Raw genomic sequence first — 41,658 nt, 5'->3', positions numbered from 1 at the left:
CGTTTGGTGGGGGGGTGGGTGTGTTTGGGGGGGGGGGGGGGGGGGGGGGGGGGGGCGGGGGGGGGGGCCCGGGGGGGGGGGGGGGGGGGGCGCGCCCCCCCCCCACCCCCGGACGGTTCGCTCGGTGTGTGGAGAGGGGCCTCTCACTCAGGGACGTGGTGGTCCGTGGTGGGAGACGCGGTCATCCGTCGTCACTCGTTGACGGAGTACTCCTCGAAGCCGAGGGTCTCGTAGCCCTCGTCACCGAAGTGGAAGACCTCGAAGGTGGCGGAGGTGGGGTCGCCGTTGTCGTCGAAGTCGATGTTGCCGCTGGTGCCCTGGAAGTCGATCTCCTCACCGTCGTTGAGGAGGTCGCGGCACTCCTCGAAGGTTCCGCACTCGGTGCCGTCGGGGCGGCTGATCTCGGGCAGGTGCTCGACGTAGTCGGCGGGGGTGACGGATCCGGCGGACTCGGCGGCCAGGGCGATCGCGGTGACGCAGTCGAAGACCTGCGGGGCGAACTGGAAGACGTCGAGTTCGGGGTCGAAGGCGCGCAGGCCCTCGTTGAACTCGGGGTTGTCCGCGCCGGGGGCGACACCGGTGACGCCGGTGACGACGTCGGGGTCGTCGGCGTTCACGGTGGTGCCGAGCTCGGGGTCGTTGAGGCCGTCGGTGATGTAGAGCTGGTCGCCCTCGATGCCGGACTCGATGAGTTCGGCGATGACCTGGGCGCCCTCCTGGAAGGAGATCAGGGCGACGGCGTCGGGCTCGGCGCCGGAGACGGCGTTGACGACGGAGTCGAAGTTGGTGGCGTCGGGGTCGTAGTTCTCGGTGGCGACCACGTTCGCGCCGAGGGCTTCGAGCTCGTCCTCCACGGCGCCGCGGTAGCCGTCGCCGTAGTCGTCGGCACGGGCGACGATGGCGATGTCGAAGGCGCCGTCGTCGACCATCTGGCGGGCCAGGACGGGGCCGGAGAGGAGGTCGCTGGGCGCGGTGCGGAAGAAGTACCCGTTGTCGTCGATCTCGCTGAGGTCGGGGGCGGTGTTGGAGCCGGAGCACTGGACGATGCTCGCGGCGGTGACGGTGTCGTAGCTGGCCTGCGTCATGGCGGAGGCGGCGGCGCCGATGACGGCGTTGACGTCCGCGGAGACGAGGTCGTTGGCGGCCTGGTTGGCCTGGGCGGCGTCGCCGGCCTCGTCGGCTTCGACGATGGCGGGGACGTCGGTGCCGAGGATGCCGCCGGCGGCGTTGATCTCGTCGATGGCGTACTTGGCGGCGGTGATCTGGGGCGGGCCGAGGAAGGCGAGGCTGCCGGTCTGCGGGTAGAGGATGCCGAAGGTGAACTCCTCGCCGGAGCCGTCACCTCCGTCCGCGCTGCCGCCGTCTCCGTTGCCACACGCGGTGAGCCCAAGAACGAGGGCCGCGGTTGCGGCAGTGAGGCTCAGGAACTTCTTGCTTGCCATGTTCGTGGTCACTCCGTTCAACCGGCTGGTCTGCGCAGCCGTGCCGATAGCGCTTTTGCGTCCTGTTGCCCGTTATGTGTGGCATGACTTAATCAGGAGCGTTAGCGGAGCTTAATCCGGTATCGGGTTCCGGTGGAAGCTGCGAGCGCCGGTTGCGTCTCACTCGCCTTCTGCTCGTTATGAGTCTGTAGCCGTGTGGCGGGGTGTGACTGGACGGATGCCGGGTGTGGTGGGGGTTGGGGTGGCCGGTTGTCGTGGCGTGGGGGTGTGGGGGTGGCGGTTCGTCCAGCGTTCGGCGTGGTGCTGAGGTGTTAGGCGGGCTTCACTCCTGGCGGAGGTGTGCCTAACGGGGAGGGGGTGTGTCTGACAGGAAGGGGAGGATGCGCCCGGAGGGGGAAGCCGGGGCGCCGCCGGGACGCCCCGTCCCGTCTCGCCCTACTGGGGAGCGTCGCGCAGCATGCAGGTGAGGCGGGAGGTGCAGACCTTGCGTCCCTGGTCATCGGTGATGGTGATGTCCCAGGTGGCGAGGGTGCGACCGAGGTGGACCGGGGTGGCGACCCCGGTGACGTGCCCCTCCAGGGCGGAGCGGTGGTGGGTCGCGTTGATCTCGATGCCCACGGCGACCCGCCCGAAGCCCTGGGCGTGGACGGTGGACCCGATGGACCCCAGGGTCTCCGCGAGGACGCAGGAGGCGCCCCCGTGCAGCAGCCCGAAGGGCTGGCGGTTGCCCTCGACCGGCATCCGGCCCACGACGCGCTCGGCGGAGGCCTCCGTGACCTCGATGCCCATCCTCTCGACCAGGCCGTCGGTGAGCGCCCCGGAGTCCAGGAGCTCACGCATTCCCTCGGCGTCAGTGGTCATGGTGTTGCCTTCCGATCCGGTCAGGTGGCCCCGTAACCGGTCGAACCGACCGGTCCGGGGCGGTGTTCCCGTGGTGATGGCCGCGGGGTGTCCGTAGCGCATCCTAGGATTCGTTCTGTGGTGACCAAGCGAGAGACCCCTGAACAGACATCCCAGGCCGACGGCGGGCGCGCCCGGCTGCTCCTCCTGGACGGCCACTCGATGGCCTTCCGCGCGTTCTTCGCGCTCCCCGTGGAGAAGTTCGGTACCAGTACCGGGCAGTCCACCAACGCGGTGTACGGCTTCGCCTCCATGCTGGTGAAGCTGCTGCGCGACGAGGAGCCCACGCACGTCGCGGTGGCGTGGGACCTGTCCGGCCCCACCTTCAGGGACGAGGAGTACGACGGCTACAAGGGCGGCCGGTCGGAGACGCCGCCGGAGTTCCCCTCCCAGGTTCCGCTGACCCAGGACCTGATGCGGCTGATCGGTGTCGCGAACCTGTCGGCGCCCGGCTTCGAGGCCGACGACGTCATCGCCACGCTCGCGCACCAGGGCGGGGAGGCCGGCATGGAGGTGCTGATCGCCTCCGGTGACCGGGACGCCTTCCAGTTGGTGACCGAGAACTGCACGGTGCTGTACCCCGGCAAGAGCCTGTCCGACATGCGCCGGATGGACCCCGAGGCGGTGGAGGACAAGTACGGGGTCTCACCGGAGCGGTACCGCGACCTCGCGGCGCTGGTGGGGGAGAAGGCCGACAACCTTCCCGGGGTGCCGGGGGTGGGTCCCAAGACCGCCGCCAAGTGGATCACCAAGTTCGGTTCCCTGGAGGAGCTGGTGGCCCGCGCGGACGAGGTCCCGGGCAAGGCCGGGCAGAACTTCCGCGACCACCTCGACGACGTCCTGCGCAACCAGCGGCTCAACAAGCTGGTCACCGACGTGGAGCTGGACACCGGGGTGCGCGAGCTGGGGATGGGCGAGGCCGACCGGGCCGGGGTCGACGCGCTCTTCGACAACCTGGAGTTCGCCTCCAACCTCCGCGAGCGCCTGTACGCGGTGATCCGCGCGGGCGAGGGCGCGGAGGCCGCCGAGGAGGGCGGGGCCGGCGAGGGCTTCACCGTGGACGTGACGGTGGCGGCCACCGGCGGGGTGTCCGCCTGGATCGCCGAGCACGCCTCCGCCGAGGCGCTCACGGAGCACGCCCCGGCGGGGTTGGCGATCGACGGCGCCTGGGGCGCGGGGACCGGGCGGGTGGACGCGCTCGCCGTCACCGTCCCGAGCGGGGCCGCGCTGTTCGTGGACCCCACCGTGCTCGACGCCGCGGACACCGAGGCGCTGGCGGGCTTCCTGGCCGACGCCGAGCGGCCCAAGGCCGTGCACGAGTACAAGGGAGCCCTGCTGGCGCTGGGCGCGCACGGCTGGGACCTGAACGGGGTGATCAGCGACACCGCGCTGGCGGCCTACCTGGCGCAGCCGGGGCAGCGCCGGTTCGACCTCGCGGACCTGTGCCGCAAGTACCTGGGCCGGGAGCTGGAGGAGGACACCGACGGCGCCCAGATGACCCTGGACCTGGGGGAGGAGGGCGGCAGCGGGCGCGGGCACGGGCTGGCCGTGCGGGCCGCCGCCACCCGGGACCTCGCGGGCGTGCTCGCCGCGGAGCTGGACAAGCGGGGCGGCACCCACCTGCTGGCCGAGGTGGAGCTGCCGCTGGTGGACGTGCTGGCCCGGTTGGAGCGCGCCGGGATCGCCGCGGACCGCGAGTACCTGGAGGGTCTCCAGGGGGAGTTCGCGTCGGCGGCGCGCGGCGCGGTGGAGCGGGCGCACGAGATCGTGGGCCGGGAGTTCAACCTGGGTTCCCCCAAGCAGTTGCAGCAGGTGCTCTTCGAGGACCTGGAGCTGCCCCGGACCAAGAAGATCAAGACCGGCTACACGACCGACGCGGACGCGTTGGCGTGGCTGGCGGAGCGGACCGAGAACGAGCTGCCGGGCGTGCTGCTGCACCACCGGGACCAGACGAAGCTGCGCACGACGGTCGAGGGCCTGATCAAGACGGTCTCCGACGACGGGCGCATCCACACCACGTTCAACCAGACGGTGGCGGCGACGGGGCGACTGAGCTCCACGGAGCCCAACCTCCAGAACATCCCGGTGCGCACGGACGTGGGCCGGCGGATCCGGCGCGCGTTCGTGGTCGGTGAGGGCTACGAGGAGCTGCTCACCGCGGACTACAGCCAGATCGAGCTGCGGATCATGGCACACCTGTCGGGCGAGCAGGCGCTGATCGACGCGTTCAACAGCGGGTACGACTTCCACGCTCACATGGCGGCGCAGGTCTTCGACATCGAGGTGGAGGAGGTCGACGGCGAGGCGCGGTCCAAGATCAAGGCGATGAGCTACGGGCTGGCGTACGGGCTGAGCGCCTACGGCCTGTCCCAGCAGCTGGGTATCACCCCGGAGGAGGCGAAGAGGCTCATGGAGGACTACTTCGCCAACTTCGGCGGGGTACGCGACTACCTGAACCGGGTCGTGGACGAGGCCCGCAAGGTGGGGTACACGGAGACGATCCTGGGGCGCCGCCGCTACCTGCCGGACCTGACGAGCGACAACCGCCAGCGGCGTGAGATGGCGGAGCGGATGGCGTTGAACGCGCCGATCCAGGGTTCGGCCGCCGACATCATCAAGGTGGCGATGCTCCAGGTGGACGCGGCGCTCACCGAGGGCGGGTTCCGTTCCCGGGTGCTGTTGCAGGTGCACGACGAGCTCGTGGTGGAGGTCGCCCCGGGAGAGCGCGAGGCGGTCGAAAACCTCGTGACGCACGAGATGGGCTCCGCCTATGCTCTGCGTGTTCCGCTGGGCGTCTCGGTCGGCAGCGGGCAGAACTGGCACGACGCCGCGCACTAGGACGCGGCGCTGAACTCGGAGGTGGGGACGGTGGCGGGGCAGGATGAGACGACGGCCGGTCTGGCCGTGGGGCCCGTGACCGTTCCCGCCGACGCGTTGACGTGGCGGTTCTCACGGTCCTCGGGGCCGGGCGGGCAGCACGTGAACACGTCGGACACCCGGGTGTCGCTGTCGTTGGACGTGGCCTCGTGCCGGGCGCTGGGAGCCACGCGGCGGGCCCGCGCCCTGGAACGGCTGTCGGGGCGTCTGGTGGACGGGGTGCTGACGGTGTCGGCGCAGACGCACCGTTCCCAGGTGCGCAACCGGGTCGAGGCGCGGGAGCGGTTGGCGGCCATCCTCGCGGAGGCGATCGCGCCCCCGCCGCCGGAGCGGCGCGGTACGCGGCCGAGCCGGGCGTCCAAGCGGCGCCGACTGGAGGCCAAGCGTCGGCGGGGTGACGTGAAGAAGTCGCGTTCGCGGCCTCCGATGGACTGACGGACGTCCGGAGAAGCACGCGATTCGGACTTTTTTCCGGATGTTCCGCCCCCGCCCCGCCGGAGCGGCTCGCGGGGTGCGTCAGCCCCTGGCAGACATGGCCGGGGGCCTGGTTGATCTTCCCCACCCCGCTCGGGTAAATTGCGGCCACGACAGCCTTGTACGGTGCCCTCTCGCCGGATTCCGATTGACCTGCGCGCTCTCGTCTCATATTCTGGCGTCAGCGTTGTGGGTTCGTGCGGGCGTCCGCTGTCTCCGGTAGGGGGCAGGAGGGTTGCACCGCTTCGGTCTCCACTCTGGACCGGCGGCTGGCGGTCACGGACGGCTCGTTCCGTACATGTGACCTTCGCTTCTTACTTCTGGACTGCGGATCGACGGGCTCGAACCTGCGGCGTGCCCATTTCCTGTTCCTGTCCGTATCCGGAGTCCACCCACAAATGACGAGCAGCACCGAGGCCACCTCGACACCCCAGGTAGCGGTCAACGACATCGGGTCCGAGGAAGCCTTCCTCGCGGCGATCGACGAGACCATCAAGTACTTCAACGACGGTGACATCGTCGAGGGCACCATCGTGAAGGTCGATCGAGACGAGGTCTTGCTCGACATCGGCTACAAGACCGAGGGTGTCATCCCCTCTCGGGAACTGTCGATCAAGCACGACGTCGACCCCGGTGAGGTCGTTGCCGTCGGCGACCAGGTCGAAGCCCTCGTTCTCCAGAAGGAGGACAAGGAAGGCCGTCTGATCCTGTCCAAGAAGCGCGCTCAGTACGAGCGGGCCTGGGGCACGATCGAGAAGATCAAGGAAGAGGACGGCGTCGTCACCGGCACCGTCATCGAGGTCGTCAAGGGTGGTCTCATCCTCGACATCGGCCTCCGCGGCTTCCTTCCGGCGTCCCTGGTCGAGATGCGTCGCGTCCGCGACCTTCAGCCCTACGTCGGCCGCGAGCTCGAGGCGAAGATCATCGAGCTGGACAAGAACCGCAACAACGTGGTCCTGTCCCGTCGCGCCTGGCTGGAGCAGACCCAGTCCGAGGTTCGTCAGACGTTCCTCAACACCCTCCAGAAGGGTCAGATCCGCAAGGGCGTCGTCTCCTCGATCGTCAACTTCGGTGCCTTCGTGGACCTGGGTGGCGTCGACGGCCTGGTGCACGTCTCCGAGCTGTCCTGGAAGCACATCGACCACCCGAGCGAGGTTGTCGAGGTCGGCCAGGAGGTCACCGTCGAGGTTCTCGACGTGGACATGGAGCGCGAGCGCGTCTCCCTGTCGCTCAAGGCGACCCAGGAAGACCCGTGGCAGCAGTTCGCCCGGACCCACCAGATCGGTCAGGTCGTTCCCGGCAAGGTCACCAAGCTCGTCCCGTTCGGTGCGTTCGTGCGCGTCGAGGAGGGCATCGAGGGCCTGGTCCACATCTCCGAGCTGGCCGAGCGCCACGTCGAGGTGCCGGAGCAGGTCGTCCAGGTCGGCACCGAGATCTTCGTCAAGATCATCGACATCGACCTCGACCGCCGTCGCATCAGCCTCTCGCTGAAGCAGGCCAACGAGAGCGTCTCGCCCGACCAGGTGGACTTCGACCCCACCCTGTACGGCATGGCCGCCGACTACGACGAGCAGGGCAACTACAAGTACCCCGAGGGCTTCGACGCGGACAGCGGCGAGTGGCTCGAGGGCTTCGAGGCCCAGCGCGACGAGTGGGAGCGCAGCTACGCCGAGGCGCAGGCCCGCTTCGAGGCTCACCGCAAGCAGGTCGAGGAGGCGCGCGCGGCCGAGGCCGACGCCGCCAACGCCCCTGCTCCGGAGGAGGACGAGGAGGACTACACCGGTGGCGGGCAGAGCGCCGGCGGTTCGTCGTCCAGCTCGGACTCCACCAGCGGCGCCCTGGCCTCCGACGAGGCTCTGGCCGCCCTCCGCGAGAAGCTCGCGGGCGGCGAGGCCTGAGGGTCTCCCGCCGGGCTCCGGCCCGAGTGACGCCTGAGTGAAGGGCCGTCCCCACCCACGGGTGGGGGCGGCCCTTCCGCGTGTCAGCGGGCCGGACCCCGGGTCGCGGCGGTCGCTCGCAGCAGGTCGCGCACGAGGTCGAGGTCGACCGCCCCGGGGCTCCGGAAGCGCAGACACCCCCGGCCCATGTCCTGGTCCGCGAGCCGGTCGGCGAGGGCGGCGGTGACGTCCTCGCGCATCAGATAGACGGAGACGTGCCGCTTCTGGCGGGCGAAGGCCAGCTCCAGGACCCCGTCCCTGCGATAGCCGGGCATCCCGTACGCCATCACCTCCTCGAACCCCGCGAGCTCGTCGCGGCACAGGTCCCGGAGACGGCTCAGCACGGCCCGGTCGGGTTCGGGAAGTTCCGCCAGATAGGCGTCCACATCGACTGCGTTGCTGCTCACCATGGGTCAAGGCTACGTACCGGGGGCTAGGGTTGCCTGGTACCCGCCGAGGGCGGGGACCCAGTTGAGGAGGCGACGTGTTCGACATCCACCCGGCCACCCCCGACGACGCCGGTGAGATCTTCACCCTGCAACGTGCCGCCTACGTGGACGAGGCCCAGGCCTGCGGGGACCCGTTCATCCTGCCGCTCACCGAGGGGCTGGCCCGGATCGAGAAGCTGCTCGCCGACGCCGACGCTGTGGTGCTCAAGGCCGTGGTCGGGCACCGACTGGTCGGGGCGGTCCGGGCCGGGGTCACCGAGACCACCGGGGTGGTGGGCCGCCTGGTGGTCGCCCCGGACATGCGCCGACGAGGGATCGCGGGGGCCCTGCTGACCCGGGTCGAGGACGACCTGCGCGAGCGCAGGCCCGAACTGACGGCGCTCACCCTCTTCACGGGGGCGCAGAGCCCGAGGAACCAGCGCCTGTACCGGACCCTCGGATACGCGGAGACCCACCGCGAGCGGGTCGCGGAGCACCTGGTGATGGTGCACATGCGCAAGGAACTGGACCGGGTGGTCGCGGGGTCGGCGTGACGCCCCACCACCGGGCCCCCTAGGGTGTGGCCCATGCTGAAAGTGGGTCTCACCGGCGGTATCGGTTCGGGCAAGAGCGCGGTCTCGTCCGCGCTGTCCTCCTACGGTGCGGTGGTGATCGACGCCGACGCCATCGCCCGCGAGGTGGTCGCGCCCGGAACACCGGGGCTGGCCGAGGTGGTCTCCGAGTTCGGTGACCGGGTGCTCGCCGCCGACGGAAGCCTGGACCGGCCCGCGCTGGGCGCGATCGTCTTCGCCGACGAGGCCCGCCTGGCCAGCCTCAACGCGATCGTCCACCCCCGGGTGGCCGAGCGCAGCGGACAGCTGATGGCGGAGGCCGAGGCCTCCGGCGCCAGGGTGGTGGTCTACGACGTGCCCCTCCTGGTGGAGAACGGGCTGGAGTCCCTCTACGACGTGGTGGTCGTGGTGGACACCCCCGACGACCTCCGTGTCGAGCGGGTCTCGCGTGACCGGGACATGCCCGCCGAGCAGGTGCGGGCCCGGATCGCCGCCCAGGCCGACCGGTCGACCCGCCTGGCCGCCGCCGACCTGGTGGTGGACAACTCCGGGAGCCGCGAGGAGCTCGCCTCCCGTGTGGCGGAGTTGTGGCGTGAACTCCTGGAGCGCGCCGACTAGGCCCCTGCGTCCCGCCCGCCCCGTCCGCTTCCGTGCCCTCCCCGTGGCCCTGGGTGGCCACGGGACGCCTCGCGGCGGCGGGTGGTGGGACGCGTACGCACCGACGTCGACGATCCGGTCCGGGCCCCGTGGGAGGGGTTTCCGGGGCACCGGGATGTCGTGGGCGGTCTGTAGCGTTGGAGGAAGGGACACGTGGGCGAGGGAGCGGCCCGACGTTCGTAGGGGAGAAGAGGGCAAGTGCGACCGGTCAGTGACATCAAGCGCAGCGAGGCACCCTTCGAGGTCGTCTCGGAGATGACCCCGGCGGGGGACCAGCCCCGGGCGATCGAGCAGATCACCAAGAGGGTGCGGGAGGGCGACCAGCACACGGTGCTGCTGGGCGCGACCGGTACGGGCAAGACGGCCACGGTGGCGTGGACGGTGGAACAGCTCCAGCGGCCCACGCTGGTGATGCAGCCCAACAAGACCCTGGCGGCGCAGTTCGCCAACGAGCTGCGGCAGATGCTGCCGAACAACGCCGTCGAGTACTTCGTCTCCTACTACGACTACTACCAGCCCGAGGCCTACGTTCCGCAGAGTGACACCTACATCGAGAAGGACTCCTCGATCAACGACGAGGTGGAGCGGCTGCGGCACTCCGCGACCAACTCGCTGCTCACCCGGCGGGACACGATCGTGGTGGCGTCCGTGTCGTGCATCTACGGTCTGGGCACACCGCAGGAGTACGTGGACCGTATGGCCCAGCTCGCGGTGGGCATGGAGGTGGACCGGGACGACCTGCTGCGTCGCCTGGTGGAGATGCAGTACACGCGCAACGACGTGGCGTTCACACGCGGCACGTTCCGGGTGCGCGGGGACACCATCGAGATCATCCCGGTCTACGAGGAACTGGCGATCCGCATCGAGATGTTCGGTGACGAGATCGAGCGGCTGCTCACCCTGCACCCCCTGACCGGCGAGGTGCTGGGCGAGAGCGAGGAGATGTTCATCTTCCCGGCCTCCCACTACGTGGCCGGTGAGGAGCGCACCGAACGCGCGATCGGCACGATCGAGGCGGAGCTGGGCGAGCGGCTGACCGAGCTGGAGGGCCAGGGCAAGCTGCTGGAGGCGCAGCGGCTGCGGATGCGCACCACCCACGACCTGGAGATGATGCGTCAGCTCGGCACCTGTTCGGGGATCGAGAACTACTCGCGGCACTTCGACGGCCGTGACCCGGGCAGTGCCCCCAACACGCTGCTGGACTACTTCCCCGAGGACTTCCTGCTGGTCCTGGACGAGTCGCACGTGACGGTCCCGCAGATCGGTGCCATGTACGAGGGCGACGCGGCGCGCAAGCGCACCCTGGTCGACCACGGCTTCCGGCTGCCGTCGGCCATGGACAACCGGCCGCTGAAGTGGGAGGAGTTCACGAAGCGCATCGGGCAGTCGGTCTACCTGTCCGCGACGCCCGGCAAGTACGAGCTGCGCCAGTCCGGTGGCGACGTGGTCGAGCAGGTCATCCGCCCGACCGGGCTGGTCGACCCGCAGGTGGTGGTCAAGCCGACCGACGGGCAGATCGACGACCTGGTGCACGAGATCCGGGAGCGCGCGGAGCGCTCCGAGCGGGTCCTGGTGACCACCCTGACCAAGAAGATGGCCGAGGACCTCACGGACTACTTCGCGGAGCTGGGCATCCGGGTGCGGTACCTGCACAGTGAGGTGGACACGCTGCGCCGGGTGGAGCTGCTGCGCGAGCTGCGGGTGGGCGAGTTCGACGTCCTGGTCGGTATCAACCTGCTGCGTGAGGGCCTGGACCTGCCGGAGGTCTCGCTGGTGGCGATCCTGGACGCGGACAAGGAGGGTTTCCTGCGTTCGGAGACCTCGCTGATCCAGACGATCGGCCGCGCGGCGCGCAACGTGGACGGTCAGGTGCACATGTACGCGGACAACGTCACGGACTCCATGCGGGCCGCGATCGACGAGACCACGCGGCGCCGGGACAAGCAGCTGGCGTACAACGCGGAGCACGGGATCGACCCGACGCCGTTGCGCAAGCAGATCGCGGACATCCTGGACACCCTGAACCGCGAGGACGTGGACACCCAGGAGCTCATGTCGACCGGTTACCGCCAGGGCGCCCAGGCCGCCAGGGCGCCGGTCCCCGCGCTGGGTGAGCGCGCCGACGTGGCGAACATGCCGCGTGCGGAGCTGGCCGGGCTGATCGACCAGCTGAGCACGCAGATGCACCAGGCGGCGACCGACCTCCAGTTCGAGCTCGCGGCCCGGCTGCGGGACGAGATCGGCGAGCTGAAGCGGGAGCTTCGGGGGATGGACGCGGCCGGGTTGAAGTGACCTCGGCGGGTACCGGTAGGGTGCCGGTCAGGCCCTGTGGCGTGGGGATTCCGCGTGCGGAATCCCCACGGTGACCACGGTTCCCGTCTCGAATCAGGCACGATCCCAGTACGGTTGGGTCGCATAGTTACCTTCACGTGACATATTCTTGTGCTTTGCGTAAGTCGAATGTCGCTTTTGCCTTTTTCGGGTGTGGGGGAGTTCATGGTCAGTCGGGTTCTGGGCCTTGTGGGTGCCATGGTGCTGACGGGTCTCCTGGTGGCCGGGTGCGGGTCCGACCGGGGTGGTGGGGACCCGGAGGAGATCGAGCCCACCCCCGACCTCGGGCAGGAGCCGGAGGAGGAGCCGGTGGACGGCGTCTCCAACGACGACGTGATCGTGGTGGTCGACGACGGCGTCGAGGTGCACGAGGACTGCGCCAACCGCGAGGTCGTGGTCAAGGCCGACGACGCGGTCGTGATACTGGACGGCGACTGCGGTCTGGTCCGCGCCACCGGGCGCAACTCCGTCGTCGAGGTGGGCACGGCCGAGAAGATCGTCCTCGTGGGTGTGGACAACCAGGTCTCCTTCGCCACCGGGGACCCCGAGGTGATCAACCACGGGCGCAACACCACCGTGAGCGAGGGCGGCACCGCCACCCCCGAGGCCGAGTAGGACCCCCGTGCGGAGGGCCTCCCCGCCCTCCGGGTACGAACCCCCGTCCGTTACCGTGGTGCCCGTTCGCGCACACCGTGTCAGGGTGCCCGAGGCCCGCGCCGGAGGTGGCGCCGGGAGACGGAAGGGCCCGTGTTCTCCGGTTTCCGTTCACCCGGACCGCTTCGAGGCGGTACGGTCGATCCTGTCCCGACACGTCGGTTGGTTCGGACGACCGTCCGGTTCCCCCTGCGGGTGCCGAGACACGACCGCACCCGTCAGTCCGGTCGGGGCACGCTCTTGACGAATGGAGGGGTGGGGCGGGTGAGTGGTTATGTCGCTCGGGTGCGGCATGATGAGTCGCCTGGCGGCGACATCGGACTCGATCCGCTGGTGCACTCCGCTGCCCAGCGTTGGGCGGAGTCGGACCCCCTGCTGCCCGAACCCGTGGGGTTCGCGGCCAACTCCTACCCCCTGCTGACCGTCAGCGACGAGGACGGGCGAACCGTCGCCGCGGGCAGCATGCACTACACCTGGTACCAGCCGGGCGAGGTGGGCCGTATCTGGGGCGTGCCCGACCAGCACTGGCTCACCCCCATCGTCGGCGGCCCCGAACCCGCCCGCGCCCTGGACTCCCTGCTCACCAGCTGGCGCGACCAGATCGAGGACCTGCCCACGGGCACCGGCTCGGAGTCGGCCGCCCTGGTGAGCTGGCCCGCGCGCGACGTCGAGGGGATCATCCCGCTGCAGCGCCACGGCCTCCAGCCCTACACCGTGCTCGCCGCCCGCCAGCGCCGCCGTGGCGTACCGCCGTCGCTGCCCCCGCGCGACGTGGCCATCCGGCTGGCCGACATCAGCGACCTGACCCAGGTGGTGGGCCTGTTGATGGAGGAGCACCGCTACGAGCAGCACTTCGGCGGGGTGTTCCTCCAGCCCGACACCGCCGAGCAGACCCGCAAGGTCGCGGCGCGGGCGCTCAACCGTTCGCGTTCGTGGATCTGGTTGGCCGAGCGCCGGGGCCGGGCCGTGGGACTGCTGTGGGTGTCGCCGCCCGAACGCTCCCGCTGGGCGAAGTCCCTGGTGCGGGCGCGCCCGATCGCGCACATCGGCTACGGGGTGGTCGCGGACGCCGAACGCGGTCGCGGGATCGGCACCGCCCTGGTGAGCCAGGCGCACCAGGCTCTGGACAGCCACGGTGTGGGGGTGTCGGTGCTCAACTACGCCGCCATGAACCCGCTCTCCGGGCCGTTCTGGCACCGGATGGGCTACCGCCCGGTGTGGACGACCTGGGAGGTCCGTCCCGCCCTCGCCCTGCGCTGACCTCGGTGCGCGCCCAGGGCGATCGCGGCCCCGGTGACGGAGTTCACCTCGCGGGCTGGTTAGCCTGGGCGCGCAAGCGCAGTGTGGCGTGGAGAGGTGGAGCCGATGAGCGCGGACGACCGCGGACCCGAGGGTGCCGAGCACGTGGAGATCGTGGAGGTGGGGCCGCGTGACGGCCTCCAGAACGAGTCCACCGTGCTGTCGGTCGAGGACCGGGTGGAGCTGATCGACCGGGCCGTGGCCGCCGGGGTGCGGAGGATCGAGGCGGTCAGCTTCGTCCATCCCAAGCGGGTGCCGCAGATGGCCGGGGCCGAGGAGGTCATGGCCGGGGTCACGCGGGTGCCCGGGGTGTCCTTCATCGGTCTGGCGCTCAACCGGCGCGGCCTGGACCGGGCGCTGGAGGCGGGGGTGTCCGAGGTCAACGTGGCGGTTCCGGCCACGGACGGGTTCAGCACCCGCAACCAGGGCAGCACCGTCGACGCGATGCTGGACTCCCTGGTGGAGATGGACCGGGCCCTGGAGGGTACGGGGGTGCCGTTGAGCGTCACGGTCTCCACGGCCTTCGGGTGCCCCTTCGACGGTGAGGTCGCGCCCGAGCGGGTGGTGGAGGTCGTCCGCCGGATCGCGGACACCGGGGCCGTGGAGATCGCGCTGGCCGACACGATCGGCGTGGGTGTCCCCGCCCAGGTGCGTGACCTGCTGCGCCGTACCGCCGAGGTGGCGGGCGGTCGGACCCTGCGCTGTCATTTCCACAACACCCGCAACACCGGCTTCGCGAACGCGCTGGTCGCCGTGGAGGAGGGGGTCCGGGTCCTGGACTCCAGCCTGGGCGGCTTCGGTGGCTGCCCGTTCGCCCCCGCCGCCACGGGCAACATCGGTACCGAGGACCTGCTGTACATGCTGCACCGCAGTGGTCTGCGCACCGGGGTGAGCCTGTCCGGAGCGGCCGCGCTGGGTGACTGGATGGGGGAGCGGCTCGGCAAGCGGCCGCCCGCCTACCTCGGCCGCGCGGGGGGCTTCCCCGCCTGATCACCGCCGCGTCCTCCGCCCGCGGTCCCGCCCCGCTCGGAGGGGTGCGCGGCGGTGTTGCCTTCGCCACCCGGCGGGCGGTGGGCGGGCACGGGAGTCCCCCGCCACCAGGGGTTCGCGGCAACCGTGCAGGTGGGGGTGGGGAACACCGGGGGTCGCGTGGACGTTCCCAGGTGTGGACGAACGAGGGGCCTGTTATTCTGGTGCCCCGTGGAGTCCGACGCGCTGGAACGGCATCGCCGCCGCTCGGATCCGGACCGCCGCACGGCCGCCCAGCTCGCCCGAGCCAGCCGTAGCCACTCAAACCACGGGAGCAACACTTTGGCATTCGCCGCGAGTACCAAGCACCTTTTCGTTACTGGCGGCGTCGCCTCCAGTCTTGGCAAGGGCCTGACCGCCTCCAGCCTGGGACGACTCCTGAAGTCGCGTGGGCTTCGGGTCACCATGCAGAAGCTGGACCCCTACCTCAACGTGGATCCCGGAACGATGAACCCGTTCCAGCACGGTGAGGTCTTCGTGACCGACGACGGCGCCGAGACCGACCTGGACGTCGGCCACTACGAGCGCTTCCTCGACGTCGAGCTCTCCGCCTCGGCCAACGTCACCACCGGGCAGATCTACTCCAGCGTCATCGCCAAGGAGCGCCAGGGCGCCTACCTGGGTGACACCGTGCAGGTCATCCCGCACATCACCAACGAGATCAAGTCGCGCATCTACGCGATGGACGCCCCCGACGTCGACATCGTCATCACCGAGATCGGCGGCACCGTCGGCGACATCGAGTCGCAGCCCTTCCTTGAGGCGGTCCGCCAGATCCGGCACGAGATCGGCCGGGAGAACTGCTTCTTCCTCCACGTCTCCCTCATCCCCTTCCTCGGCCCGTCCGGCGAGATGAAGACCAAGCCCACCCAGCACTCGGTCGCCGCCCTGCGCAGCATCGGCATCCAGCCCGACGCCATCGTCTGCCGCTCCGACCGGCCCATCACGCAGAGCCTGAAGTCCAAGATCAGCCTCATGTGCGACGTGGACGAGGCGGGCGTGGTCTCCACCCCGGACGCGCCCTCCATCTACGACATCCCCAAGGTCCTGCACCGCGAGGGGCTGGACGCCTACGTCGTCCGCCGTCTCGGCATGCCCTTCCGTGACGTCGACTGGACCGAGTGGGACGAGCTGCTGCGCCGTGTGCACCAGCCCGACCACGAGGTCACCATCGCCATGGTCGGCAAGTACATCGACCTGCCCGACGCCTACCTCTCGGTCAGCGAGGCCCTGCGCGCGGGCGGGTTCGCCACGGACACGCGCGTCAACATCCGCTGGGTGGCCAGCGACAACTGCGCCAGCCCCTCCGGCGCGGCCGCCGAGCTCGACGGCGCGGACGGCGTCCTCATCCCGGGCGGCTTCGGCGTGCGCGGCATCGAGGGCAAGCTCGGCGCGATCCGCTACGCCCGGGAGAAGGGCGTGCCGCTGCTCGGCATCTGCCTGGGCCTCCAGGGCCTGGTCATCGAGTACGCGCGCAACGTGCTCGGCCTCGAGGGCGCCAACAGCCTGGAGTTCGACGACAAGGCGATCGACCCGGTCATCGCGACCATGGCCGACCAGGAGGACGTCGTCGCGGGTGACCGCGACATGGGCGGCACCATGCGGCTGGGCCTGTACCCCGCGGACCTGGGCGAGGGCACCCTCGCCCGCGACCTGTACGACGGCGCCGAGCAGGTCTCCGAGCGCCACCGCCACCGCTTCGAGGTCAACAACGCCTACCGGTCCCAGCTGGAGGAGGCGGGTCTGGTGTTCTCCGGCCTCTCCCCGGATGGCAAGCTGGTGGAGTACGTGGAACTGCCCCGGGACGTGCACCCGTTCTTCATCGCGACGCAGGCGCACCCGGAGCTGCGCTCCCGCCCGACCAACGCGAACCCGCTCTTCCGGGGCCTGATCTCCGCCTCGCTGGAGCACAAGGTCTCCTAGCGGCGACGACCAGGCGGGTGGGGCCCGAGCCTGAGAGGGGCCGCATGGCCAACCACACCCGCCCGGTCGAGGACGAGACGACGGGGGCGTTCGCGAAGGTCGCGGACGCCCCCGAGTCGTGGCCGGTGGAGCGGTCCGAGGAGCGGTACCGGGGCGCCAAGTGCTCTATGCGCACGGACTGGGTGGAGATGCCCGGCGCCCACGGCCAGGGCCGGGCGGTGGCCGCCCGAGACTACATGGACCACCCCGGCGCCTCCGCGATCGTCGCCCTCGACTCCCGGGGGCGCGTGCTCCTGCAACGCCAGTACCGGCACCCCACCCAGCACACGCTCTGGGAGCTGCCCGCCGGTCTGATCGACGGTGACGGTGAGGGGCCGCTGGCCACCGCCAGACGTGAGCTGGTGGAGGAGGCCTCGCTGCGCGCCGCCACCTGGCACCGGCTCCCCGACTTCTACCCGAGCACGGGTTTCTCCAACGAGCGCATCCACGTCTTCCTCGCGCGTGACCTCACCGAGGTGCCCGAGGAGGAGATCGACTTCGTGCGCGAACACGAGGAGACCGACCTGGCCTCCGAGTGGCTGCCGCTGCCGGAGGCGGTGCGCGCGGTCATGGAGGGACGGCTGCACAACGGGGCGACGGTCATCGGGATCCTCGCCGCCCACGCCGCCTCCCAGGACGGCTTCGTGTCCCTGCCCGTGGCCTCGGACGACTGAGCCGGTGGTGGGAACGGACGCGGCGGAGAGGGAGCCGGGGCGCGCGGAGCTGGACGAGGGCCCCCTGGGCCGGGTCCGCGCCGCCTTCCTCGACCACCTGAGCGCCGAGCGGGCCCTGGCCGACAACACCCTGCTGGCCTACCGGCGTGACCTGTGGCGCTACGTCGAGTACCTGAGCGACCAGGGCGTCACCGACCTCGCCGGAGCGACCACGGGGCACGTCGGCGCGTTCCTGGGGGCGCTGCGTGACGGGGACGGGACCCACCCCCCGCTGAGCGCCTCCTCGGCCGGGCGCACGCTCGCCGCCGTGCGGGGGCTGCACCGGTTCGCGGTCCGTGAGGGGTGGGCGGGCACCGACCCGGCCGTCGAGGTCGTGCCACCGTCACCGCCCATGCGCCTGCCCAAGGCCGTTCCCCTGGACCAGGTGGAACGGTTGTTGGACGCGGCCGGTCCGGTGGCGGCACCGGCCTCCGACGCGCGGTCCGACCTCCTGGCCCAGCGCGACCGCGCCCTGTTGGAGGTGCTGTACGGCACGGGGGCGCGGGTGTCGGAGGCGGTGGGCCTGGACGTGGACGACGTCGCGGAGGCGGTGGACGCGAGCGGCCCGGTCGGTCTGGTGCGCTTCCGGGGCAAGGGCGGCAAGGAACGCCTGGTGCCGCTGGGTTCGTACGCGCGCCGTGCCCTGGCCGGCTACCTGACACTGGTGCGGCCGGTTCTGGCCGCTTCCGGACGGGGCGGCCCGGCGCTCTTCCTGAACACGCGGGGTGGTCGCCTGACCCGGCAGGGCGGATGGGTGCTGCTGTCGGCGGTGGCGGAGCGGGCCGGGGTCGAGGGGGTGTCGCCGCACACCCTCAGGCACTCCTTCGCCACCCACCTGATCGACGGAGGCGCGGACATCCGTGTCGTGCAGGAGCTGCTGGGGCACAGTTCGGTCACCACCACGCAGGTCTACACCCTGGTGACCGTGGAGCGGCTGCGTGAGGTGTACGCCTCCAGCCATCCGAGGGCGCGGCGCGGCGCGGACCCGGGTGGCCGGGTGTGAGGCCGGGCGCCGCTCGCGGGGAGCCCGTACCGCGTTCGGGACGAGTCCGAGGCGTGTCGTGTGTACCCTTCTCCTACGAGAGAAATGGGTACGAGCGTGCGGTTCCTCCCGGTTGCAGAGGGTGGGGAATCCTGGTCGGATCATGTTGAAGTGCGCCGTGTCGTCGTTCTAGAGTCGCCGCACAGAGGTACGTTGCTGTCGACATATTGAGTTTCCGACGGCGGCCAGTCGTGGGAGACGTCAAGAGTCCCATCGGGCCGTGGCCGGTCCGTAGGGGAGGTCAAGGGTTGTGAACTGGTCGGAGAACGGCGAGGCGGCGAACACCGCACCCGTCGGCGAGGAGGGCTTCGCCGATCCGGTGAGCAACCCGTGGGGGACGACACGCAACACGGGGGCGGATCTGCACACCAAGAGACCCGTGCGTACATATCCGGAGCCAGCACCGCTCGACGAACACGGTCCGGCACGGATTGTAGCACTCTGTAACCAGAAGGGTGGGGTCGGTAAGACCACCACCACCATCAACCTCGGTGCCGCCATCGCGGAGTACGGCAGGCGGGTGCTGCTGGTCGACTTCGACCCGCAGGGCGCGCTGTCGGTGGGCCTGGGCCGACTGGACCCGCGAGAGCTGGACCTGACCGTCTACAACCTGCTCATGCAGCGTGACGTGACGGTCGAGGACGTCCTGCTCAAGACGGACATCGACGGTCTGGACCTCATCCCGAGCAACATCGACCTGTCGGCCGCCGAGGTGCAGTTGGTCGGGGAGGTGGCCCGTGAGCAGATGCTGGGGCGCGCGCTGCGCCCCGTCATCAACGACTACGACGTCATCCTGATCGACTGCCAGCCGTCGCTGGGTCTGCTGACCGTCAACGCGCTGACCGCGGCGGACGGGGTCATCGTGCCGCTGGAGTGCGAGTTCTTCGCGCTTCGCGGTGTGGCGCTGCTGATGGACACCATTCAGAAGGTGCAGGAGCGCCTGAACGAGGACCTCGTCATCGACGGGTTCCTCGGCACCATGTACGACCCGCGCACGCTGCACGCCCGCGAGGTGCTGTCCACGATCGTGGACGGTTTCGGCGACAAGGTGTACGGCACGGTCATCAACCGCACCGTGCGCTTCCCGGACGCCACCGTGGCGGGCGAGCCCATCACCAGGTTCGACTCGTCCTCGGCCGGGGCCAACGCCTACCGGTCGCTGGCCAAGGAGGTGCTGGCGAGGTGGCCTCTCAGCGGTCACGACGTGTGACGCTACCCGGGGCGGACGAGCTGTTCTTCCGCCCCTCCGGTCCCGAAGAGGAACCGGTCGAGACCGAACGCCAGTACCAGGTACCGGAACAGGATCGACAGAGCACCACCGAGAACTCGTCGGACCGGCCCGCGCGCAAGTCGAACGGCAGGGGGCGGAGCAAGGTACGCCGCGCTCCGAAGCCGAGCGGGCGTCAACGCCACGACGAGAAGATCACCGTCTACGTCTCCGGGGCGGAACTGCTGGCCCTGGAGCAGACCCGGCTCTCGCTGCGCGCGGAGCACGGGTTGTCGGCCGACCGCGGCCGCCTCGTACGCGAGGCCGTCGCCGTGCTGCTCGCCGACTTCGAGGAGCACGGCCCCAGCAGCATGCTGGTACGCCGGCTGACCGAGGACTGACGTTCCCGGACCGACCGCTGGGGGAGCGGACGCACATCCGGGGACCGGGAGGTGAGGGTGTCACCGGCAGCTCCGCGCCGGTGACACCCTGGTGTCATGAGTGAGAAGACGTGGACCCGTCATGGTGACTGACCAGGAGGGCGCGCCGCCGGGGGCGGAGAGCGCCGACGAGGTCGACGAGAACGCCTTCCAGGTGCACCTGGACAACTTCGAGGGCCCCTTCGACCTGCTCCTCGGGCTGATCTCCAAGCACAAGCTGGACATCACCGAGGTGTCGCTGTCGAAGGTCACCGACGAGTTCATCGCGCACATCCGCCGGTTCGGTGACGACTGGGACCTGGACCAGGCCAGCAACTTCCTGCTGGTCGCGGCCACCCTGCTCGACCTCAAGGCCGCCCGTCTGCTGCCGCGCGGCGACGTGGAGGACGAGGCGGACCTGGCGCTGCTGGAGGCGCGCGACCTGCTGTTCGCCCGGCTGCTCCAGTACCGTGCCTACAAGGAGGTCGCCTCCTTCATGCGGGAGCGCCTGGCCGCGCAGGGTCGCAGGTACGCGCGGGCGGTGCCGCTGGAGGAGCGGTTCGCGGGGATGCGTCCGGACGTGCTGTTCAGGCTCGGTCCGGAGGAGTTCGCCGCCCTGGCGGGGCTGGTGTTCACGCCGAGGGAGCCGCCGAGCGTCTCGGTCACCCACATCCACCTCACCAAGACCTCCGTCAAGGAGCAGGGTGAGCTGATGGTGGCCGAACTCCGAGAGCACGGCCAGCTGACGTTCGCCGAGCTCACGGCCGAGTGCGACGGCACCTTCGAGGTCGTCGCCCGGTTCCTGGCCCTGCTGGAGCTCTACCGGGCCGCGAACGTGGGCTTCGACCAGCCCGTCCCGCTGGGGGAGCTGACCGTGACCTGGACCGGCGGCGACGAGGACGTCGAGCTGGAGTCCGACTACGACGACGCGGAACCGACCGCCGAGACGACACCGGGGGAGCAGTGATGACCGCAGAGCACACCGCCGAGGCGGAGGACCTCTCCACACCCCCGGGTTTGCGCCGCGACCTGGAGGCCGTGCTGATGGTGGTCGACCAGCCGGTCTCCGAGTACGACCTGGCCCGCGCCATGGACGTGCCGTTGGAGCTGGTGACCCGAACCCTGGAGGAGCTCTCCCGGGAATACACCGAACAGGGCCGTGGTTTCGACCTACGGGCGGTGGCCGAGGGGTGGCGTGTGTACACGCGGCCCGAGTGCGCCGACATCGTCGAGCACTTCCTCAGGGAGGGGCAGGAGGTGCGGCTCACGCAGGCCGCACTGGAGACGATGGCCGTCGTCGCCTACCGCCAACCGGTCTCACGTGGCAGGGTCTCCGCCGTACGCGGGGTCAACTGCGACGGGGTTATGCGTACCCTCGTACTGAGGGGCCTGATCGAAGAGACCGGACACGATCCCGAGTCCGGTGCGCTGCTGTATCGGACCACTTCCTATTTCCTGGAACGGCTGGGCCTGCGTGGCCTGGACGAGCTGCCTGATCTGGCGCCGTTCCTCCCCGACGACATCGAAGGTCTTGACGACACCGGTGAGCACACCTAACAGAGAACGTTCCCGTGGTGAGCGGGACGGACACGCCCCGCGCGGTGAGCGCGGCGACTATGACAACCGCGGCGGCCGAGGCCCCCGCGACGACCGAGGCGGGAACGACCGCAGTGGCGGCGGACGCCACGACCGGGACGACCGTCCCCGCCGTGACGACCGTGGCCGGGGCGGCCAGCAGGGCCGGGACGACCGGCGCGGCGGCTACCAGGGTCGGGACGACCGTGGGGGTCGCTCCTACGACCGTCGTGACGACAGCCGTGGCGGTCGTTTCGACCGCGACGACCGACGTGGCGGGAACCAGAACCGCGATGATCGCGGGGGCCGTTCCTTCGACCGTCGTGACGACAGCCGTGGCGGCTACCAGGGTCGGGACGACCGTCCCCGTCGCGATGACAGCCGTGGTGGTCGCTTCGACCGCGACGACCGGCGCGGCTACCAGGGTCGCGATGACCGTGGGGGGCGCTCCTACGACCGTCGTGACGACAACCGTGGTGGCCGTCCGCAGGGTCGCGATGACCGTGGCCGTGGGCGCGATGACAGCCGTGGTGGTCGCTTCGACCGCGACGACCGGCGCGGCGGGAACCAGAACCGCGATGATCGCGGGGGCCGTTCCTTCGACCGTCGTGACGACAGCCGTGGCGGGTACCAGGGTCGGGACGACCGTGGGGGTCGCTCCTACGACCGTCGTGACGACAACCGTGGTGGCCGTCCGCAGGGTCGGGACGACCGTGGCCGTGGCCGTGACGACAGTCGTGGTGGTCGCTTCGACCGCGACGACCGGCGCGGCGGGAACCAGAACCGTGGCGACAGCCGTGGCCGTTTCGACCGGGACGACCGTCCCCGTCGCGACGACCGCAACCGTGACGACCGGCGCGGTGGCTACCAGGGCGGACGGGACGACAAGCGCGGGGGCTTCCGCGACGAGCGTCCCCGCCGTGACGCCCAGGGCCGTCGGCTCCAGAACCGCGACGACAAGCGCGGCGGCTACCAGCGCCGTGACGACGGTCGTGGCGGCCGTCCGCAGGGCCGTGACGACCGGCCGCGCCGGGACCCGGACCAGCGTCCGGCCCGTCGCGACCACGAGCCCGTCCGCGACGTCAAGAGCGAGAGCCAGCTCTCCAAGGCGGCGCGCGAGCGTCTCCAGGCCCTGCGCGCGGACTTCAACCCGCGTGACGAGGACCGCCACGAGGGCGACTCCCGTGACACCTACACGGACGTCCCCGACGGCATCCGGCTCCAGAAGGCACTGGCCGCGGCCGGCGTCGCCAGCCGCCGGGCCAGCGAGGAGATGATCGCGGCCGGTCGGGTCAGCGTCGACGGTCAGATCGTCAAGCGCTTCGGCGCCCGTGTCGACCCCGAGGCCTCGGAGATCCGCGTCGACGGCATGCGCGTGGTCACCGCCCCGGACAAGCTGTACTTCGCTCTGAACAAGCCGCGCGGCGTGGTCAGCACCATGTGGGACCCGGAGGGTCGCCCGACCCTGGCCGACTACGCGGGCCAGACCGACGAGCGCATCTTCCACGTGGGTCGGCTGGACACCGAGACCGAGGGTCTCATCCTGCTGACCAACGACGGTGACCTGGCCAACCGCCTCACGCACCCGCGTTACAAGGTCGTCAAGACCTACATCGCGAAGGTGCCGGGCCCGGTGCCGCACCGCGTGGTGCGCGAGATCCAGAAGGGTGTGGAGCTGGAGGACGGGCCGGTCCAGGTCGACTCCTTCCGCGTGGTCGACAACGACGACACCCAGGCCATGGTGGAGATCCGCCTGCACGAGGGGCGCAAGCACATCGTGCGTCGCCTCATGGAGGCGGTGGGCCACCCGGTCGCGGACCTGGCCCGCACCCAGGTCGGTCCGATCGACCTCAACACCCTGCGTCTGGGCACCATGCGTGCGCTCAGTTCGCGTGAGGTCGGCGAGCTCTACAAGGCCGCCGGTCTCTGACCCGGAGGTCTTGTCGATACAGTTGACGGCGGTCGCGCCCCACCCGGGGAGCGGCCGCCGTCTCCCCTTTCCCCCGGGTGACGGCATCACCGACGAGGACGAAAGCGGGATCGAACGTGGCGGTACGGGCCATTCGCGGTGCGGTGCAGGTCGACGCGGACGAACGCGAGCAGGTGCTGGAGGCCACGACCGAACTGGTCTCCGAGGTGATGCGGCGCAACGGGCTCACCACCGACGACGTGATCAGCGTCCTCTTCACGGCCACCACGGACCTGACGAGTGAGTTCCCCGCGCTGGCGGCGCGGGGTGTCGGATTCACCGACGTCCCGCTGATGTGCGCCTCCGAGATCGACGTGCCTGGTGCCCTGCCGCGCGTGGTGAGGTTGATGGCCCACGTGGAGACCGACCTCCCACGGGCCGAGGTCCAGCACGTGTACCTGCGCGGCGCCCAGGCACTGCGCCTGGACATCGCCCAGTAGCGACCCCGCCGTCACCGCCCGGGCCGCCCGGCCCCACACCGGGGTCTCGGGCGGGAGGCCAGGTCAGAAGGTCGTACTCTGGGACCGTGCCCGCGACAGGCGCGGGCGGGGTGACTCGGGGGAGTGCTGTGGGCGAGGAAGCGGCCGGGACGGGCCGGACGGAGCCGCGTCGGGTCACCGTGGTCGGAACCGGGCTGATCGGAACGTCGATCGCCCTGGCCCTGCGCGCCCGCGACGTGGACGTCACGCTCAGCGACCCCGACGCGGCCTCCCTGCGCCTGGCCTGCGACCTCGGTGCCGGGCGTCCGCTGGAGGAGACCGACGGGTCGCCGGTGGACGTCGCGGTGATCGCGGCCCCGCCCGCCGTGGTCCCGGCGGTGCTGCGCGACGCCCAGCAGCGGAAGCTGGCCCAGGTGTACACCGACGTGGCCAGCGTGAAGACGAGTGTGCTGGAGGGCGCCGAGCGGCTCGGCTGCGACATGGCGACCTTCGTCCCCGGCCACCCCATGGGGGGACGTGAGAAGCACGGTCCCGGCGCCGCCCGCGCCGACCTCTTCCTCGGCCGTTCCTGGGCGCTGTGCCCCACCCCGGAGGCCGACCACGGTTCCGTCGAGGCGGTGGCCGGACTGGCCCGCATGTGCGGCGCGGACCCGCTGGTGCTGGACGCCCGGGCGCACGACCGCGCGGTGGCCCTGGTCTCGCACGCCCCGCACGTGGCCTCCTCCGCCGTGGCCGCGCGGCTGCTCTCCGGTGACGGCGACGCTCTGACCCTGGCCGGTCAGGGAGTACGTGACGTCACCCGGATCGCGGGAGGGGATCCGGCGATGTGGGAGGAGATCCTCACCCACAACGCGGGCCCGGTGGCGGAGGTGCTGCGCGGTGTGGCCCGGGACCTCACCGCCGCCGCCGACGCCCTGCGGTCCCGGAGCGGAACCGGGCACGGAGTCGCGTCTCGGGAGGATCTGGAGCCCGTCCGTGACCTGCTGGCGCGGGGGCGTTCGGGGCAGGCCCGGATCCCCGGCAAGCACGGAACGCTCCGCCGTCCGGACTACACGGTGATCCCCGTGGTCATCCCGGACGAACCCGGTGCCCTGGGCCGCCTGTTCGCGGCCGCCGCCACCGCCGGTGTGAACATCGAGGACGTGCGGATCGAACACAGCCCCGGGCTGCCGCTGGGCGTGGCGGAGCTGTACGTGCTCCCGGAGGCCGTGGACACGTTGGCCGACGCGCTGTCGGCCGACGGCTGGTCGGTGCACCCCGGACTCTGAACCCGGTCTCTGAACGCCGGACCGTACGCGTGGTGCCGGGCGTCTCGGCGCGAAGGTAGGCTGAGGCGTCGGCGACAGCAGACGCCGACGCAGGCACAGTGAACTCGGGAGTCAGCAGCAGTGAGCGCGCAGGGCAAGGGCATCGTCATCGCCATCGACGGTCCCTCCGGGTCGGGCAAGTCGAGCACGGCCAGGGGTGTCGCCAGGGCGCGGGAGCTGCGCTACCTCGACACCGGGGCCATGTACCGGGCCCTGACCTGGTGGATGCTGGACAACGGCGTGGACGTCGATGACGCGGCCGCGGTGGCCGCGAACGTCGAGCGTCCGGTCATCTCGATGGGCACCGACCCGTCCGCCCCCTCCGTGACGGTGGACGGCCGCGACGTGGCCGCCGAGATCCGCGGCAAGGAGGTCACCACCAGCGTCAGCGCCGTCTCGGCCGTGCCCGAGGCCCGTGAGCTGCTGGTGCGGACCCAGCGCGAGGTCATCGAGGCCGCCCGCGAGGAGAGCACCGGTATCGTGGTGGAGGGCCGTGACATCACGACGGTCGTCGCCCCCGACGCCCCCGTCAAGCTGTTCCTGACCGCCAGCGCCGAGGCGCGCGCCCAGCGGCGCAGCAAGGAGGTCCGGACCGTCGACGTCGCGGCGACCCAGGCCGACCTGGCCCGCCGGGACAAGCTCGACTCCAGCCGGGCCCACTCGCCGCTGACGCAGACCGCCGACGCCACCGAGCTCGACACCACCGGCCTCACCCTCGACGAGGTCATCGCTCTGGTCGTCAAGCTGGCCGACGAGGCCCGCGACAGCTAGCGCGGACCCGCCGGAGACGGCGGGAGGCCGGGGAGAGACCGGCCACACCGCCCCCGTCAGGGGGAACACACGAACATCCACGGGGGTTGCCCTCCGTGGCAGGACACGGGCGCCCTCGGTGGCGCCCGTGGTGATTCACGTGGCGATCGCGCTGAATCCTTCGACATCCTCGCGGCACGCATCCTGGGCGCGTGGGGACCTGGAACCGGGAGTACGAGTACATGAGTGAGTTCGACGTGTCCGACGTGGGCGAGGGGCCCGAGGGCGAGGACGCGGCACTGCCCGTCGTCGCCGTGGTGGGCCGACCCAACGTCGGCAAGTCCAGCCTGGTGAACCGGATCATCGGCCGCCGTGAGGCGGTCGTCGAGGACGTCCCGGGTGTGACCCGTGACCGGGTGGCCTACGACGCCGAGTGGCAGAACCACCGCTTCACGCTGGTGGACACGGGCGGCTGGGAGACCAGCGTCAGCGGGCTGGCCGCGATGGTCGCCCGCCAGGCCGAGTACGCCGCGCAGACCGCCGACGTGATCCTGTTCGTGGTCGACGCGACCGTGGGCATCACCGATGCCGACGCCTCCGTGACCCGGGTCCTGCGCGCCACGAAGAAGCCCGTGGTCCTGGCCGCCAACAAGGTCGACGGCGGGCAGCAGGAAGCCGACGCGCTCGACCTGTGGAACCTGGGTGTGGGGCAGCCGTTCCCGATCAGCGCCCTGCACGGCCGCGGTACCGGCGACATGCTGGACGCCATCGTGGAGGCCTTCCCCGAGACCCCCGTGGGCGAGGCCGAGGACGACGAGGACGGTCCGTCCCGTATCGCGCTGCTGGGCCGCCCGAACGTGGGCAAGTCCAGCCTGCTCAACCGGCTCGCCGGTGAGGACCGCGTGGTCGTGGACTCGGTCGCGGGCACCACCCGCGACGCCGTCGACGAGCTGATCGAGCTGGGCGGCCAGACCTGGAAGTTCATCGACACCGCCGGTATCCGCCGCCGGTTCCGTGCCCTCCAGGGCGCCGACTACTACGCGACGATGCGCACCGGTACCGCTCTGGAGCGGGCCGAGGTGGCCGTGGTGCTGATGGACGTCAGCGAGCCGCTGGCCGAGCAGGACATCCGGGTCGTGGAGCAGGTCGTGGAGGCCGGTCGCGGTCTGGTCCTGGCGTTCAACAAGTGGGACATCCTCGACGAGGAGCGCCGCACCTACCTGGAGAAGGAGATCGACCGCCAGCTGGCGCGGGTCTCCTGGGCCCCCCGGGTGAACATCTCCGCCATGACCGGCCGCCACATGGAGCGTCTGGTTCCGGCGATCGAGACCAGCCTGTCCGGGTGGAACCAGCGCATCTCCACGGGGCAGCTCAACAACTGGCTCAAGGAGCTGGTGGCGGCCACCCCGCCGCCCGTGCGTGGCGGCAAGCAGCCCAAGATCCTGTTCGCGACGCAGGCCGGTGCGCGTCCGCCGCACTTCATCCTGTTCACGACCGGGTTCCTTGAGGAGAACTACCGCCGGTTCATCGAGCGTCGCCTGCGTGAGGACTTCGGCTTCGAGGGGACCCCGGTGCACATCAGCATGCGTATCCGGGAGAAGAAGAACGGGGTACCGGGCCGGGCCTCCAAGGGCAGTGTGCGTCCGGACCGCAAGCCGCGCGGCGGCGGCCGCCGCTGACGGCGGGCCCGACCACCGCGGGTGAGACACGACGCGGGGGCGCCCCGGACGGGGCGCCCCCGCGTCGTGTTAAGGGACCGGGGTTCGTTCAGGTGTCCGTCGGCAGACGGCGGACGTTGCTGCCCCGGATCCCCGAACCGGACTCACCGCTCCGCCTCGGGTAGGGCAGGCGCCCGGAGGACCGGCCCGACTCGGGCACCGGGATCGCCGGGGCACCGGGCAGCGGACGTCCGGCGCTCTCCCGCATCCGCCAGACCACGACGAGTCCGATGACGCTGGCCGCCATCACCAGCCAGGCGGGGGAGTACAGGTTGCCCGTGGCCTGCACCAGCGACTCGGAGATCAGCGGTGTGGTGCCGCCGAACAGCGCCACCGAGACGTTGAAGCTGATGGCCAGGGCCCCGTAACGGACCTTGGTCGGGAAGAACGCCGGGAGCGACGCGGGGCCCGCGCCGGAGAAGTGCACCAGGGTGAAGGCCAGGACCAGCACGCCCAGGGCCGCCGCCCACGTGCTGCCCTGTTGCAGGAGCCAGAAGGCGGGCAGGGACAGCACCAGCCCGAAGACGCAGCCGGACATCAGGATCGGTCTGCGGCCGACCCGGTCGCTCATGAACCCGAACAGGGTCACGCTGGCCAGCATGAACACCATGGCGCCCAGGGTCACCACCAGGGCCAGGGTGGAGCTGTACCCCAGCACCGCCTCCAGGTACGTGGGCATGTACGCGGTCACCATGTAGTTGTTGACGTTGAACACCATGACCAGGCCGATGCACAGCGCGATGGCGTGCCACTGGCCCACGATCGTCTCCTTGAGCTGGCCCTTGCGGCGCTCGCCCGCCTCGTCCTTGGCGAACCCGTCGGTGTTCTCGTTGTAGACCGGGGTCTCCTCCAGCTTCACGCGCAGGTAGAGACCGATGGCGCCCAGCGGCAGCGCGAGCAGGAACGGGATACGCCATCCCCAGGCCTGCATGGTGTCGGGGCCCAGGAGCAGGGTCATCACGGTGACGATGGCGGCACCGCCCACGTAGCCGCTGACGGTGCCGAACTCCAGCCACGAGGAGAGGAACCCCCGGCGTCGGTCCGGGGCGTACTCCGCGATGAACGTGGTGGCCCCGCCGTACTCACCGCCGGTGGAGAAGCCCTGGAGCATGCGGGCGACCAGGAGGAGGATCGGCGCGGCGATGCCGATGGTCGCGGCGGAGGGGATGAGGCCGATCGAGAAGGTGCTGACCGCCATGAGGAGCATGGTGGCGGCCAGGACGCGCTTGCGGCCGATGCGGTCACCGAGCGGGCCGAAGAACACGCCGCCGAGCGGACGGACCAGGAAGGCCGCCGCGAAGGTGGTGAACGTGGCGATGAGCTGGACCCCGCCGGACTGTGACGGGTAGAAGACCAGACCGATCGTCACGGCGAGGTAGCTGTAGACACCGAAGTCGTACCACTCGGTCGCGTTGCCGATCGCGGCCGCGACCACGGCCTTGCGCGTCGTCCTTCGCTCCGTCTTCAGGGTCGGCCGGTCCGGTTGTTCGCTCACGTCTCCCCCTCGGTGGCATCACCTCACGTGCCTAGATAATCACTTGGGGTGAGGAAAGCGTGGGAGGTGTACGTGTTGGCCGACGGTAGCGTGGCACCATGCGCAAAGTGCTGGTCAGTGCCTGTCTCATGGGGCGCAGGGTCCGTTACGACGGCAGGGCCAAACCGGTGGGGGACGACACGGTCACCCGCTGGCGGGAAGAGGGCCGCCTCGTCGTGCACTGCCCGGAGATCGCCGGGGGGCTCCCGGTTCCCCGGCCGCCTGCCGAGATCGAGCCCGGCGCGGACGCCGCCGACGTGCTCGCCGGTCGGGCTCGCATCCGCACCCCCGAGGGGACGGACGTGACCGAGCACTTCGTCTCCGGTGCGCGGGCGGCGCTGGCCACCGCGCGGGCGCACGGCGTGGCGGTGGCGCTCCTCAAGGAGTCCAGCCCCTCGTGTGGGACGCGCGAGGTGTACGACGGCGCCTTCGAGGGGCGCAGGGTGGCCGGTGAGGGCGTGACCGCGCACCTGCTCCGGGAGAACGGTGTGGCGGTGTTCAACGAGGGCGAGGTCGCGCTGGCGGCCGAGCGCCTGCGCGACCTGGAGGCCTGAGGGCCACGGGGGCGCCCCCGTGGCCCTCTCGGTTCAGTCCTTGACCACGGCGTAGCGCAGACAGGCGAAGGCCCCCACCAGCTTGGCCTCCAGCGGCCGCAGCCGCACCCGTCCGTCCAGCAGGGGGGCGCCCCCGCCCAGGCTCACCGGCGCCACGGACACCGACACCTCGTCCAACAGGCCCAGCCGGGCCAGGTCGGCGGCGACACGGCCGCCGCCGACCACCCACACGTCACGACCGTTCGCGGCCCGTACCATCCCGGCGTGCAGGTCCCGCAGCTCCTGGTCCGTGTCTGCGCTGGTGAACCGGAGGTCCCCCTCGATCCGGGGAAGCTCCCGATGGGTGAGCACCCAGGTGGGCGCCTCGTACGGCCAGGGCTGGTCCCCCTCGTGTTCGTGGATCCACTCGTAGGTGGTCGCCCCCATGAGGATCGCCCCGGCGTTCCTGATGAACTCGGCGGTCTCGTCGATCGCCTCTCCCTCCTTCGCGCCCTCCACCGCGAACAACCAGTCGAGTGAGTTGTCCCGGTCCGCGATGAACCCGTCCAGACTCGTGGCGGTCTCGTACACGGTCCTCATACTGTGTCTCCCCGTTTCCTTGGTGCTTCGTAGCGTCGCGGCAACCACTCCAGGGGGTCTCCCTGGTCGACCTCCACCCCCGCCTCGCGCAGCATGTGCCGGACGTTCAACCGGCGGTACGCGGAGTAGGTGAGCACGTGCGCCACCACCCCGCCGAGGAGGAAGCTCTCCGGCGGGTCGCACAGGGCGTCGATCAGCCGGTCACCCCAGGCGTCCCGCCGGCCGATGTCGGCGACCACGGCGATCCACCGCGCCCCGGCCTCCGCGTGCCTGACCAGCAACGACTCCGGATCGTCGGCTCCGAGCTCCGGTGTGTCCGCGCCCTCGACGGAGGCGAGCCACACCTCCTTGGAGCGCACGAGGAGGTCCAGAGCCGAGGCGATCGACCCCTCCGCGCCGTCCCAGGACAGGACGGCCCGTGTGTCCCGGACCCGTCGGTACTCCTCCTCGGGCAGGTCCGCGGCGAACCGGATGAGCCGGGTGGTGTCGTCCACGTCGTGGTGGGTCTGGAGCCCGGTCACGTCCATGCTGGGTCGGCCCCTCGGGTTCTCCTCCACCCACAGGTGGAGCGGCGGATGGAAGTGGACGCCGTTCGGTGCGGGCAGCCAGTGGCCGCTGCCCGCCGTGGTGGCGCTCGGAGGATGCCCGAACGCCCGGGCGAAAGCCCGTGTGAACCCCTCGACGGAGGAGTACCCGGCCTCGAAGGCCGCGTCGGTGACGCTGCTGCCGTGACCGATCCGCCAGGCGGCCCGTTCCAACAGGACCCTCCGGCGCAGGGCCACCGGTGACTCGCCGGTGTCCCGGGACAGCTGGCGGCTGAAGTGGAAGGGGGAGGCGTGCGCCTGCCCGGCCATCTCGCTCAGCCGGGTGTTGTCCTCGTCCAGGACCGCGTCGAGCAGTTCTCGTAGGCGGTCTCGTCCGGTGGTGGCTTCGGTCATGTGACCAGTATGTTCCGGGGGCCCTCACCGCCGCTTGACCGTTCTTGCGCAGTGTCGGCTCCGCTTCGTGTCCTGACCGCCGACGGTGAGCGTGACGTCGGTGAGGAGGTGCGTGACGTAGGAGAACGCGGCGAGGGCAGCGCCGTCCGAGGGGGTGCGCATCGTGGTGCGAAACCCCCGGAGGATGCGATAGAGTCTTCCCCGTTGGCGACGCCGGAGACGGCGCCGCGCAGCGGACGGGACGTAGCGCAGTTTGGTAGCGCACTTGACTGGGGGTCAAGGGGTCGTGGGTTCAAATCCCGCCGTCCCGACACAGGAAAGCCCTGGTGAGACAGGAGATTCTCACCAGGGCTTCGTCATGTCCGGGGGAGCCCGGGGGCACCGGCCGTCTCCGTGAGCGGACGGCCTCGGGAACCCACGTCGGGAGTCGGTCGACCGGGCCCCGTGTCGGTGTTCTCGCCGGTGGCGTCGTCCCCGGGCACGGGGACGGCCAGCCGGAATCCTGAGGTGGGGTCGTGGCCCTCGGGGAGACCACCGGAAGGCCCGTCCAGACGGGCTTCCTGGGCTTAGGCTCGGTCCATGACTGACATGTGGTTCAGCCGGGATTCTCCGGTGCTCCGCGCCGTGGTTCGCCTGGCGGACACGGGCACGTCGGGCGACCCTCGGACGTTGCGAGCATGAGGGGGCGCGCGGGAACGCGCGGTACTCGTCCGGAGCGTCCACGCCCCGGTGGCGTCGCCGTGTCGGTGCCGCGTCCCTCGTGGAGCCGTGCCTCACCGGCGCGACGGTCGGCTTTGAGGAGCTACCGAGGATGTTCCAGGGTCGGGTGCGCCACGTGCCCACGATGAAGGACGCGATGGTGCGCGGAGCGGTCTATCCTCGGCGGTCCCTGGTCCTGGTCGCCGGGGTCCCCGGGGCCGGGAAGAGCACCCTGCTGCGGCGACTGTTCGGTCTGCGCGGGGACGAAGCGCGGCCCGTCCTCACCGCGGACGGCGTGCGGGTGATCGACTCGCTGCAGTCGCGGTACCAGCTGAGGCCGCTGCTCGCCCGGGTCCCGTACCCGCTGTGGCGCTGGGTGGTGCACGTACTGCACCTGGCCCAGGTGGCGGCGGCGCTGTGCGGCGGCCCGGTCGTGGTGCACGAGTGCGGGACCCGGCTCCCGGTCCGCGTGCTGCTCGCCCTGCTCTGCCGGTTCCGCCGGTACGAGGTGCACGTGCTGATGATCGACGCCACCCCGGAGGAGGCCCGGAGCGGGCAGAACGCCCGGGGGCGGCGGGTGACCGAGCGCAGCCACCGGATGCACTCACGCCGCTGGCGGCGCCTGCGCGCGGCCACCCGGCACGGTCCGGCGGCGTTCGCGCCGGGGGCGCGCAGTCTGCTCGTACTCGACCGGCGCCAGGCACGGAAGCTGACGTGGATCCGTTTCGGCCCCGGTGGGGGCGCCCGTGGGTCACGGCGCACCTCGACGGACTCGCCCTCTGATCGGATCGAACTCCTGATGCCCGATGCCTCGTGACGCCCCTCTCAGGAGCGCGAGGTGACGAGTCGAGGCCCCGGAAGGGACGGTTGCGTCCGGGGATGGTGACGCGCGCCCGGGCGATGACCGTTAAATCGTTGGGCGCCGCCCCTCCGCGCCGCTAGGGTTCCCTGGGCCCGACGCTTCCCTTGGAGACCCTTCTTGAACAGTGCAGTGACCCTCATCCGTTCCGCCGCCCTCTCCGACGCCGCCGAGTACGCCTACGCGGCGACCGTTCCGCCGGGCGTGCGCCTGGTCTTCCCCGCCGGATCGTGCCCGCTCGACGAGGACGGCTCCACCGCCGCCGTGGGTGACTACGCGGGCCAGGCGGCCGTGTGCGTGGCCAACCTGCGGACCGCCCTGGCCGAGGCGGGCGCCGAGCTCACGGACGTGGTCAACACCCGGGTGCTCGTCGCCTCCACCTCCCAGGACGACCTGGTCGCCGCCTGGGAGGTGGTTCGCGACGCCTTCGGGGAGCACGACGTCCCCAGCACCCTCATGGGCGTCACCGTCCTGGGCTACGACGACCAGCTCGTGGAGATCGAGGCCGTGGCCGCCGTGCGCGAGTGATCAGGCCTCGTCGGGGACCCGGCGCAGCAGGTCGCCGGGTTGGCAGTCCAGGACGCGGCAGATCGCGTCCAGGGTGGTGAACCGCACCGCCTTGGCGCGGCCGTTCTTCAGGACGGCCACGTTCGCGGGGGAGATCCCGACGGCCTCGGCGAACTCCCCGACCGACATGCCGCTCCGGGCGAGCTGGACGTCGAGGTCGACGATGATCGGCATCAGACCACACCGGCCATCTCGGTCTGGAGACGGGTCGCCTTGCTGAGAAGGCCGCGCATCAGGACGACCAGCAGGACGAACGCCGCACCCACGGCGGCTGTCACGGAGGCGGCGCCGAGCGCGGCGACCGCCTCCATGGTGCCATGGGCGAACGGCATGTCGGTCACGGCCAGGTGCCCCGCGACCCCGGCGGTGAGCAGCGTCGCCACGAGGCCGGCGCCGATGATGACGTCCACCCACACGAAGGCGCCGGGATCGAAGAGCGCGTCGCGGCCCAGCATGCCGAGCAGCTGCCACGTGGCGACGAGCGCCGCCTGGACGCAGGCGACGCCGAGGACGCCCAGGACCGTGTACGGGACGACGATCCTCTCGTACGGCGGGAAGTGCGCGGCCTCCCCCGCGAGGGCCCCCGGGATCACGACGATCTGCCCGAAGAGGCCGACAAGGAGGGCCACGACGATCGCGGCGCGCAGGATGAGGGTGATGGAGTGGTGCATATATCGATTATCAATAGATAGCTATCGATAGTCAATAGGCGCCACCCTCTCTCAGAGAGTGAGCATCACCTTGGTGGCCCTGCGCTGGTCCATCGCCCGGTACGCCTCCGCCGCCTCCTCGATCGGGAGGGTGAGGTCGAAGACCACCCCGGGATCGATCTGGTCCGTCATGACCAGGTCGACCAGGTCGGGCAGGAACCGGCGCACCGGAGCGGGGCCGCCGAGCAGGCTCACCGTGGAGAAGAACAGGTCCATGCCGTCGAGTTCGACCCCGTGGGACACCCCGACGTAGCCGACGTGCCCGCCCGGCCGCGTGGAGTGGATGGCCTGCTCCATGGACTCCTGGGTGCCGACCGCCTCGACCGTCGAGTGGGTCCCCAACCCTCCGGTGAGCTCCCGCACCCTCTCCGCGCCCGCCCGGCCGCGCTCCTCCACGATGTCGGTGGCGCCGAACCTCCGGGCCAGGGCCTGACGGTCGGCGTGGCGCGACACCGCGATGATCCGCTCCGCGCCGAGTCGGCTCGCGGCCAGGACCGCTGACAGGCCGACGGCACCGTCACCCACCACCGCGACGGTCCGGCCGGGTCCCGCGTCGGCCGCGACGGCGCCGAACCAGCCGGTGCCCAGCACGTCGGAGGCGGCCAGCAGCCCGCGGGTCTGTTCCGGAGTGGGCTCCCCCGGCACCCTGACCAGGGTGCCGTCGGCCAGGGGCACGCGCGCGTAGTCCGCCTGGGTCCCGAGGGAACCCATCATCACCTGGTGGACGCAGCGCGACTGGAACCCCGCCTGACAGATCTCGCAGGTGTTGTCGGAGGCCACGAACGAACCGACGACGAGGTCACCCACCCGGACGTCGCGCACCGCGGGTCCGACCCGCTCCACCACGCCGACGTACTCGTGGCCCATGCGGGTGGGACCGTCCTGCTGTTCGACGCCTCGGTAGGGCCACAGGTCCGATCCGCAGACACATGCGGCGGTGACCCGGATGACGGCGTCGGTCGGCTCGACGATCGCCGGTTCCGGAACGTCCTCCACCCGGACGTCACCGGGCCCGTGCATCACTACGGCTCGCATGGCTTCTCCCCTCGTTGACTCTCTGTTCTGCCCGCCAGAGCACCACGTTTCACCTCCGCGACGGAGTTCTGCCTGGTGGGGCGGTGTGAGGGCCCCGCTCGAACGGAAACCGGAGCGGCGGGTGCTCCTGCGGGCGCCGTTCGTCCGCGTGCACGTGTGGCCGATGTCCGGCCTGTCCGACGACTCGTCGGGCACGCGGGGGAAGCGCTGGTCCCCGGCTGTCCCCGGGGCGACGGTGGCGCACGTCACCGAGCCCCCTCCCGCGCTCACCGGCATGAACCGGGGCGCACCGTTGTTCCCGGAGGGTGGCGGACGAACGTGAGGAGCGGTCGTGGAGGGTGGTCGGGGCGAAACGCCGCCCGGGGCGACGGACGTGGTGATCATCGGTGCGGGTCAGGCCGGGCTCTCGGTCGCCTGGCACCTGCGCAGGCTCGGACTCGGGCCCGGGGTGGGATTCGTGGTCCTGGACCGGGGTCCCGACTCCGGCGGGGCGTGGCAGTTCCGCTGGGAGTCACTGCGGCTGGACGACGCGCACAAGGTCGACGACCTGCCCGGGATGCGGGAGATGGGCCTGAGCTTCGCCACCGCCGACGCCGCGCGCCCCGCACGGGACGTGGTGCGTGACTACTACGAACGGTACGAGCAGTGGTTCGGGCTGAACGTACTGCGGCCGGTCCGGGTCACCTCGGTGCGCGAGGAGGGAACCGGCCTCCTGGTCGCCACGGACAAGGGCGACATCGCCGCACGTGTGGTGGTCAACGCCAGCGGGACCTGGGCGCGGCCCTTCCGGCCCTACTTCCCCGGGGCCTCGGACTTCCGTGGCGTCCAGGTCTCCACACCCGAGTACCGGGCGGCGGAGGACTTCGCCGGGGCGCGGGTGCTGGTCGTGGGCGGCGGGACCTCGGCGGTGGGGTTCCTGCGTGAACTGGAGGGGATCGCCGCGAGCACGGTCTGGGCCACCCGCCGTCCGGTCGAGTTCGTCGACGACCCCCAGGGCGGGGTCCGTGCGGTGCGCAGGGCGGACGAGGCGGCCCGGGCGGGGCTTCCGCTGCCCAGCATCATCAGTGGAACCGGACTGCCCGCCACGGAGGGGAACCTCGCGGCACGGGACCGCGGGCTCCTCGTGTCCCGGCCCATGTTCACCGAGATCGAACCCGACGGCGTCCGTTGGCCCGACGGCTCCTTCGAGCCCGTGGACGCCATCGTCTGGGCCACCGGGTTCCGCGCCGAACTCACCCACCTGGCGCCCATGCGACTGCGCGAACCCGGTGGAGGGGTGCGGGTCGAGGACGGCCGCGCCGTCCGCGAGCCGCGCCTGTTCCTCGCCGGGTTCGGTCCGCAGGCCAGCACGATCGGCGCCAACCGGGCCGGGCGCTCCATCGCCCGCCAGGTCGTGGCCCGGCTGCGGGCCGACGAGGGAGAAGTGCGGGGAGAGGGGCCTGTGGACGACCGGTGCCGCGGTCGGTCCAGGAGTTAGTGTCGGTTCCGGACCCAGTTGGTGCACAGCGTCGGAGGTAGCCGTATGAGGGCCAACAAGCTTCCCACCGAGGAGATCAAGCGGGACCCGGCGGCCTTCGCCGACCGGGTCACCGCCGACGCCCGCTTCGGGCGCCCGGCCGAGGCGGGACGTTACCGTCTCGTCGTCAACCGGGCCTGCCCGTGGGCTCACCGCGTGGTGATGACCCGGCGGCTCATGGGGCTGGAGGGAGCCGTCTCCCTGGCCGTCACCGACCCTGTCCAGGAGATCATCGACGGTGATCCGCACTGGGTGTTCACCGAGCGCACGGGCAGCCCCGGGGACCGGGACCCGGTCCTGGGCATCCACGCCCTGCGCGAGGCCTACCTCGCCCGCGACCCCGCCTACGACGGCGGCGTGAGCGTGCCCGGGCTGGTCGACGTCCCCACCGGGCACCTGGTGTCCAACGACTACGACCAGATCAGCGTGGACATGGCCACCGAGTGGGGCGGCCTGGCTCGGGAGGGGGCTCCGGAGCTGTACCCCGAGGCGCTCCGGGAGGAGATCGACGCGGTCAGCGCCGAGGTCTACCGTGACCTCAACAACGGTGTCTACCGGTCCGGGTTCGCCCCCGACCAGCGGCGCTACGATCGGGCGGTCTCCTCGGTCTTCGCCCGGCTGGACGCCCTGGAGAACCGCCTCACCGACCGCAGGTACCTGGTGGGCGACCACGTCACCCTCGCCGACCTGCGGTTGTGGGCCACCCTGGTGCGGTTCGACGCCGTCTACCACGGCCACTTCAAGTGCAACCGGCGCAAGCTCACGGAGTACCCGGCACTGTGGGCGTACGCGCGGGACCTGTTCCAGACGCCGGGCTTCGGGGACACCACCGAGTTCGAGCACATCAGAGTCCACTACTACCGGGTGCACACGGCCCTCAACCCGTCCGGCGTGGTGGCGATCGGCCCGGACCCCCGTGCCTGGCTCACCCCGCACGGCAGGGAGGCCCTCGGTGGCGGCCCCTTCGGAAGGGGCACGGCGCCCGGTCCGGTACCCGTCACCGAGAGGGTGCCGCCGCTGGAGGCCCAGGACCGCGCGGCCGGAGGGACCTGGGACGCGCCGCTGGACTGAGCGCGCACGGGTCGGCCTCAGTCGAGGACGGTGTGTTCGCGCAGCAGACGGACGGCCTCGGTGACGGCGGGGCGCCGGGAGGTGCCCTCACGCCACAGGACGGCCACCCCGCGCACCGGGACGGGCTCCAGCGGCTTGACCACCAGGGAGTCGGGCACGGCGCCTCGCCCCAGACGGGGGACGAGGGCGATGCCCAGCCCGACCTCCACCAGGGCGAGCTGGGTCTGGAACTCGGCCACGAAGTGGGCGATGTCGGGTGCGCCGTGCACCGGACGCAGGGTGCGGGTCAGCCAGTCGTGGCAGACCGTTCCGGGGGGTTGGCAGATCCAGCGCTGTGAGGCCACGTCCTGGTGGTTCAGGACGGGGAGTTCGGCGAGGGGGTGATCCCGGGGAAGGACGACGTCGCACCGGTCCGCACCGAGAGCGGCGCGCGACACCCCCTCGGGCACGGCCATCGGCGCGATGTCCCAGTCGTGGACGACGGCGAGGTCCACCGTTCCCTGCGCGACCATGTGCGGGGAGCTGTGCGGGTCCTCCTCGACGACGCGCAGGTCGAGGTCGGGGTACCTCAGGGTCAGCTCGGCCAGGGGGCGGGGGAGCAGGCCCCGGGCGGCGGTGGCGAAGGCCGCCACGGTGAGGCGGCCGGAGGGCTGGCCGCGCCGTTCCTCCAGGGTGACCTCGGCGGTCTCCATGAGGGTGAGCATCCGGGACGCGGTGTCCACGAGCATCCCGGCGGCGTCGGTGAGCACCACACCGCGTCCCTGGCGTTCCAGGAGCGCGGTGCCGGTCTCACGTTCGAGTTTGGTGACCTGCTGGGAGATGGCCGAGGGGGTGTAGCCCAGTGCCTTGGCGGCGGCGCTGACCGAGCCGTGGACGTGGACGGCGTGCAGCGCCCGGAGTCGGGACAGGTCGAGCACGAGGGGCTCCTCACGGAATTTCTTTAAGCAGTGCTGAACCTAACCTAGTAGAAGCTTTCGCTGGTGCTAAAGCCTGGTGCCCGCCATGATCGGAGGTATGCGCCCCACCCACTCCCTGCTCGCCGTGCTGGTCGCCGCCGTGTGGGGGCTCAACTTCGTGGTCATCGAGGTCGGCCTCGACCACTTCCCGCCGCTGCTGTTCTCCGCCCTGCGGTTCGTCGTCGCCGCTCTTCCCGCGATCTTCTTCGTCCGGCGTCCCGGCGTCGCGTTCGGCTGGGTCGTCCTCGTGGGACTGGTGCTGGGAGTGGCCAAGTTCGGGCTGCTCTTCACCGGCATGAACCTCGGGATGCCCGCCGGTTTGAGCTCGTTGGTCCTCCAGGTCCAGGCGGTGTTCACGGCGCTCTTCGCGGTGCTCTTCCTGCGGGAGGGGCTGCGCCCGGTCCGCTACCTCGGGATGGCCGTCGCACTGGCGGGGATCGGCCTCGCCGCGTACGACCACGGCGGATCGGGCCCGTTGGCCGCGTTCGTGCTGGTCGTGGCGGCCGCGGCGTTCTGGGGGCTCTCCAACGTGATCACCCGGAGGGCCGCGCCGCCGGACGCGCTGAGCTGGATGGTCTGGGTCAGCGTGGTGCCTCCGCTGCCGCTCTTCGCCCTGTCGATGGTGCTGGAAGGGCCCGGGGCCGGGCTGGCCGCCGTCCGGGGCCTGGACCTGGCCGGGGCGGGCGCCCTCCTCTATGTCGCCTGGGCGGCCACGGTGTTCGGCTTCGGAGCGTGGGGCTACCTGCTGCGGCGCAACGAGGCCTCGGCCGTCGCCCCGTACTCGCTGCTGGTGCCGGTGTTCGGGATGGTTTCGGCGGCGGTCTTCCTCGGGGAGTCGGTCCGCCCGCTGAGCCTGGTGGCGGCGGCGCTCCTCGTGGGCGGTGTGGCGCTCACGGCCCTGGGCGGCCGGTCTGCGAGGACGGTGGACACGGGTTCCCCGCGCACCTCGGGGAACCCGCGCCCCACCTAGCGGCCCGGGTGGTGGGCGGCGACCAGGAGTTCCACGTTGCGGTCCAGCGGCTCGCCGTAGTTGGCCGGGTCCGCGTACAGGTCGTTGACGGACAGCTCGCGGTAGAGCGAGGCCAGCCCCTCCACCGAGAAGTCGCCGTGGTCGACCTGGTACGGGCTGTCCGCCTCCAGGAGCGTGGTGAAGAGCGACATCGTGCCGTCGGCGTTGTCCACGATCTCGATGCTGCGGGCCATCTGCGGGTGGTCGATGTGCGAGGCGGTGTTGATCTCCCAGAACCCGCGCTCGGGCGTGCTGGAGGTGTGGGCCCGCACCCTGTTGTAGTGGGTGTGACCGTTCACCCAGGCCAGCACGTTGGGGTACCGCTTGAGCATGCGCACCAGGATGTCACCGATGTACCGGATCTCGGCGGGGCGGCGACGGTCCGGGAGGGGGTTGGTCATGGTGTCGCTGGTGTGGTGACTGAACAGGACGAACAGCTCGTCGGTGACCTGCTGGGCGCGGCGCCGACCGAGCAGGTCGTAGTAGACCGAGCTGGAGCCGCGCAGCGTCCGCTCCAGCCAGTCGTACTGGGTCTTGCCGATGGAACCGTTGGCCAGACCGGCGAGCGTGGTGGTGTCCATGCTGATCCCGAGGACACCCTCGGCGATCCGGAAGCTGTAGAAGCAGTCCACCCCGTCCGCGTTGTCCTCGGTGAACCCGTGCCCGACCGGCCCGGGCCCGGTGTTGGCCTCCGCGAGGTGGGCGGCGACGAAGCCCGCCGTGTCGAAGGGGGCCCGCCGCTCGTCCGGGGTGACGGTGGAGGTCAGCGCGGCGGTGGTCACCGCGTCGGGGTCGGGGTGCTCGACCTCGTCGGGGATCTCGCCGAGCCGGTCCTCGTCGGTCATCGCCTCGGCCGTCTCCGCGGTGACCCGGTCGTCCGCGAACATCAGCTTGCGGTCGCCCACGTAGACGTCACCGAGGGTGCCCGCCGGCAGGGTGCCCGCCGGGGTGTTGTCGTGGTTGCCCACGGTGCAGTACCAGGGGACGTCCAGACCGGGGCTGCTGAACTCGGCCGTGGCGGCGGCCAGGAACCCGGGCAGGTGGGGGAACCCGCCCCGTGCCTTGTACCGGTCGCTTCCCTCGCTCTCGGGCTGCCAGTACAGCTCGGAGCCGCAGTTCTGCACGCCCTCGAAGCGGGTGGGGTCGCCGGTGTCGGGCGTGAGTGAGCCGCCGTTGAGGATCGACATGAGCCAGGCGAGCTCGATCTGCTCGTGGTTGTCGGTGTTGTCGCCGGTGGTCATCATGAAGTCGAAGGGGCGGCCGGTCACCGGGCCGTTCCTGAGCGAGTTCACCCGGGCGACCAGCGCCGACGCCCCGACCATGGCGAGCGCCTCCTGGGGGCGGTGCGCGCTGGAGCCGAGGATCGGGTGGGTGTACTCGAACCGCACGGGGCTCTGCACGTCGAGCACGTGCAGGTCCGTGAACTGGACGAAGGCGCTCAGGGGCACGCGCCGTTCGTCGCGGCCCGACTGCGCGGGGACCAGGTCCTCGCGGACGTGCAGCGGCCAGCCCGGACCGGCGGTGAGGAGCCGGTAGCCGTCCCCGACGGGGGAGGCCACCTCCGCGAAGGTGGTGCCCTCGGGGTGGGCGACCCGGTCGAGGGTCTCCCGGACCAGTCGGTCGTGGGTCGCGGCGGAGACGGGGAGGGCGGGCAGACCGAGGGCGAACCCGAGTCCTGCGGAGGCGGTGAGGAAACCGCGCCGGTTGAGGGAGGCCATGGGTGGCGGCGTCCTTTCGGCCCTGCGGGGGCCTGTGGGGAGAGCGGGGCGCCGTCATTAAAGGCCGAAGTCAGCGCTGGTGGCAACGGGTGCACGGCCACGGGTGCCGCACCCGGTCCGGTGCGGCCCCGAGGCCGGTGGGTACGATCATCGGTTCGGCCCCTTCCGTTTGTGTGAGCAGGAGGGCAACCTCACCGAGAGTGATCGCCCG

General features: G+C 71.1%; 39 protein-coding genes and 1 tRNA gene. 28 read left to right on the top strand and 12 right to left on the bottom strand.

The window, feature by feature from the left end; genetic code table 11:
* Positions 1-191: 191 nt before the first annotated feature.
* On the bottom strand, positions 192-1,442 hold the full coding sequence (locus ACFW3L_RS18595) for an ABC transporter substrate-binding protein (RefSeq protein WP_378742059.1): 1,251 nt from the start codon (positions 1,440-1,442) through the stop codon (positions 192-194).
* Positions 1,443-1,877: 435 nt separating this feature from the next.
* Positions 1,878-2,303 carry a PaaI family thioesterase gene (locus ACFW3L_RS18590; protein WP_378742057.1) on the bottom strand — a complete coding sequence of 142 codons (426 nt, stop codon included), beginning with the start codon at positions 2,301-2,303 and terminating at the stop codon, positions 1,878-1,880.
* A gap of 117 nt (positions 2,304-2,420) precedes the next feature.
* Between ACFW3L_RS18590 and polA the strand changes: the two genes are divergently transcribed.
* From polA to rpsA, 3 genes are all read left to right on the top strand, one after another.
* Positions 2,421-5,180, top strand: a complete 2,760-nt coding sequence (gene polA / locus ACFW3L_RS18585) for a DNA polymerase I (protein WP_378742054.1) — start codon at positions 2,421-2,423, stop codon at positions 5,178-5,180.
* Positions 5,181-5,210: 30 nt separating this feature from the next.
* A complete protein-coding gene (gene arfB, locus ACFW3L_RS18580; protein ID WP_378742052.1) occupies positions 5,211-5,654 on the top strand; it encodes an alternative ribosome rescue aminoacyl-tRNA hydrolase ArfB in 444 nt (147 codons plus the stop codon).
* A gap of 437 nt (positions 5,655-6,091) precedes the next feature.
* The gene (gene rpsA, locus ACFW3L_RS18575; RefSeq protein ID WP_378742049.1) at positions 6,092-7,591 is read left to right on the top strand and encodes a 30S ribosomal protein S1; all 1,500 of its coding nucleotides are present in this window, start codon (positions 6,092-6,094) and stop codon (positions 7,589-7,591) included.
* 83 nt (positions 7,592-7,674) lie between these two features.
* Here the strand turns inward: rpsA and ACFW3L_RS18570 are convergent, their stop codons facing one another.
* Positions 7,675-8,040 carry an iron chaperone gene (locus ACFW3L_RS18570; RefSeq protein WP_378742047.1) on the bottom strand — a complete coding sequence of 122 codons (366 nt, stop codon included), beginning with the start codon at positions 8,038-8,040 and terminating at the stop codon, positions 7,675-7,677.
* Between the two features lie 74 nt (positions 8,041-8,114).
* On the opposite strand from ACFW3L_RS18570, the gene ACFW3L_RS18565 reads away from it, so the two are divergent.
* The 18 genes from ACFW3L_RS18565 (at position 8,115) to der (ending at position 27,663) form a co-directional block, all read left to right on the top strand.
* On the top strand, positions 8,115-8,612 hold the full coding sequence (locus tag ACFW3L_RS18565; RefSeq protein WP_378742045.1) for a GNAT family N-acetyltransferase: 498 nt from the start codon (positions 8,115-8,117) through the stop codon (positions 8,610-8,612).
* Positions 8,613-8,645: 33 nt separating this feature from the next.
* The gene (gene coaE / locus ACFW3L_RS18560; protein WP_378742042.1) at positions 8,646-9,248 is read left to right on the top strand and encodes a dephospho-CoA kinase; all 603 of its coding nucleotides are present in this window, start codon (positions 8,646-8,648) and stop codon (positions 9,246-9,248) included.
* Between the two features lie 237 nt (positions 9,249-9,485).
* Positions 9,486-11,579 carry an excinuclease ABC subunit UvrB gene (uvrB, locus tag ACFW3L_RS18555; protein WP_378742040.1) on the top strand — a complete coding sequence of 698 codons (2,094 nt, stop codon included), beginning with the start codon at positions 9,486-9,488 and terminating at the stop codon, positions 11,577-11,579.
* 204 nt (positions 11,580-11,783) lie between these two features.
* Entirely contained in the window at positions 11,784-12,233 is a 450-nt protein-coding gene (locus tag ACFW3L_RS18550) for a DUF3060 domain-containing protein (protein ID WP_378742038.1), read from the top strand.
* A gap of 303 nt (positions 12,234-12,536) precedes the next feature.
* Positions 12,537-13,532 (top strand): GNAT family N-acetyltransferase, encoded by a 996-nt coding sequence (locus ACFW3L_RS18545; RefSeq protein ID WP_378742036.1) that lies wholly within the window; start codon positions 12,537-12,539, stop codon positions 13,530-13,532.
* Positions 13,533-13,637: 105 nt separating this feature from the next.
* Complete coding sequence (locus ACFW3L_RS18540; RefSeq protein ID WP_378742034.1) at positions 13,638-14,561, top strand: hydroxymethylglutaryl-CoA lyase; 924 nt, start codon at positions 13,638-13,640, stop codon at positions 14,559-14,561.
* 321 nt (positions 14,562-14,882) lie between these two features.
* Positions 14,883-16,523 (top strand): CTP synthase, encoded by a 1,641-nt coding sequence (locus ACFW3L_RS18535; protein ID WP_378742031.1) that lies wholly within the window; start codon positions 14,883-14,885, stop codon positions 16,521-16,523.
* A 44-nt stretch (positions 16,524-16,567) separates the two neighbouring features.
* Positions 16,568-17,236: an NUDIX domain-containing protein gene (locus ACFW3L_RS18530; RefSeq protein WP_378742029.1), complete on the top strand. Its 669-nt coding sequence runs from the start codon at positions 16,568-16,570 to the stop codon at positions 17,234-17,236.
* Between the two features lie 4 nt (positions 17,237-17,240).
* Positions 17,241-18,278 carry a site-specific tyrosine recombinase XerD gene (locus ACFW3L_RS18525; protein WP_378742027.1) on the top strand — a complete coding sequence of 346 codons (1,038 nt, stop codon included), beginning with the start codon at positions 17,241-17,243 and terminating at the stop codon, positions 18,276-18,278.
* A 289-nt stretch (positions 18,279-18,567) separates the two neighbouring features.
* On the top strand, positions 18,568-19,527 hold the full coding sequence (locus tag ACFW3L_RS18520) for a ParA family protein (RefSeq protein WP_378742025.1): 960 nt from the start codon (positions 18,568-18,570) through the stop codon (positions 19,525-19,527).
* Complete coding sequence (locus ACFW3L_RS18515; RefSeq protein ID WP_378742023.1) at positions 19,524-19,925, top strand: hypothetical protein; 402 nt, start codon at positions 19,524-19,526, stop codon at positions 19,923-19,925. The genes ACFW3L_RS18520 and ACFW3L_RS18515 overlap by 4 nt, the downstream gene beginning before the upstream one ends.
* A 121-nt stretch (positions 19,926-20,046) precedes the next feature.
* On the top strand, positions 20,047-20,910 hold the full coding sequence (locus ACFW3L_RS18510; RefSeq protein ID WP_378742021.1) for a segregation and condensation protein A: 864 nt from the start codon (positions 20,047-20,049) through the stop codon (positions 20,908-20,910).
* Positions 20,910-21,500 carry an SMC-Scp complex subunit ScpB gene (gene scpB, locus ACFW3L_RS18505; protein WP_378742019.1) on the top strand — a complete coding sequence of 197 codons (591 nt, stop codon included), beginning with the start codon at positions 20,910-20,912 and terminating at the stop codon, positions 21,498-21,500. The genes ACFW3L_RS18510 and scpB overlap by 1 nt, the downstream gene beginning before the upstream one ends.
* Positions 21,487-23,448 carry a pseudouridine synthase gene (locus ACFW3L_RS18500; protein WP_378742017.1) on the top strand — a complete coding sequence of 654 codons (1,962 nt, stop codon included), beginning with the start codon at positions 21,487-21,489 and terminating at the stop codon, positions 23,446-23,448. The genes scpB and ACFW3L_RS18500 overlap by 14 nt, the downstream gene beginning before the upstream one ends.
* 116 nt (positions 23,449-23,564) lie before the next feature.
* The gene (aroH, locus tag ACFW3L_RS18495) at positions 23,565-23,927 is read left to right on the top strand and encodes a chorismate mutase (protein ID WP_378742014.1); all 363 of its coding nucleotides are present in this window, start codon (positions 23,565-23,567) and stop codon (positions 23,925-23,927) included.
* Between the two features lie 128 nt (positions 23,928-24,055).
* Positions 24,056-25,195, top strand: coding sequence for a prephenate dehydrogenase (locus ACFW3L_RS18490; RefSeq protein ID WP_378742012.1), 1,140 nt, complete (start codon positions 24,056-24,058; stop codon positions 25,193-25,195).
* Positions 25,196-25,315: 120 nt separating this feature from the next.
* Positions 25,316-26,005 carry a (d)CMP kinase gene (gene cmk / locus ACFW3L_RS18485; protein WP_378742010.1) on the top strand — a complete coding sequence of 230 codons (690 nt, stop codon included), beginning with the start codon at positions 25,316-25,318 and terminating at the stop codon, positions 26,003-26,005.
* Between the two features lie 221 nt (positions 26,006-26,226).
* Positions 26,227-27,663, top strand: coding sequence for a ribosome biogenesis GTPase Der (gene der / locus ACFW3L_RS18480; RefSeq protein ID WP_378742079.1), 1,437 nt, complete (start codon positions 26,227-26,229; stop codon positions 27,661-27,663).
* A gap of 88 nt (positions 27,664-27,751) precedes the next feature.
* Here the strand turns inward: der and ACFW3L_RS18475 are convergent, their stop codons facing one another.
* Positions 27,752-29,197 carry an MFS transporter gene (locus ACFW3L_RS18475; protein ID WP_378742008.1) on the bottom strand — a complete coding sequence of 482 codons (1,446 nt, stop codon included), beginning with the start codon at positions 29,195-29,197 and terminating at the stop codon, positions 27,752-27,754.
* Between the two features lie 98 nt (positions 29,198-29,295).
* On the opposite strand from ACFW3L_RS18475, the gene ACFW3L_RS18470 reads away from it, so the two are divergent.
* Positions 29,296-29,790 carry a DUF523 domain-containing protein gene (locus ACFW3L_RS18470; RefSeq protein WP_378742006.1) on the top strand — a complete coding sequence of 165 codons (495 nt, stop codon included), beginning with the start codon at positions 29,296-29,298 and terminating at the stop codon, positions 29,788-29,790.
* A 33-nt stretch (positions 29,791-29,823) separates the two neighbouring features.
* Here ACFW3L_RS18470 and ACFW3L_RS18465 read toward each other — a convergent pair whose 3' ends face one another.
* From ACFW3L_RS18465 to ACFW3L_RS18455, 3 genes are read right to left on the bottom strand one after another with little or no spacing between them, the layout of a single operon-like run.
* Positions 29,824-30,369 carry a dihydrofolate reductase family protein gene (locus ACFW3L_RS18465; RefSeq protein ID WP_378742004.1) on the bottom strand — a complete coding sequence of 182 codons (546 nt, stop codon included), beginning with the start codon at positions 30,367-30,369 and terminating at the stop codon, positions 29,824-29,826.
* Entirely contained in the window at positions 30,366-31,307 is a 942-nt protein-coding gene (locus ACFW3L_RS18460; RefSeq protein ID WP_352388189.1) for a helix-turn-helix transcriptional regulator, read from the bottom strand. Before ACFW3L_RS18460 ends, ACFW3L_RS18465 begins: the two co-directional genes overlap by 4 nt.
* A 24-nt stretch (positions 31,308-31,331) precedes the next feature.
* Positions 31,332-31,469 (bottom strand): hypothetical protein, encoded by a 138-nt coding sequence (locus tag ACFW3L_RS18455; protein WP_352388187.1) that lies wholly within the window; start codon positions 31,467-31,469, stop codon positions 31,332-31,334.
* Between the two features lie 75 nt (positions 31,470-31,544).
* Between ACFW3L_RS18455 and ACFW3L_RS18450 the strand changes: the two genes are divergently transcribed.
* The 3 genes from ACFW3L_RS18450 to ACFW3L_RS18440 all read left to right on the top strand — a co-directional run bounded on the left by ACFW3L_RS18450 (position 31,545) and on the right by ACFW3L_RS18440 (position 33,393).
* A tRNA-Pro gene (locus ACFW3L_RS18450) sits at positions 31,545-31,618 on the top strand.
* A 500-nt stretch (positions 31,619-32,118) separates the two neighbouring features.
* Positions 32,119-32,823 carry an AAA family ATPase gene (locus tag ACFW3L_RS18445; RefSeq protein ID WP_378742001.1) on the top strand — a complete coding sequence of 235 codons (705 nt, stop codon included), beginning with the start codon at positions 32,119-32,121 and terminating at the stop codon, positions 32,821-32,823.
* A 162-nt stretch (positions 32,824-32,985) separates the two neighbouring features.
* Positions 32,986-33,393, top strand: a complete 408-nt coding sequence (locus ACFW3L_RS18440) for a RidA family protein (protein ID WP_378741999.1) — start codon at positions 32,986-32,988, stop codon at positions 33,391-33,393.
* Here ACFW3L_RS18440 and ACFW3L_RS18435 read toward each other — a convergent pair whose 3' ends face one another.
* Genes ACFW3L_RS18435 through ACFW3L_RS18425 form a run of 3 tightly spaced genes read right to left on the bottom strand, consistent with a single transcriptional unit; the run spans position 33,394 to position 35,177 of the window.
* A complete protein-coding gene (locus ACFW3L_RS18435; protein ID WP_378741996.1) occupies positions 33,394-33,606 on the bottom strand; it encodes a helix-turn-helix domain-containing protein in 213 nt (70 codons plus the stop codon).
* Complete coding sequence (locus tag ACFW3L_RS18430) at positions 33,606-34,103, bottom strand: DUF2975 domain-containing protein (protein ID WP_378741993.1); 498 nt, start codon at positions 34,101-34,103, stop codon at positions 33,606-33,608. Before ACFW3L_RS18430 ends, ACFW3L_RS18435 begins: the two co-directional genes overlap by 1 nt.
* Positions 34,104-34,154: 51 nt before the next feature.
* The gene (locus ACFW3L_RS18425; protein ID WP_378741991.1) at positions 34,155-35,177 is read right to left on the bottom strand and encodes a zinc-dependent alcohol dehydrogenase family protein; all 1,023 of its coding nucleotides are present in this window, start codon (positions 35,175-35,177) and stop codon (positions 34,155-34,157) included.
* Between the two features lie 331 nt (positions 35,178-35,508).
* On the opposite strand from ACFW3L_RS18425, the gene ACFW3L_RS18420 reads away from it, so the two are divergent.
* On the top strand, positions 35,509-36,654 hold the full coding sequence (locus ACFW3L_RS18420; protein ID WP_378741988.1) for an NAD(P)-binding domain-containing protein: 1,146 nt from the start codon (positions 35,509-35,511) through the stop codon (positions 36,652-36,654).
* Positions 36,655-36,699: 45 nt separating this feature from the next.
* Entirely contained in the window at positions 36,700-37,764 is a 1,065-nt protein-coding gene (locus ACFW3L_RS18415) for a glutathione S-transferase family protein (RefSeq protein ID WP_378741986.1), read from the top strand.
* A 17-nt stretch (positions 37,765-37,781) separates the two neighbouring features.
* Here ACFW3L_RS18415 and ACFW3L_RS18410 read toward each other — a convergent pair whose 3' ends face one another.
* A complete protein-coding gene (locus ACFW3L_RS18410; RefSeq protein ID WP_378741984.1) occupies positions 37,782-38,681 on the bottom strand; it encodes a LysR family transcriptional regulator in 900 nt (299 codons plus the stop codon).
* Between the two features lie 97 nt (positions 38,682-38,778).
* Here ACFW3L_RS18410 and ACFW3L_RS18405 point away from each other — a divergent pair, with 97 nt between their 5' ends.
* Positions 38,779-39,690 (top strand): EamA family transporter, encoded by a 912-nt coding sequence (locus tag ACFW3L_RS18405; protein ID WP_378741981.1) that lies wholly within the window; start codon positions 38,779-38,781, stop codon positions 39,688-39,690.
* Here ACFW3L_RS18405 and ACFW3L_RS18400 read toward each other — a convergent pair.
* Positions 39,687-41,447, bottom strand: coding sequence for a TIGR03767 family metallophosphoesterase (locus ACFW3L_RS18400; RefSeq protein WP_378741979.1), 1,761 nt, complete (start codon positions 41,445-41,447; stop codon positions 39,687-39,689). The two genes, ACFW3L_RS18405 and ACFW3L_RS18400, sit on opposite strands and share 4 nt — an antisense overlap.
* Positions 41,448-41,658 lie beyond the last annotated feature (211 nt).

It is taken from the genome of Nocardiopsis sp. NPDC058789 (assembly GCF_042745575.1).
Lineage (GTDB): Bacteria > Actinomycetota > Actinomycetes > Streptosporangiales > Streptosporangiaceae > Nocardiopsis > Nocardiopsis eucommiae.
This window is presented reverse-complemented; position numbering and strand designations above follow the sequence as displayed.

Bases quoted from the DNA above. Each gene is read 5' to 3' on its own strand.
- ACFW3L_RS18595 (WP_378742059.1), bottom strand. From the start codon at position 1,442: ATGGCAAGCAAGAAGTTCCTGAGCCTCACTGCCGCAACCGCGGCCCTC.
- ACFW3L_RS18590 (WP_378742057.1), bottom strand. From the start codon at position 2,303: ATGACCACTGACGCCGAGGGAATGCGTGAGCTCCTGGACTCCGGGGCG.
- rpsA (WP_378742049.1), top strand. From the start codon at position 6,092: ATGACGAGCAGCACCGAGGCCACCTCGACACCCCAGGTAGCGGTCAAC.
- ACFW3L_RS18570 (WP_378742047.1), bottom strand. From the start codon at position 8,040: ATGGTGAGCAGCAACGCAGTCGATGTGGACGCCTATCTGGCGGAACTT.
- coaE (WP_378742042.1), top strand. From the start codon at position 8,646: ATGCTGAAAGTGGGTCTCACCGGCGGTATCGGTTCGGGCAAGAGCGCG.
- ACFW3L_RS18550 (WP_378742038.1), top strand. From the start codon at position 11,784: ATGGTCAGTCGGGTTCTGGGCCTTGTGGGTGCCATGGTGCTGACGGGT.
- ACFW3L_RS18540 (WP_378742034.1), top strand. From the start codon at position 13,638: ATGAGCGCGGACGACCGCGGACCCGAGGGTGCCGAGCACGTGGAGATC.
- ACFW3L_RS18530 (WP_378742029.1), top strand. From the start codon at position 16,568: ATGGCCAACCACACCCGCCCGGTCGAGGACGAGACGACGGGGGCGTTC.
- ACFW3L_RS18510 (WP_378742021.1), top strand. From the start codon at position 20,047: ATGGTGACTGACCAGGAGGGCGCGCCGCCGGGGGCGGAGAGCGCCGAC.
- scpB (WP_378742019.1), top strand. From the start codon at position 20,910: ATGACCGCAGAGCACACCGCCGAGGCGGAGGACCTCTCCACACCCCCG.
- der (WP_378742079.1), top strand. From the start codon at position 26,227: ATGAGTGAGTTCGACGTGTCCGACGTGGGCGAGGGGCCCGAGGGCGAG.
- ACFW3L_RS18470 (WP_378742006.1), top strand. From the start codon at position 29,296: ATGCGCAAAGTGCTGGTCAGTGCCTGTCTCATGGGGCGCAGGGTCCGT.
- ACFW3L_RS18465 (WP_378742004.1), bottom strand. From the start codon at position 30,369: ATGAGGACCGTGTACGAGACCGCCACGAGTCTGGACGGGTTCATCGCG.
- ACFW3L_RS18460 (WP_352388189.1), bottom strand. From the start codon at position 31,307: ATGACCGAAGCCACCACCGGACGAGACCGCCTACGAGAACTGCTCGAC.
- ACFW3L_RS18455 (WP_352388187.1), bottom strand. From the start codon at position 31,469: ATGCGCACCCCCTCGGACGGCGCTGCCCTCGCCGCGTTCTCCTACGTC.
- ACFW3L_RS18445 (WP_378742001.1), top strand. From the start codon at position 32,119: ATGTTCCAGGGTCGGGTGCGCCACGTGCCCACGATGAAGGACGCGATG.
- ACFW3L_RS18435 (WP_378741996.1), bottom strand. From the start codon at position 33,606: ATGCCGATCATCGTCGACCTCGACGTCCAGCTCGCCCGGAGCGGCATG.
- ACFW3L_RS18430 (WP_378741993.1), bottom strand. From the start codon at position 34,103: ATGCACCACTCCATCACCCTCATCCTGCGCGCCGCGATCGTCGTGGCC.
- ACFW3L_RS18425 (WP_378741991.1), bottom strand. From the start codon at position 35,177: ATGCGAGCCGTAGTGATGCACGGGCCCGGTGACGTCCGGGTGGAGGAC.
- ACFW3L_RS18415 (WP_378741986.1), top strand. From the start codon at position 36,700: ATGAGGGCCAACAAGCTTCCCACCGAGGAGATCAAGCGGGACCCGGCG.
- ACFW3L_RS18405 (WP_378741981.1), top strand. From the start codon at position 38,779: ATGCGCCCCACCCACTCCCTGCTCGCCGTGCTGGTCGCCGCCGTGTGG.
- ACFW3L_RS18400 (WP_378741979.1), bottom strand. From the start codon at position 41,447: ATGGCCTCCCTCAACCGGCGCGGTTTCCTCACCGCCTCCGCAGGACTC.